A 52370-nucleotide genomic window follows, 5' to 3' on the forward strand; every position below is an offset into this window, starting at 1 on the left:
TGTCCCGCAACAGCTAGTGCGTGGAGCGGTCACTGAAAACGGCTGGAGGAACGAGATATGTCCGAGTGCGAGGTATGTGGAAACGATTACGCTCTGACGTTCGAAGTTCGTACGCAAGGAGGTGGCCGTTATGTCTTCGACTCATTCGAGTGCGCAGTGCACCTGCTTGCTCCGATCTGTGAACACTGCTCGTGCCGGGTGATCGGGCACGGGGTGCAGGTCGAGGGACGGTTTTTCTGCTGTGCCCATTGCGCGCGCCGGGCCCCCACTCCGCAGGGCGAGAAGGCCGCGGACTCGGTGGGTGGCGGCGCGTAGTCCGGGCGTTCGCGTGGCCACGCTGTCCCGTCAGTGAGTGTGGTGAGTTCCTCGTCGCTGGCGCCAGATCCTCGTTCTGGAGCGTGCTCTAGTGTTATCGCCAGGCTGGTCCGCTCTGGGAGAAGGTCGCCGCACTACTGGTACTACTCGGGTGCCGCGGCGACCTGCTCGTTATTCCGTCCGCTGAGGACTGAAAACGGGTGGGCCTCTGGATCCCATGGAGACACCGCCCACTGGTCGTGTTTGTGCAGCAGCAACCACTGATCGCCGCTGCGGTGTGCGAGTACGAACCGGCCGGCGAGCTTCTCCCCGTACAGATCGAAGTGCAGGTTGCCGCGTTGTATGGCGGTCTTGGCGTCACTCGCGCGTTCCCGGGCGAGTACCCAGTCGCCCCTATCCCAGACGATCACGTCTCCGCCACCGTATTCTCCGGCCGGAATGACCCCCTCGAACCAGGCATAGTCGAGCGGGTGGTCTTCGACATGGATCGCGAGTCTGCGCACCTCGGGGTCGAGTGTCGGCCCCTTGGGCACCGCCCAGCTCACGAGCACACCCTCGAGCTCCAGGCGCAGATCGTAGTGCAGCCGCCGGGCGCGGTGGCGTTGCACCACGAACAGGCATCCGTCCGGTGACGACGTTCCGCTGATGGGTTCGGCGGTACGGGTGAAGTCGCGTTTGCCATGGTAATCGGTGAGCTGGCTGTTGCCGGTTTTCTTGGTCACGCATACCACCTCGTGGCGTCGGTACACGTAGGCTACCCCGCACGTCGGTGAGGAAACTGCGTGTAGACGATGTCTAGCGGTATCCGTGAACACAAGCCTGGCGCCGGGCGGTTCGCCATCCGCGCAAAACCGCCGCTGGTGTTCGAGGTCCGGTACACACCAGTCGGCGCTCAGCGATCGGTCCATGGCGGGCAGCGTCCGTTGTTTCGCCGTCCTCGCGCATTGGTCACGCCCAGTCAGCGCCGGCCAGCATAACGACGGTCAACAGCGCCGCCAAGGCTATGGCGGCGGCCATACCGATATTGGCGCTCACCAGTGTTCCCAGCAGTACGGTCGTAGGTGGTCCGCTGACTCCGATGACCAGCGCCACGGCGAAAGCGACCGGGTGACACTGAACGCGGCGACAACCATTGGTACTCGTGAAGCGCGACAACTGCCGCCTGGTGAGCTGTTCGGTGAGCTGTTCTTCGATCTCGCTAAGGTGGCGGCGTTCGTTGGCGGACAACTCACTCATACGTTGAACTCCTTTGCCGGTGCCGATTCAAGGGTGTACGAAGTGATACCCGGAGCAGGCGCGATTATGCGGGCCGGGCGTGATGATGACGAGTCCGCTGGGGGACGATCAGGCCGGGAAGCTCCGCATTCCTGTGTCGGGGGCACCGAAGAAACTCGGCCGAGGCTTTTCGGGGCCATGACAGGAACGGCAGAGTACGGTGGCGCCGAGCGGTAATCCGTCGTCTCCCACCAGGTGAGCGATATGGGCTTGAGACCGGCCGCACTCCGCGCACGGCAATGGTGGCGTTGTGCGGTTTACCCGCACGGTTGCTGGCCCGAGGGTGGTCATTCTGTGCTCCTCTCAAGTTGGGATATCCGAGTACTACCCGGAATGCGGCTGGCCACTCGCCCATCCTGGAGCCCGCCGATCACAGCAGGGGAATCTGTACCGGGAAGGCGGTGTCGTGGAGTACGGCTTGGCCAGTTCGGAGACCGAGGGAAGGCTGCAGGTTAGGATTTCGCGGCGGCTGCTCGCGGCGTTCAAGGATCACCGAGTTCAGGGCTGGTCGAGTGCATGCATTCCCGTATGGCCGAGTTTCTCGGGACGGGGCAGGGGTATGCGAAAGTCATGCGTATCGCGGTGACAGGGGCAACGGGGAACATCGGCACGGCACTGCTGCGCCGCTACCTTGGCACAGCCGGACCTGAGATTCTGGGGTTGGCTCGGAGGCGACCGGGTCGTTTCGGCGTGATGACAGGGCTGAATGGTGCTCTGTAGATCTCGGCTCACCACGTGTGCTTCCGGTCCTTCGAGAGTACTTCAAAGACTGCGATGCGGTGGTGCATCTTGCCTGGTCTGCGCATTCACAGTCGGCACGCGCGCATTCAGTGAACCTGGCCGGAAGCCGCCGCGTGTTCGAGGCAGCCGGACAAGCCGGAATTCGGTATTTGATCCATGCATCCTCCTATGCGGTGTATCAGCCAGACGATATCGGCACTTGGGCTGATGAGAACCGGCCACGAGCTGCAGGCACAGATACACAAGGTGTCCGTAAGATCGCCGCCGAGGACGCACTCGACGAGACAGGAAAACGGTATCCGCAGATGTCGGTGGCGCGTATACGTCCCGCTCTGGTACTGCAACAACCCGCAGCCAGCCAACTCTGGCGGCGCGGTCTGGGGCCAGCAGCATTGGCACGAACCGGGGTTGCTCGCACATTATTACCACTTCCGCCGGGCTTTGCGATGCAGGTCGTGCATGCAGAGGACGTCGCGGACGCAATCCGGCTGATGCTCGATTCAAAGCCAGAAGGCACCTACAACTTGGCCGCACAGCCCCAGTGACGGCGGAACGCCTGGCTGCCCTATTCGGGCTGGTGCGAGTACCTCTGCCATTGGCTGCCTGCCGCGCGCTGCTGCGGACTCCATATTTGTACGGTCAGCGATCTGTCGACACAGCCTGGGTCGCTCGCGCTCACCGGTCCCCATCGCTGGCGACTGGGAAAGCACAGACTGAGCTCGGTTGGTCCCCAGCGCACGATACGGAGGACACGATCACCGAGTTTGCGCGTGCCTCGGCACTGGGTGCCGGCGAGGACAGCACACCGTTGCGGCCCCTCGGTGAATCCGCCTGACAGTCGGGTAGATTATCGACCACCGAGCAGGTCTCCGATGCGTCAGGTGGCATGGTGATCCCGTTGAGGTCGAGTTCGACTGCGCGGAAGAAGCTTTTCACCACGGTGCTGTTCCAGGTGGGGTCGCCCGAGCCACTCGAGCTGCGCCTGTGGTGGATCCCGTAGTCAGGTTCCTTCTCTCAGTTGCAACCCTGAAGTACTGGCAGCGGAATCACCCAACGCGGCTTCATCCGCTATCCGACGGTTTCCGGCTCGCCTCGCCCTGCAGGGCTTATTCGTCACCAGCGTACGGGTTCAGCCCGGCGGCGAGTTCGGTGTCGGCGAAGTGAGGAGCAACTGGCGCTGGCCCTGGCCGGGCCGCTTCCTGGAGCTGAGTGGATATACGAAGGTGACTAGTTCGCCAGGCTCTGGCACAAGACTGTGCCCGTGGTACGCCAGTACGTTCAGGGCACCGCCGGGATGTGGTTCAGTCGCTAAGGACCAGCCGCATTGTTGGTCCCATAGTAGCGCGAGATCTTGGTCTGGATAGGCAGAGCAGCGTTCGGACAAAGCGATATATGCGCTGGCCCGATCACTGAGCTCGCACAAAGTCGCTTCCGCACCGACGCCGAGTTCGGTGGCGATCCGAGCGATATAGCCGTGCAGCGCCGGTTCCAAGGCGGAGGTGGGTGCGTCCTCGTTGGTGAGGTACCGGGCCATGATCAGCTCATCTCCCTCCTGGTGGCGAATCAACGCGACGGTGGAGTGTGTCGAGATCAAGGTGCGTGCTTCTGCAACCGGTGACGATCTCGCCCGACCCCCGCTGCGCCGTCATCACGATGCGGCCCTCGGTCGCACTCATCCACGCGTAGTAGCAGGTCCAGGCTTGCCGTCGCATGACCCGTGCTCGGCAACGGAACGGGCCCTGCTCACCATAAACGGTACCGGCCCCTCGGGCTGATTGGCGGCGCACTCGCACACATTCATCCGTAATGCTGCACGCCGCCACAGGAAGTCGGCAGATCCGGTTCAACCGTCCCAAGTTCGGTGTACCCGGTCCAGCCGACCGCAACCGTGCAGGAAATCCGCATGGGTTCAGAGTCCAGAGGAATGTTCATCCGGCTTCTCGTTCGGGCGCGTCCCCAAGTGGTGAGCCATAGGGGAGCAGGCCCAGCAGGAGAGTCGAGCCTGCTAGGCGGCTCGACTCTGCTGCCGTATCAACGCCAGGGTTTGTCGGGGCTACTCGCTTCCGTTCCCGCTGTGACGTCCGCCTTCAGCTTTGGCTTCGCGAGACTGAGCTTGGGCGCCCTGCCTCCCGGCTTCCTGCGGGTCGGCGCCTTCATTAGCCCCGAATTGGCCAGGGCTTTTCTGACCACCTTGCGCAGCCTGCTCTTCGGTGTCATTGCGATTACCGAATTGACCGGGGTTGTTCGGGTCGGGCATGATGGTTTCTCCTTCCTGGCGGGGCCTTGATTTGCGGACGATCTGCCCGCATCGGCCTCGGTGCACTCATGCCCGTAGGACGGCACGGTAAACGCTGGAGCCGCCATGGGTGCTATCCAATACGACTATCGCGCCCATCAGCATACGGAGCACTTCGGTGGCGGACGCGGCCTGGTGGATACACCCAATTTCGACTGTGTCGACGTTTTTGGTGGGGCTGTGTGGGGTAGTCACGGAAGGGACTGGACACTACGGAAGGGACCGGAGACTGACGGCAGTGGTGGTTAGTATTCCGTGGAATATCGCGCTGACGACCTTTCTCACTGTGCGCGTCCATGCGGGTAAATGCGAATTCGCCGATTTCCTGCCGTCAGCACTGACAAGCAAATGGCCGGAGGTGTGTGATGACCGCGAGCGACACGGCGGAACGGTGTGGCTGGTCCTGGGGCACGCTGAGCGGTGAATCGCAAGGACAACCTCACGTTCATCGTCGACTGCCGACCTCTCCCGGGTGCGCTGGTACATTCGCCGCCTCCCGCTTGATCAAGGACCATGGGCATGCCGAAGGCTCCCGAATCCGGCTGTGTGGCCTCATCCAAGGACACGCCGTCTTCCAGGAAGTCCGCCCAGGTTCTGATCACGAACTCATTTCTCACTGCGCGACGCCTGGCGTGGAAGTGTGACCGTTATGGCCAGAGACTGTTCGCGGAACAGTGCACGGGCACAGGTATTGCTCGCCTGGCTACGGTTGACCCGGGCGAAGAGGTTTTACTCGGATGTAGCTACGATGCATCGGACACTACCGTCACATCAGCGACCCGAAAAGGCTCGGCCGCCGCGACGGTTGCTGCGTCACTGCATAGTGGAAGTCATGGGCGTAGACGGATTCCTGGCGTACACCGTCCGGCCAGATGATAACCGGCACGGTCCCCATATCGTGCACCTGCACGGAGGCGCATACGTCGAGGAAATCGAGCCGCATCATTGGCGTTTCGCCGCACGATTGGCACATGAGCACGGTTGTTGGGTAACGCTTCCCATCTACCCGCTTGCGCCGCGCTACGAAAGTTCAACGATACTTCCGATGGTCGAGCGTTCTTACCACGCCGTCCTTCGAACCTACGCGCCCCGGAAGGTGTTTCTCGCTGGCGACTCCGCCGGTGCTGCGCTCGCGCTCGCTGTAGCGCAGCGACTCCGCGCTACCGGTGGCCCTCAACCGCAACGGTTGTTGTTGTTCTCGCCTTGGTTAGATATCACTTTGCCAGACCCGCTCTCAGAGCGAATCGAACCGTCCGACCCGTTGCTGGCAGTAGCAGGGCTTCGTGAAGCTGGTCGGCTGTATACGGGCAACGGTGACCGCACCGATCCCGAGATAAGCCCAGAGTATGCACACCTGCCGGGGCTTGCGCCGATGAGCGTGTTCATCGGTACCCGGGACATATTGTTGCCGGAGGCGCGAAGGCTGATCGCCGCTGCGCAACGGGACGGAATCGATGTCGACTATTTCGAACAGCGCGGCATGTTCCATAATTGGCTGATGCAGCCGATTCCTGAGGCTGAATCGCCGATGAGTAGGATCGCGGACACGATTCTCGGCTCACCGCGGTAACGATCGGTCAGGCGATCTCCCCGCCAAGTGCGTGCAGTACTTCGCCGGTGTAGTACGACGAGTGCTCATTGGCTGCGAGGAACACACAGGAGGGCGCGAGCTCGTCCGGATCCGCTGCCCGTCCAAGCGGCACGTCGTCGCCGAAGCCCTCGACCTTCTGTTCGTCGAATGTTGCCGGGCTCAACGGTGTCCACACTGGGCCGGGTGCGACCGCGCTCACTCGGATACCGCGGGATGCGAACGCCTGCGCCAGCGAGTACGTCAGCGAGATCACCGCACCCTTGGTGGCCGAGTAGTCGATCAGCGACTTGTTACCGCGCAGACCATTGACCGATGCCGTGTTGATAACCGAGGATCCCCACCTTCGTGGTACGGAAGAAACTGTGCACGTTGACGTCGAAGGTGTGCAGCCACTGCTCGTCGCTCAGCTCTTCGAACGAGGGTAGGGGCGTCTGGGTGGCGACGTTGTTGACCAACACGTCCACGCCCCCGAGTACGTCCACGCTCTGCAGCACTACCTCGGCGCAGTGAGCGCGCTCGCCCATATCGCCCGCGATCGGAACGCATCGAACACCGTGGGATTCGACCTCCTCGGCCGTGGTTTGCGCGTCCTCGTGCTCGCAGAGGTAGCTGAACGCCACGTGCGCGCCCTCCTTCGCGAACGCGACAGCGACCGCGCGGCCGATTCCGGAATTTCCCCAGTGACCAGAGCTCTGCGGTCCTTCAACAGCTTGCGACCGTGGTAGCTACGCATGATCCCGTGGTCGTGGCTGCATCTCCGGTGTGGTGCCCGGTGGCGATTGCTGCTGCGCCGGAATTTCCTCGTTGCTCATCGTACCTCCCTGCCTTCTGGCGAGGAGATTTCCGCGAACCGGTCCCACGAAACCTCTCCGCCCGGCCACATCCCGATGAATTGAACCCACCGGTCTGGGCTCAGCTCGGCCCAACGCGGCGTCAACGAAGTGCGGCAGAACGAGCACCGGTCATCCGTATCGCGGGGCCCGCGTATCCGCTGCTCGTCACTGGCACAGGTGCGGGGAACTGTCCACGAACAACGCTGCACCGGCGAATAGATCCGCGCTCCCGAGGGTAAGACAGAACAATGGTGATCACTGTGATCTGTGGTGACACTAGCGGCACGACCGACCGCCGTCAGTCCCGTCAGTCTGGCCTCAGCCGCCGCCTGCGGGGACTTCCCGCCGAACAACCGGAGCGCCGTCCCGGACTCTGCATCGCCCGGCTCGGTATACCGGTCAACACGGTGCGGTCCCGTGGACACCGGGTGCTGGGAACCTGCAGAGAGGTTTCCCGCCCTCGCGGTTACACCCTGGCGAGCCGCGCCGATGTGGCAGCGTTGTCGCGCCCCGGCGACTCCCCGGTCATCCACGTGGCACCGTTGCCGGTAACCGGGGAGGCTTGAGATCATGGCGGCTCCGCATACCGCACGCCGAGGCCGTCAGCGAGGCGAACTGCGTCGTTACTCCGAGGTTCCGCCAGAAGTTGACGGGTCGGCCACCGGCGATCGCACGCAGCGTGTGCCGGCCAGGATCGCCCGGTCCGTTCGTAGTATCGGACGTGGACTCGCCGCACCCGGGGTCGAACGCGATCGCCTTCTGTTGCTCCTCAAGGCAGTGGTCGCGGCGTCCGCGGCCTGGGGGATCGCCGCCGTCGTACTGGGTTTGCCCTCGGCCACCTTCGCGCCGTTTTCGGCGCTGTTGACCGTGCGCGCCACCGTAGTGCAGTCGATCGACCAGTCATTGCGCTACGCCGCAGCCGTGCTGGTCGGAGTCACCCTCGCCGGACTGGTCGAACTGCCGATCGGGCCGAACCTTCCCGCATTTGTTCTGCTGATGTTCCTCGCGCTGGCGCTGAGCCGAATCCGTGAGTTCGGCGGCCAGGGCGTGCAGGTCTCGGTCGCGGCCGCATTCGCCTACGCCGCGCTCGCCGGGGCAACGAACTGGCAGCAAGGGCTCGTGCGGCTGGGCTGGTTGGCCGCGCTGGTAGCACTAGGGTGCGCGCTAGGACTGGTAGTCAATTTCGTGATCGCCCCACCGCTGCGCTACCGGCACGTCGCCAGCAGCGTGCATTTCGGGGGTGCGTTGCTGGCCACGTTGCTCTCCGAGATCAGCACGTCCTTGCGTACCGGAATCCCTACACAGCGCACCACCGATTTCTGGCGAGACCGGTGCGAAGCGATCCCGGAGAGCCTCGCGCAAGCCCAGCAAACTATCGCCGACTCAGCGCAAACGATGCGGATCAATCCGCGGCGGCTGCTGATGCGCCAGAGCAGTTCCTTGGACAGATACCGGACGATCGTGGAGACACTCGACCGTGCAGTGGGACAGTGCGTCACCATTACCCACGGGCTGGCCAGCATCAACACCGGCGAGTACCCGAGCGGCGACACAGCCGAACACTTCCTGCTGCTATATGCGGGATTCCTCGACGACATCACCAAAGCCGTGCGAATCCTGAGCCAGCTACCCGCACACGGCAACAAGCACACGTTGCGCTCGCTCGACATGGTGGTATCGCAGGCCTGGCGGTCGTGTCACCAGCTGCCCGAGCTGACCGCCGAGCAACAAGGGAGCTGGCCGACCTTGACCGCCCTGCGCATCGACGCGCACCGACTGACCGAGGAAATCGCCAAGGTCGCGCGATCGTTCGAAGCGCTCAGCAGGGGTGAATAGTTTTCCCACTCGAACCGGTCCGAGACGCTCGCTGTGCGTGCGGCCGCGCCGAAGGAGAGTAGGGATACGGCGGCCTGGGTAGCCCACTGTCATGGCTATGTCTCGTCCTGGTCCGCTGCGGTGGTGCTGGTATGCCTTCGGTGGTCGGCTTCCCGATGATTACCGCGAGTGGGTGCGTCAGGACGCGGCCGGTCCTCACTGGCTGAGGCGGCATCTGTTGCGGGTGCTGGTGCAGGCGGCACCGGTGGTGTTGGTCGCTGTGCTGCTGCTGGGGTGGCTGACTCCGGTGCCGTGGTGGATGATCGGCGCGGTCCTGGCAGCCGGCCTGCTGATGAGCGCGTTCCTGACTGCGGGTATGGCGCGGGAACTGAACAAGGCTCGGCTGGTCAAGCATGGCTTGCCGCCGGAATCGATGTCCGGTTCGTCCGAGTAGAGACAGAGTCTCGGGCTCCCCCTCGTGGCTGGCCCTGTTGCTCGGGCGCGACTGAGTCGCCCTGACTCACCGCAGGCGTACTGATGGTGCACGTGGTTTCGCCGTGGTAATCGATACGTGAATCCACGCATGGTGCGATTCGGTCGATGAAATCCGGGTACTTCGATAAGCCATGGAGCTAAGCGATACCGAGTATTCGCGTGGAATGCGTGTCACGGGACGGTTTGACCGCCATCGTGAGGGGAGGCACGGCGGATCGCGGGCCACTAAGACACCGCGGACGGCCACGGGGATGGTTGCGACGATACCGCTGGATGATGGCTGATCACGCTGGCCCCGTGCAGGGAGACGACGGTACCGGTCCGGATACTGCTGAGAAGTCGCTGGACCCCGGTCCTGGATCGAATCCGGTCGGTGATCGGCTGCCGCTTGGCTGGCGACTGAGCGCGGCGTTCGCCTGGAGGGGACTCGTATGTTTTGCCGCGCTGGCGGTTCTGGGCTATTTGATCGCTTATCTGGCCGTGGTGGTGATCCCGGTCGCTGTCGCATTGTTATTGGCGGCGCTGCTGCATCCGGTCGTGACCCGGCTGGTGCGATGGGGGCTGCCTCGTGCGGTCGCTGTGGCATTGGCGGTGATCGGAGGGCTCGCGATCATCGGTGGTGTGCTCAGCGCGGTGATCAATGCACTGCTGACTGGGCTTCCTGATCTGCAGGGCAAGCTAGGTGACAGTGTCCAGCAGATCAATGGATGGCTGGCGGCCGGGCCGCTGCGGTTGTCACCGCATACGCTGCAGGATCTGTTCGATCGAGCGATCGCCATGGCGAGAGCTCATCAGGCCGGTTTACTCTCCGGGGCACTCAGCACGCTGGCCGAGAGCCTGACTGCGATCGCGTTGGCGATTTTCACGCTGATATTTTTCTTGTACGAGGGCGCCTCGATATGGCATTTTGTGGTTCGGGCGGCGCCGGCGCGCGACCGGGTTCGGATAGAGACCGCGGGGCATGCTGGTTTCTCCGCGCTGACGTACTATGTGCGCGCGACGATACTTGTGGCGGCGGGCGACGCGCTCGGGATCGGGATCGGGTTGTTGATTCTCGGGATACCATTGGCGTTGCCGCTGGCGGCGTTGGTCTTTCTCGGCGCGTTCGTCCCGATCGCGGGCACGGTGCTGGCTGGTGCGGTCGCGGTATTGGTCACTCTTGTCACCAATGGGCTCGGAGCGGCGCTGATCATGCTGGTCGTGGTCGTAGTCGTCATGCAGCTGGAAGGAAATGTGCTGCAGCCACTGTTGCTCGGCCACACGTTGCACCTGCACCCCTTGGCTATCGTTCTGGCCATTACGGTCGGAGCAGTCACCGCTGGAGTCCCGGGTGCCTTGTTCGCGGTGCCGCTGCTGACCGTGCTCGTTTCCGGCACACGTCGCCTGAAGGGCCGAGTGCCGGAAAGCATGTCCCAGCAGCCGGCAGGTGCGGGAAGAGTGGCGCGGTGCTTCATGCGCTTCGTCCGAGGCGGCCGCCGTCGATCGCGACGAGGTGGCAAGGGGTCTGCTCGTATCGGACAGCGGCCTGATACGAGATGACCGCCGAGCACGAAGCCGGCGATTGCCGTACGGGATACCTGAGACACGTGCCGAAGGTGCGCCGAGGATGCAGTGGACAGCGGTGGGAGCGGCACTGGGCGCGGCGGTCGGGTTCGCGGTCAATACCAGCTTCCAGCATCACGGGGTAACGGGAACCCACACCGATGCCAAGGCCCATTGGTGGGTGCGGGTGGCTACCCGCCCGGTGTGGCTGGCGGGTTCCGCGGCAGGGCTCGTCGCGGTGGCGCTGCAGGCGTTCGCGCTCGCGATGGGGCCGGTGACCATCGTGCAGCCGATACTGACCACGGAGCTCGTTTTCGCGCTCTCGGCCAATGGGTTCTTGCAGCGGCGTCGGCCGGACCGGGCCGAGGTGGTGTGGGCAGGGATCCTGCTCGCGGGCTTGACGGCCTTTTTGCTGGCCGCCAGCCCACAATCCGGCTCGCCTGGCCAGATCAGCCGGACGACTCTGCTCCTGAGCGCCTTGACGACGCTGGGGCTGGCCGCGGTGCTGGTCGTGCTGGCGAACGGAACACTGTCCCGGTATCGTGCGGCTCTGCTCGGCGCCAGCACGGGTTTGGGCTTCGGTATCGTGAGTGTGCTGGGAAAGTACTGTTTGCTCCAGATCAGGGACGGACCGCTACCGGTCCTGATGGACTGGCCGGTCTGGATGTTGCTGGCCATGGCACTGGCCTCGGTGATCGTAGAACAGGCAGGGTTTCGTGCAGGGCCTCTGGCGGCCTCGCTGCCGCCACTGACGGTGCTCGATCCGCTCGTGGCCACCTGTGGCGGTGTGGTCGCGTTGAACGAGACGATGCGGGTCTCGGGGGCGGCGCTGGTGTTCGAAGGGATTTCGGGCGTGTGTTTGGTATCCGCGGCGATCGGTCTCGCGCGCCATACGGCCGTCGACCGATGAGTTCCGGGCGCCCGACGTGGGGTCTGCCGGTGGCGCTAGCCGACCACGGGGAGATAGGTCAGAAGCTGGCTGGTCAGTTCTTCGGTCGTGGTGTCGAACCGCGGTGGGTCGGCTGGGGTGGGATAGTTCTCGGGTTCGGCGCGGACGGATTTGACAAAGGTGACGACGGCGTCTGGTTCGGGCAGCAGTTTTTCGGTGTGGTAAGCGAGGATCAGCAGGTCTTCGCCGGAGTATGTCTCGATACCGAATGCCCATCCGTACCGTTGGTCCCAGACCAGGGCGGCCTCGCGGTCTGGCCGGTGTGGTGCGGGGGTGGCGAGTGCGATGTAGGCATTGGCCAGTTCGGCGACCTCACAACAGGTGGCGCCCGGACCGAGGCCGAACCCAGCGGCTACCCGGTGCACGTAGGTGCGCAGGGCCCAGTCCAGCCAGTCGATGTCGGATTCGTTGTACATTATCGTGATCCCGATGCCTGGTCAGTGGGGTCTTCACGCGGCGTCGCGGGGTAACCGGGTGTCGTAAGCTGGTCACGATCTGGGCCGGAGTGGTCGCGGATGGCGCTCAGGTGCCGACTGCGCAGGGTGGCGTCGACCGCGCCAGACACCGAGGCATACCAATGCAGTGCCTGGTCGGCGCCGGTGATCTCCAATGTGCGCCGCACTGCCGTGGTTCGGCTGACCACTGCGAGTGCGCGGCGGTTGGCCCTAGCTCGCTCACCGGCATGCAGGACAACCTCGGCTCCTGACGCGCCGAGGAAGGTGGTCTCGGACAGGTCGACCACCACCGTGTGCACGCACGAGCCGTTGTCGTCGATGCTGTGCAACTCGCGTGCCAGCAGTGGGGAGGTGATCAGATCCAGCTCCCCCCGAGCGGGGCATACCACCACACCCCGTCGTGGACAGAAGCGATACAGGTGCAGCCGTGGGTGGGCGCACACCAGCAAACCGTGGTGTTCGTGGTGCCGCTGCGATTTCGGATATCCGATCGAAGAGGGCGTCATTCGATACAACTCCTGGCATGACGGGATGTCAACAGAGAGATGCGCCGCCCCCGACCACGGCGCAGCGTTCTGCTGAATGGATCAGGAAACGCGGAATGCGGCACGTGGTTTGAACCGTCCGACAAATATATTCCCTCCCGGCCCGAAAAGGCAACTCCTTTACGGAATTCCGGTGGCGACCTTCAGTTGTTGGCCGCCGGAACCCTTCGGTGTTCCCCAGCGCTGGGCCCGTCGGCCCCTGCTTCGAACCGCCGCTGGCTTACCGATCCGGTGGTGTCGTTGAGCATCCGCAGATCGTGGGCGAACCCGCGCGGTGCTCGTCCATTCAAGCGGGCACTGGTGCGCACGGGCGCCTCCGCAGTGGCGAGTACAGGAAACCGGTGTGCCCGCAGACGTGCTAACAGGCCCGCGTCCTCTCCGGTTGCCAAGGGGGGAAATCCGCCTACTCGCGTGTATGCGACCGCACGTACGCCGAGATTCGCGCCGTGTGCGTGTCGATGTCCCTGCCGGGGCCGGTAACGTGCGTCGAAGGCGTGTCGCAGGCCGGCAGCGAGCCGCACCGTTCCGGCGAACGCATCCCAGCCGCATACTGCCGCCCGCAGCTGGCTCGTCAGCCAATCCCGGGGGACGACAGTATCGGCATCGGTGCAAGCGATCCAGAGTCCGGCGATTCCGAAATGTCGAAGAGCCTCGTCTGCCCCGGCGGCACGTGAGCGTCCCACGTTGCGCCACTGAACCGTGTGCGTATGAGCTCCGGCCCGGGTCGCGCGCCACGGTGTCTCGTCGGTACAGGTGTCGGCCACCACGATCACCGCGAAGTCCAGCGTGGTCGGCAGTCTGGTCCCGGCGACGAGGACGGAATCGACGCACGCTTCGATGCTCGCTGCTTCGTCGTGGGCCGGGACGATCACGGCGATCGCCTGAACACCGGCGGTCATCGGGGTTCCCGTTCGTACAGGTCGATCAGAAATTCGCGCTCCGCATAACCGCCAAGTGACCGGAACTCTGCGCCGGTGCGCAGTTCGGCATGTACCGTATCTCCGTCACAACGCTGCTCGGTGCTGCGCGGGCGCCAGTGCACCGCGACAAGGTGGCCGCCCGGTTCCAGACTGGCCGCGATCTCCGTATACAGCGCCAGCCGGTCGTCGGCGCAGAGATAGTAGGCCAGTTCGCTGAGAACGACCAGATCGAACCTCTCACTCGGCCATTGGTCGGGGACCGCGCCGACTTCGGCCGTCACCCCACGTTTCCCCCTGAGGCGGGCAGCGGTCGTCTGAACCGCTCGACGGTCGATGTCCCAGCACAGCAATCGACGGCAGCGGCCGGTCAATGCCTGCGACAGCAATCCGATCGAACACCCTGGTTCGAAGCAGGAGCGGTACATCCGGTGGGGTAGGAGCGCCACTGTGCTCGCGTGTTTACGTCGCTCGTACCAATTGTCGGCCAGTCCCCACGGATCGGAGCTCTCGTCGTATTTCGCCGCGAAATACTTGGCATCGCGCGAGCCGTGCATGTCGGCGTTCACAGGAAGAACACCTCGAATTCGCGCAACAGGCGGGCGAGCACGTGTTCGGTCAGTACCGGCTGGTCGGCGGGGTCAGGGGAAAGTGGTTCGGTCTGAGTCACGAACTCCTCGGCGGCGCGCCGTTTCGCCCCGACGGCGGTGGCATCGAGAGCTACCGACCTCGCTCGGCGCCACGGCACCCGCGGGTCGGCTGGAGATGCCCAGTGCCACATCCAGATGGGGTAGCCGGCATACCGTGCGCCGCTCTCGGCCGCCGCTCGCTGCGCCGCGCGGCCGGTGGCCTCGTGATCAGGGTGTCCGTCGTGCCGCCAGGTCGACAGGCACAGGGTTCGTGGGGTGCACAGCTTGCTCAAGGCACCGCACAACAGTGGCTCGTTTCCGGCGACGGCGCCGTCCCGGCAGGCCAGCCGTACGGTGTGGCAGTCGTCGAGTCCGAGTTGTGACCAGGCTGCTTTGCTCTCGACGCGGCGGTGCTGGCCGAGCGCGTGTCGTGCCCAGGTCCGGCTGTCCGGATGGGATCGTTCCCCGTCGGTGACCGCGACTATCGTGATCGAACTGCCCTGGCCCGCCCACTGCGCCAAGGTTCCTCCGGCACCGAGCACTTCGTCGTCCGGGTGCGGAGCGGCGAGGACGACATGTTCGGGTGTGTCGATCGGCCACCGAGGCGGGCACAGCCCCGGCCAGCTGCGCCAGGCTGTCTCTGTGGTGCCGGAGCCGCTCAGATCGGGCACGGTTCACCAGCCCAGGTCCGGCTCGTCCAATAACCTGGCGAGTGCCGCGAGGTCTCGTTCCGCATGGCTTTGCCGCACATAGGTCAGCAGGTCGGCGATCCGGCGCGAATGTTCGGTGTCGGTGGCCAGTGGCCCTGGTCCGAGCGCTCGGCCAACATGATCGATCGAGACCTGAGCCGTGTTCTCGACGATCGCGCGGACGCGGAGCGCCCGTAGCTGGGCGGCGGCGAGGTCGTCCCATGGCTCACTGGCGGCGGCGGACAGTGCCCAGCGGCTTGCGGCAAGCGCTGCGTCGACCGCGCCGAGGTGTGCCTTGCCGTGGTCATCGAGCGCGTCGGCGCCCTGTGCGCGATAGAGCGGTCCGGCGATTCCGGCAGCTCCGCCGAGCCAACAGGCGGCTACCGAGATCGCGCCGAACCAGAACCCGGGACGGTCGAGGTAGGCTCCGGGCTCGCCGACCGGGGTGGCCGGGACATCATGCAGGGTCACGGTCCTGGTGTCGCTTCCGGCCATCCCGACCCCCTGCCAGCTCGGTGGTCCCGGCTCGACTCCCGCGTCGGCACAGTCCACGGCGAACAGCCGTACTCCGTCGGGACAGTGCGCGGTGATCAGTGCGTGCGTGTACACCGTGGCCCCGGAACACCACTGCTTGGTTCCGACGAGACGCCATATCCCGTGACCGTCTCGAATACCCTCGACGAACGAGGTGGGCGGATCGGCAGCCCATACGCCCCAGTACTGCCCCGGTTTCACCGCCGGGCCGCCGAGCTCTCCATTGATCGTCGCGGCGTCCACGTGTGCCTCGGCCAACCGGGCCAGATCGAGATTGCGCGCACCGATCTCGTACAGGTATTGCCACCGCCGCATACGTTGTCCGGGGGACCCCGTGCCGGGGTGACCGCACTGCCGCAGCGCCTCGTCGGCGATCGGCTCGAACGCAGCGGTCGCCAGCTGACTGGTATCGGTCTCCTCGATCGTGGTCATGCTCGGCCGGTACCCGCCAGCGCCAGGAATAAACCCCGCGAACTTCGGGTACGACCTGGTCATGACTGACGAACAAGTGGCGGTAGTGGTGATCGGCGGCGGACCGGCGGGGGCAGCCGCTGCTCGCGGTTACCGGGAATCGGGAGGAACGGGCCGTGTGGTCATGCTCTCCGCGGACACAACGGCGCCCTATTTCCGGCCTGCGCTGTCCAAGGAATACCTGCGCGGTGAGCTCCACGAGCATGAGCTGCCGGTAGAATCCGGGGACTTCTACCGTGAGCACGAGATCGAGCTGCGCCTACGGGAACCGGTGACGGAACTGATTCCGGGACGACATCGGGCGCGAACCCGATCCGGTACCACGATCGACTACGGGCACTGCGTCCTGGCGACCGGCGCACGCCCTTCTCCGCCATCGGTACCAGGACTCGAACACAAGACCACGCGTACACTGCGTTCACTCCAAAGCTCCTCCGAACTTCGTTCGGATGCCGAACGGTCCGAAACGGTCGCTGTCGTCGGTTCCGGATTCATCGGTTGCGAAGCCGCGGTTTCCCTTGCTCGGCGTGGGAAATCGGTGACCCTGACCGCACCCGAGGATCTTCCGCAGCAGCAGCGGCTCGGCGCCTTCGCCGGCGCCCATATTCTGGCTTGGCTACATGCCGAAGGGGTCCACACCGAATTATCCGCGCCTTTGGCCGATGTCACAGCCGATGGCAGGTTGCGGCTGGCCGATGGGCGGACGATCGACGCTGAACTGACGCTGTTGGCCACCGGAATTCAGCCTCGCGTCGAACTCGCGGCCGAGGCGGGCCTCGCCGTGAACTCCGGGCGCATCCGCACCGATACGCGGATGCGCACTACTGCCCCCGATGTGTACGCCGCAGGGGATGTCGCTCTGGCGGACAATGCCATGGCGGGCCGACCGCTTCCGGTCGAGCACTGGGGCGAAGCCCTGGCCATGGGGGAGATCGCCGGCACCAACATCGCGGGCGCGGACACCGAATGGCGAAATCCGCCAGGATTCTGGACCGCGCTCGGGGAACGAACACTGAAGTACTCGGCGTGGGGCGATGGTTTCGACGAAACCCGGGTATTCAGTCAGGACGACGGTTCCTTCACCGTCTGGTACGGCAGTGACGGAGTCATCGTCGGTGTCCTCACACATAATGCCGACACGGAATACGAACGCGGCACGGATCGCGTCCGTCGCGCGGTACCGCTTTCCGAAGTGGGATAGCACCTCGACATGCCAACGGCTGTTGTAACAGGTCGATACGGGCGGCGGTCACGGACCCGCTTGCTTCCGAACGACGCAGGAATCGCACGCATAACAGTCACACATCCGGGTAGTCGATCCAGGTGAACGAAACCCAGAACGTGTTCGTGCTCGGCCTCGACGAACGCAATGAACAGACGCTCACCGAGGCGTGCGAGTCGGCTGAGTGCCGGTTCCATCCGCTGTTGTCGGTAGAGGAACTACTGGACGCGAACAGCCTGACTTTGGAATATTTGCTGGACAAAGCGATCGAAGAGCTGGAAGCCTTCCCGGATCGGATCGACGCTGTGGTCGGTTACTGGGACTTCCCGGTGAGCTCGATGGTCCCGATTTTATGCGAACGCTTCGGTCTGCGCAGCACTGGGTTGCGTGCGGTCCTCATCTGCGAGCACAAGTATTGGAGCCGACTGGAACAGCAGCGGGTCATCACGGAATATCCGGCATTCGACATAGTCTCATTCGACGACCGTGTTCCTCCCGGTCATATCGGTTACCCGATGTGGCTCAAACCGGTGAAATCGTTCTCTTCTGACCTCGCTTTCCAGGTTCGTGACGACCACGAGTTCCGTTCGGCGCTGGATGAGATCAGTAAGGGCATCGGACGCGTGGGAGCGCCCTTCCAACGATTGCTCGACCGGGTCGAACAGCCTGCTGCCGTTCGGGAAGCCGGGGGAGAGGCTTGTCTGGCCGAACACGCGGTGACCGGAAGCCAGGTCACCGTCGAGGGCTATCGGACCGCGGAGGAAACCGTCGTCTACGGCATCATCGACTCGCACAACTACCCGGACACGTCGAGTTTCCACTACTATCGGTATCCCTCAGAGGTGCCGTCGGATGTGCAACGGCGGCTGGTCGATATTTCCGAACGCGTGGTCGAGCGGATCGATTTGCGGCATTCGGCGTTCAACATCGAGTATTTCTGGAACGAGGACGCCGACGAGATCAAGCTCCTCGAAGTCAATCCACGGCACTCGCAATCGCACGCGATGCTGTTCGAATACGTTGACGGAACGCCGAACCACCGGGTCATGGTGCGGTTGGCGCTCGGTCTCGAGGTCGAATTCCCGCACCGAAAAGGGCCGTACGCGGTGGCGGCCAAATATTTCGTCCGCCGCTTCGTCGGCGGACGGGTCCTGCGCGTACCAACCGATGAGGAGGTCGACGCGCTTGAACGCCAGATGAGCGGCTGCGCTGTGGACGTGCTCGTCGAACCGGGCCAACGACTGGCCGATCTGGCCGAGCAGGACAGTTACAGCTATGCGATCGCGTCGATACACCTGGGTGCGCGCGACCAACAGGAATTGACGGACAAGTACGAGCGCTGCCTTCGCTCGTTGCCGTTCGCCTTCGATGAGAGAGAGGAGGCCGAGTGAGTGCGTGAGGTCACCGAGCTACCGCACGCCGTCCACGAAGAGCAACAGGTACGGATCCCGCTTGCCGACGGCACCCGGCTCTCCGGGCGTATCTGGCGGCCCGTCGACGCCGAGGAACATCCGGTCCCCGCGATCCTCGAGTTCATCCCGTACCGGGCACGCGATCTCACGGCCGTTCGCGATTCCGTGCACCACCCCTACCTAGCAGGTCACGGCTACGCCGGGGTGCGCGTCGATCTGCGCGGAAGTGGAGACTCCGAAGGCGTGCTCACCGACGAATACCTGGAACAGGAACTGTGTGACGCCGAGGAGGTTCTCGATTGGCTCGCCGATCAATCATGGTGCAACGGGCGGACCGGGATGATGGGTATCTCCTGGGGCGGCTTCAACGCCCTGCAGGTCGCCGCGCGCAGGCCCCGCAGTCTGGGAGCCATTGTCACCGCCTGTTCCAGCGATGACCGCTACACCGATGATGTGCACTACATGGGCGGCTGTCTGCTCAGCGACAATCTTTCCTGGGCATCGACGATGTTCGCCTACAACGCTTGTCCACCTGACCCGAGGGTGGTCGGGCAGCGCTGGCAGCGAATGTGGCATGAGCGGCTGGAGAACAGTGGCCTGTGGCTGGAAACGTGGCTGCGTCACCAGTACCGCGACGACTACTGGCGTCATGGTTCGATTTGCGAGGATTATACCGCGATCGACGTCCCGGTAATGGCTGTGAGTGGCTGGGCGGACGGCTATTCGAACGCGGTACTGCGCATGATGGCCGAGCTGGCCGTGCCGCGCAAAGGACTCATCGGACCGTGGTCGCACAAATACCCGCATCTCGGCGAACCGGGCCCGGCCATCGGATTTCTGCAGGAACTGGTGCAGTGGTGGGATCACTGGCTCAAGGACGCGGACAACGGCGCGATGGACGGGCCGATGTTGCGCACCTGGATGCAGGACAGCGTTCCGCCATCCACTTCCTATGAGCGTAGGCCGGGACGCTGGGTCGGTGACCCGGGATGGCCTTCGCCACTGGTGACCGATCAACGGTACGCACTCTCTTCTCACCGCATCGCTCCCGCAGGTGAGCCCGGCGAGGACACCATGCTGACTGTCGAATCGCCATTGTCGGTCGGTCAGTTCGGTGGGAAGTGGTGCTCGTACAACGCTCCTCCAGACCTGCCCTACGACCAGCGCGAGGAAGACGGCGGATCACTTGTCTTCGATACCGAGCCGCTCGAAGCGCCCTGCGAGATCCTGGGTACCCCGGTGCTGGAACTCGAGTGTTCGGTCGACCGGCCGGTCGCCATGCTCGCGGCACGGCTCTCAGATGTCGCGCCGGACGGGCGTGCCACCAGAGTCAGCTACGGCCTGCTCAACCTCACCCATCGCTACGGCCATGATCAGCCAGAACCGCTGGAGCCGGGACACCGTTACCGCGTGCGTGTGCCGCTCAACGGTGTAGCCCAGACATTTCCCGCTGGCCACCGGATCCGTCTTTCCCTGTCCAGTTCGTACTGGCCGCTGGCCTGGCCGCCACCGGAACCAGTCTGCATCAGTGTGTACACGAAGGAGAGCTGCTTCAGCCTGCCCGTGCGCGAGCAGAACGATCCTGACGAGCCCGAGGTGACACCGTTCGATGAACCCGAAGGTGCGAAACCGGTCGAGGTCACGCGGGCGCGTCCGGGATCCGGACAGTGGCGTGTCTCCAGGGATCTCGTCGACTACGACGCCGAGCTGCATGTGGTCAAGGACAGCGGGGGCCGCATTTTCGAGGACATCGGCCTCGAGGTCGATCAACGAGTGGACGAGCGGTACACCTGGACCGGGGACGACTTCCACTCGGTACGTGGAGACGTCCGATGTGTGACCTCGTTCGCGCGCGAGGACTGGGCGACCACCACGGTCACCAGAACGATACTGAGCTCGGACCAGGAGAACTTCCACTTGCACGCCGAATTGGACGCCTACGAAGACCAGCAGCGGACCGTATCGCTGAACTGGCAGCACACCATTCCCAGAAAACACCTCTGAGGTCGAACGTGCGGGCGGATGGTTCGGGCACGAATATCGGGCTAGGCCAGGAGCTCAGGCCACGAAGCGTTGCTCAAGCGAGCGAGTCCACCACTGAAGGCACTCGTCTATGACAGGCCCCGAGATGTGCGGATCAAGGATGTCCTCGACCCGGCATCGAGACCCCCGGGGAGTGGAGCTCGGCGAAAGGGGTCGAACACGGTCGCCACGGCGACCGCGTGTCTGCCGTTCAACATCTGTTGTGGGCACTGTGGGAACTGCGAACGAGGCAAGCTTGCCGAGGGCACAGGTGCCACGGCCATCGACGATTCGAAGAGCTCTCCCGGTGGACGGTGCTGCGACACGAATAGGATCGGAGCGGACAAGGGCGGTGATCGGATTCTCCGGTACTGCGTCGGTGCCAAGGCAGGCTCGCCCGGGCGTATCGGTTGCCGCAACGGACCCAGCATCCAGATCCTTTGCCAGCTGCCGCGATCCCGTTTCAGATACGGTACCGTTCCGCGTCTTGCCAGCGGATCGCCAGCCCCAGCCCGATACGATTCGGGTCGGGACGCAGGAAGCCGCCGTCAGGTAGGAGTGTCCCGTCGAAGAGCAGTCGTTCGGTCCGGGCGTGGTCGTGGAAGTATTCGAGATGTCGCAGCTGACGTACGGCGCAGAAGGCGTGCGCGGACACCGCGGGCGCGCAGTGCGCGGAAATGTCCGTTTGCCAGCCAGAAGCGTGGGCCGCGACCTCGAGCAGGCCGGTGATGCCACCGCAGCGGGTCACGTCGGCCTGCAGACAGTCGACCGCACCTGCTTCGAGTAAGTTGTGGAAGTCGCGGAGTACGAATCCGTACTCTCCCGCGGTGATGTCCATGCCGGGCGGGCCGTGTTCGCGCAGCCACCGGAGCCCATCGAGGTCCGCTGAGCTGACCGGTTCCTCAAACCAGGTGATGCGCCATTCATCGGCGAACCGCTCGGCCCAGTACCGGGCCTGTTTGCGGCTCAAAGCCCCGTTCGCGTCGACCATCAGCTCGGGATCATCGCCGATCTCGGCGCGTACGGCCGAAATCCGTTCGGGATCCCGTTCGGGATTCCGTGAGGTTTTCAGTTTCACCCGCGGTATCCCGCGCGCGACCCACCTGGTGAGCTGTTCGATAAGCCGGCCGATCGGATAGTTGGTGAAGCCACCGCTGCCATACACCGGAACCTCGATCCGGTGGGCTGGCAGCAGGGCAAAAAGTGGCATGTCGAGCAGCCGCGCCTTGAGGTCCCACAAGGCGATGTCTACGGCCGCGATCGCCATCGAACCGACTCCCGGTCTGCCGGCATTGCGAATCGCCGTGCACAGGAGAGACCAGATGGTGGCAGGAAAACATGGGTCGCTCCCGAGTACCAGCGGGGCCAGTTGCGAGCGGATGAACGTCGCGACGGACGAGTCGCCGTAGGTGTAGCCGATTCCGGTAGTTCCGGCGGCGCTGACCTCGACCACGATGACCGTGGTGGACTCCCAGCTCAGGGTACCGTCGGTCTCCATGCCATCCGGCCCATCGGTGGGAACCCGGAAGGCGTGGACCCGCAGCTGTGTGACGCGCGGTTCGGTCATGGCGAACGTCGCCGCCAGCGCCACAGCAAACCTGCCGCGGCCAGAAGCGCTCCGGCCGCCGCACCGTGATGCCTCGAGATGACCGGCTGCCAGCTGCGTGGCTTCGCGAAACGATCGAATGAACCATGCGCGCCCGGATCGCCGTTATGCCTGGAGTCGGCTGGCCGCCACAGGTTGGGCCTGGAATCCGCGGGAGCGCGCTCGGCTTGCTGGGCTTCGAAACCGGAATGGGCCAGATAACGGTCCAACAGTCCCGGCGCGAACTTGTCTCCGATCAGCGTGCCAACCGTGGGTCCGCCGACCCAGTATTCGCGGCGTCCGGGGTGGTGTGCGGCGTGCGCTATGGCACGGGCGGCGATCTCGGGCTGGTAGATCGGCGGAACCGGCCGCGCTGGTTTGGGTAGCCGGGTCGTCAGCCAGTCGAACTGCGGGGTGTTCAGTCCGGGCAGCTGCACCATGGTGATCCGGACCTTGCTGTGTTCGTGAAGCAATTCGCAGCGCACCGACTCAGTGAATCCCTGCACCGCATGTTTGGCCGCGCAGTAGGCCGACTGCAATGGGATTCCCCGGTAGGCGAGCGCCGAACCGACTTGCACGATCACTCCGTGGTTCCGCGGCCGCATCCGCGCCAGCGCGGTCAGAGTTCCGTAGACGTAGCCGAGATAGCTCACCTCGGTGACCCTGCGGTACTCGTCCGGATCGATCTGCCAGGACCGGGCGAACACCGAGCTGAACGCGTCGTTGATCCACAGGTCGATCGGACCGAGCTCGCGCTCGATGTCGTCCGCGGTGGCGCTGAGCGCGACGTGGTCGGCGACGTCCACGGTCACGGGCATGGGGGTGGCGCCGCGGTCCCGCACGTCACCGGCCGCGCCGGCGAGACCATCCTCGCCGCGGGCAAGTAGCGCGATCCGGTGACCTGGTACGGCCAGCTCTCTGCTGACCGCTCTGCCGACTCCGCCGCTGGCTCCGGTGATCACGATGACCTTGTCGCGGTAGGACATGCTCAGCCTCCTCGGCTCGCGGTCAGCCGGGTGGCGGCCTCGATAAGGGCGCCGTGCACGAATGCCTGCGGCAGATTGCCGCGCAGCTGTCGTTGCACCACGTCGTATTCTTCGGTGTACAGCCCGGGTGGTCCGCAGGCGGCGCGGTTGCGTTCGAACCGGCGTAGGGCCGCCACTTCGTCCCCTGCTTGTTGTTCGGCCAGTGCGGTGTGGAATCCACAGATCAGGAAGGCGCCTTCGGCATCGGCCAGCGGGCGCTGATCGTGGCGGAAACGGTAAACGTAGGCATCGGTGCTCAGCTCCTTGCGCACTGCGGCCAGGGTTGCCGTACTGCGCGGATCATCAGCGGGTATCGCGCCGCGTATGGCCGGTAGCAACAGGGCCGCGTCGACTCCAGGGTCGTCCTTGGCGCGTTGCCAGCGCCCGGAAGGATGCAGCGACGTCGCCGTCGTCTCCGCGGTGATCCGGTCGGCAAGCGCAATCCACTCGGCGCCTGTGGCAGCCCGGTCTCCGGTCTGCGCCATCGCGCGCAGACCTGCCGCGCAGATCAGCCCGGAGTGGGTCCAGCGGTGGTCGTCCAGTTCCCACACCCCTGCATCGGGTGCACGCCAGTGCCGGCTGATGGCGTCGACGGCGATCTCTGCCGCTCGCCAGGATTCGGCGTCGAGTCGTCCCCATCGGCTGGCGGCGGCCAACAGTAGTAGGGCTTCGCCGAAGACGTCGAGTTGAAACTGCCGCCGCGCCTTGTTGCCGATGTGGTCCACTCCGCCGGGATATCCGGGCAGCGACAGTTGGTGCTCGTCGGGCAGCTGCTTCCCGGTGACGGTGTAGGCGGGGCGAAGTCGTGGTCCGTTCTCGAGCAGGCGGGCGCTGACGAACCGCACAGCGTCGTCCAGTAATGGGTGCGGCCCGTGGGCGGCGATACCTTGGCCCACATAGCACTGGTCGCGGATCCACGTGAATCGGTAGTCGTAGTCTCTTCCCGCGTCGGAGCGTTCGGGAAGAGATGTGGTGGCCGCGGCCACCAGTCCTCCGGTGTGGCTGGTCATGCCGCGCAGCACGGCATACGAGTGCGCGGCATCGCCCGGGGCTATGGTGTCGGCGAAACCGGGAACCGCGCGACGCCACGCCTCTTCGGTCTCCGGCCACAACACGTCCGGGTCCGGTAACTGGTCCGGCAGTTGCCGATCGCTCAGTTCCAAGATCAGATCATGGTTCTGGCCCGTGGTGAGTTCGGTCGTGGCGCACAACGCGTCTGCAGTTTCCCGTGCCTGACCAGCACCGGACCAGCGCAGCCGGTGTGCACCGGCGCGCATCGTCCAGATGCCGTCGGACAGGGCGACCTGTCCGGGACGGACGCGACCGAAGTCACCACGCGCGGACAACCGCATCCGGACCCGCACCGAACCGCGCACCGCCCGAATCCGCCGTAACACGATGGCACGGCGATGGTCACCAGGAAAGGCCAGTGCTTCACGACATTCGACGGTGGCTTCGCTGGTTCGCCACCGGCTGTGCCAGATCAGGGTTCCCGGCTCATAACTACCGCCCCAGACGAACCAACCGTCGTCTGGGCACACTTGGTAGAAGCCACCACCACCGAGCAGGGCGGCGAAAACGGCATCCGAATCCCAATTCGGCACACACATCCAGGCGAGTTCACCGTCCGGGCCGATGATCGCGCCTCGCTCGCCGTCGGCCAGCAGGGCATACTCCCGCAACACGTGCGGCCGAACGGGCGGAAGCTGCTGCGATAGCGGACTCGCGGTCACGACGAATCGCCCCGCAACGCCTGAGCCAGAACCTCGGCCAGATGTACGGGTGTGCGTGCGGTATCACCATGGGTGATCTGGGCCCGGCAGCTGAAGCCGTCGGCCAGGACGAGATTGTCCGCCGCCGTCGTCCTGATCGCGGGCAACAGCGCGTCTTCGGCGCACGCCATGGATACGTCGTAGTGACCACGTTCGAAGCCGAAGTTCCCGGCCAGACCACAACAACCGGCGTCCAGAATCTCGGCGTCGACATCGCACGCACGCAACAGCGCGGTATCCGCGTCGAGACCGAGCACGGCATGCTGGTGGCAGTGTGGTTGCAGTACCGCCCCCGTACCCAGCTCAGGCGGTTGCCAGTCCGGAGCCCGCTCGCGCAGGAGCTCGGCCAAGGTGTGGGTCTGACCGGCCAGCCGTGCGGCATCTTCGTCTCCGTCGAGCAGATCTGGCAGGTCCGACCGGAACACCGCCGCACAGCTGGGTTCCAGCACCACGACCGGGGTTCCCGTGCGCAACTCGGCGCGCAAAGTGTCGAGAGTGTGTCTGGCTACCCGTTTGGCCGTGCGCAATTGCCCCGTGCTGATCCAGGTTAGTCCACAACAGACAGTGCGGTTCGGTACCGTCACGCCGAATCCCGCGGACTCGAGTACTTCGACGGCTGCCAGGGCGATCGAAGGTTCGAAGTTGTTGGTGAAGGTGTCCGGCCACAGAAGTACGCTGCCACGCTGCCCCGATGACGGCCCGCGAGCGTGGAACCAGCGGCTGAATCGATGGGGAGCGAACCGGGGAATCTCGCGCTCCGGGGCGATCCCGCCGGCACGTTTGACCAATCCGGCAAGCAGGGGAGTGTGCGCCAGCAGGTTGGCCGTCTTCGGAGCGGCGGCGGCGATCCTCGCCCACAGCGGTAACCAGCCCATGGAGTAGTGCGTGACCGGGCGCGGCCGATGAGCGTAGTGCTGCGCGAGAAATTCAGCCTTGTACGTGGCCATGTCCACATTGACCGGACAATCGCTCTTGCATCCCTTGCACGCCAAGCACAAGTCGAGCGCATCTCGTACTGCGGTGGAGCGCCAACGGGACGCGGCGAGGTCCCCGTTGAGCATCTCGAACAACAGTCGGGCTCTTCCCCGGGTCGAGTGTTTTTCTTCTCTCGTGGCTCGATAGCTCGGGCACATCACTCCACCGGAGTGGCTGCGGCAGTTACCAACGCCGACACACCGCGCAGCCGCGTGGCTGAACCGGTGCTCGTCCTGTGGGTAGCTGAAGTGCGTCGCCGGCTCGATCGGCAGGTACCCGGTGCCGAGACGCAGATCGTGGTCCAGCGGATGTGGGTGCACCACCTTGCCGGGATTCATCCGGCCGTTGGGGTCGAAGATGGCTTTCATGTTTTCGAACGCCCGCACGAGCCGATCTCCGAACATCAGCGGGAGAAGTTCACCGCGGGATTGCCCGTCGCCGTGCTCCCCGGATAGAGATCCACCGAAGGACGCCACGAGCTGCGCGCTCTCACGCACGAATTCGCGGTACACGGCAACCCCCTCGGCGGTTTTCAGGTCGAACGGGATCCGGGTGTGCACGCAGCCGTGCCCAAAATGCCCGTATAGCGCGGACTGCTCGTATCCGAAGCGTTCTAGTAGGCCGGCGAAGGCACGCAGATACAGTCCCAATTGGTCGGGCGGAACCGCGGCGTCTTCCCATCCCTCATGGGTTTCGGCGCTCCGCGGTGGGTAGGCCGTCGCGCCGAGACCGGCCTCCCGCGCCTTCCACAGCCGGTCCTCGTGCTCGGGATCGTCGAGAAACGCACGGCTGGGTGCGTGTTCGCCGTGCCCGAGTTCGTCGACCAGTTCGCGTGCTCTGCTGTCGGCTTCGTCCGTGTCGCTCCCGTTGAACTGCACCATCAGCCAGCCCGCACCATGGGGCAGCTCGGCCAGCGCGTCACCAGCGATCTGTTCGCTTTTCTCCAACTCGATCAGCCGGTTGTCCAGCCCTTCCAACGCCGACGGTTCATGGTTCGCGATCTCGGGCACCGCGTCGGCCGCCGCGTAGACGTCGCGGAACCCGAGCACCACCAGTGATCTCGCCGCGGGTGCCTCGACAAGCCGCACCTCCGCGTGCAAGACTGTGATTAGGGTGCTTTCACTGCCCACCAGCGCTTTCGCCACATCGAACCCGTTCTCCGGTAGCAAGGAGTCGAGGTTGTAACCCGATACCCGGCGCGGGATGCTGGGATAGCCGGTCCGAATCTCGGCCAGGTGCTGGTCTCGCAAAGCCCGCAGCTCTCGGTAGATCTCGGCGCGACGGCCACCTTCGGCCAGGATCGCGCGATACTCGTCCTCGCCGGTGCGTCCGACCCACATGCGCGCACCGTCGTAGGTCAGCACTTCCAGCCGCACGACGGAATCCACCATCTTGCCGTAAGCCTGCGCGGTGGAGCCGCACGAGTTGTTACCGATCATCCCACCGATCGTGCAGGAGGCGTGCGTCGACGGCCTGGGACCGATCATGAGTCCGTATGGGGCAAGTTCATCGTTGAGCGGATCGACTGCCGCCCCCGGCTCGACGACCGCGGTCGCGCGGTCCGTGTTCAGGGAAACCAGCCGGTGACAATACTTCGACCAGTCCAGCACGACCGCGGTATTGCAGCATTGACCCGCGAGACTCGTACCGCCTCCCCTGGACAAGACCGGAACATCATGACGCCTACATTCTTCGACAGCCGCGACACCGTCCTCGATGGTGCGCGGCACGACAACGCCGATCGGTAGCGCACGATAATTGGAAGCGTCCGTGGAATAGGTCGCTCGGCTGCCGTCATCGAATCGCACCTCGCCATCGAGAGCATCGGCCAGTGCGGCCGCCAAGTCGGTCCATTCTGCTTTCGATCCGGTCTCGGAACCGACCGCGGTCATCGCATCCTCCATGGTTGGGCTCGACACCGGCTGGGTACGTAAGAAAGAGGTACCCCGGCACCCGAGGAGGAAACATGGCCGACAACGTTGCAGATTTCGTACTGCGCCGACTACGCGAGTGGGGAGTCGAGCAGGTGTTCGCCTATCCAGGTGATGGCATCAACGCGATCACCGCTTCATTCGGGAAAGCCGGCGACCAACCGCGGTTCATTCAGGCACGGCATGAGGAAATGGCCGCGTTCGAAGCCGTGGGTTATGCCAAGTTCGCTGACACGTTCGGTGTGTGTCTAGCCACCTCCGGGCCGGGCGCGGTACATCTGCTCAACGGCCTCTACGACGCGAAGCTCGACCATGTTCCCGTTGTGGCGATAGTCGGGCAGACCGCACGCAGCGCCATGGGCGGTAGTTACCAGCAGGAACTGGATCTGCAGGCTCTCTACAAAGATGTGGCCAGTGAGTACCTGGTCGAGGTGAACGTACCGGAGCAGCTGCCCAACGCGCTCGACCGGGCTATCCGCACAGCGCTTGCCGAGCGGGCACCGACGGCGCTGATCATCCCGGCGGATGTACAGGAGCTGGACTACACGCCACCACAGCATGCGTTCAAACACGTTCCATCGAGCCCACCGGGACTCGTTCGGGGCGCACCGGTCCCACCCGAACAGGACATCGCGAAGGCAGCGGACATTATCGACTCCGGCGCCAAAGTCGCGATCCTCGCCGGTCAGGGCGCCCGGCAAGCGACTACGCAACTGCGTGAACTTGCCGAGCTGACGGGCGGGGGAATCGCAAAAGCGTTGCTCGGCAAGGATGTGCTTCCCGACCATCTGCCGTATGTCACCGGCGCGGCCGGTCTGCTCGGTACACGGCCGAGCTATGAGCTCATGCGAGACTGCGACACCCTGGTCATCGTGGGATCGAACTTTCCGTATTCGCAGTTCCTGCCCGATTTCGAACGAGCACGGGCGATCCAGATCGATCTGGACGGCAAATTCATCGGTATGCGCTATCCCACCGAGGTCAATCTGATCGGCGATGCGGCAAGCACCTTGTCCAGGATCAACGCTTTGGTGCATCAGAAGAACGACTGGTCGTGGCGGCAGACCATCGAAGCGAACGTGACGTCCTGGTGGGACACCATGGAAAAGCAGGCCAGGGTCAGCGCCGAGCCGACCAACCCGATGCGGCTCGTGTGGGAACTGTCCCAACGCATCCCCTCCGATGCGATGATCACCAGCGATTCCGGCTCCGCAGCCAACTGGTACGCACGCCACCTGAAGATTCGCGAAGGCATGCGAGCCTCCCTTTCGGGAACGCTTGCCACGATGGGGCCGGGCGTACCGTATGCGATCGGCGCGAAGTTCGCGCACCCGGAGCGCCCCTCGATCGCACTCGTGGGTGACGGTGCCATGCAGATGAACGGGATGGCTGAACTGCTTACCCTGCGCCGCTATTTCCCACGGTGGCATGACCCTCGGTGTATCGTTTGCGTGTTGCACAACAATGACCTCAACCAAGTCACCTGGGAGCTGCGGGCGATGACGCACTCGCCGAAGTTCGAGGAATCCCAAAACCTTCCCGAGGTCTCCTACGCAGCCTTCGCGCATCTACTCGGATTGGACGGGGTCGAAGTGACCGAGCCGGAGGCGATCGGCCCGGCATGGGACCGGGCAGTCGCCGCCGACCGGCCTTTCATCCTGGACATTCACTGTGACCCGAGCATCCCGCCGATCCCACCGCACGCCACGCTCGAGCAAATGAAATCCACTACCGAATCCATGCTTCGCGGTGACCCGGACGCCTGGAACATCCTCGTACATGGTGCGAAAACCAAACTGCAGGAGTTCCTACCGAGCAAAAGCTAGCAGTGTCGGACAGTGCGGAGGCGCCAATCTGGCATCGAGAACCCAGGGCTGGAGGTGGAGGTCATTGCCGCGCGCAGCGGCATCACCCAAGCCAGCGAGGTCGGCCGCCCTGTCGTTTTCGCCACGGTTGGCATGGACAGTGCGGCTCAACGGGTCGTGATAATGGACGCGGACAGCTCGAAGAACTGCGGAGTCGTCGGTGGTGCTCGGCTCGCTCATCCAGGCAACATGATCCTGCCGGGTCTGTCGACCGGGCGCGCGCCGGCGGCACGAACCGGGGTAGCCGCAGCCGGTCGAAAGATTCGCTTCCTCGATCGCGGCAACGACCTCACCACCGGTTGCCCCACCGGCCGCAGCCGCCAACCTGGCGCGCAGGCCGATGTCAGAGAGGCGGTCGGCCTCGCCGGGGCAGACGTCTCGGTCCGCTGCGGACGGCGCGTACCTCGGTCAGCAGGCAGATGCAGTCGGCCAAGACGAGCAGTCCGATCCAATCGTTGCCATGCACCGGCACGAAGCGAAAGTGATTCGCCTCGTATCCGAACAGCCCGGTCGCCACGGTGCAGTGGTGCGAACACTGCGGCCATCACCCGGCGGAGTCATGGCGGTCCGAATATCCAGCGCATGCGCAGCCGCTGGTCTACGCCGCCGCGGTCGGAGCCTCCACAGCCCGGGCGACCGTGATGGTGTCGGGTGCGTCGAGGACGAGGGCTGTGAACACGAAGTGGCCGTGGTTGTCGAGCCCGCTGAGAGAGACGTCTTCCGGTGCCGTGACCTTAGACGCCGCCAGATGCTGCCGTGCCACCGATGCGCGTGACCAACGAAATTGGCGACCCACCATCAGGATATGACCACGGTCTCGGCGCAGGCGCGTGTCCTGAATTTTGAGTCTCGATGAGCGCCGCCGTCCGAATATCGAGCGGTGAGTTTGCGCGAGAGGACGTGTGGGTATCTTCCGCGGCGAGGCGGTAGGTGCCGGGAGGAGAATCGTGCGCTTGTCATCGTTGAAGCTCGTGTATGAGAGCGAAGGACCTTTTCTTACTGTGTACCTGGCCGGTGGTTCGCCGGATGAAAATGCCGCCGAGCACGTGTGGTTGCGCTGGCGTGCACTGCACGAACAGGTAGCCGACACTGCCGACACGGACAGTCTCGACGCGGTGGAGCGTGCGGTCGAAGCTCAACAGCCAGGCTCGATCCAGGCTGACGGTCGGGTGCTCGTCGGGGCAGGCGGGCAGGTGCTGTTGGACGAAGCAGTGGATGCGAGCCAGGGCGGTGGCGACACCGTCCGCTGGGGTCCGGAGCCGTATCTGGGCGCCTACGTTCGCGAATCAGCCAAAACTACCCGGATACTCCTGGTGGTGGCGGACCAGCACAGCGCCGATATACACCGTCTCGTTGTCGCTGCTGAGCAGGAACTCGCGGATGTGGGTGCCAGCGAGGTGCGTGGCGCGGCGGGGAACAAGGTGCATCATCCACGGGGCGGCCAGCTTGCGCACGCCAGGATCCAGCGGCACGCCGATGAGAACCGAGCACGTAATGCCGAGGAGATCGCTGCGCTGATTGACACCAGGGTGGAACAGTTCAGGCCGTCGATCGTCTTGCTCGCAGGAGCCGTCGAGGCACGTGCGGAGCTGCGATCTCGTGTCGGTGCTCGTGCAGCGGTTTTACTCGCCGAAACCGACCGTGGTGGCAAGGATGTCAACGCATCGGAGGAGTCGCTGACCGAGGAATTGCTACGCATCGCCGAGGAGCACGAGAGTGCCGAAAGGGCAGAGCTGGCCGAACGTCTGGATGCCGGTCTGGCTCACCAAACGGCGGTGCAGGGCGCCGGGCCCGTGGGCGAAGCAGCATCGGAAGGTGCTGTGGACATGCTGTTGCTCGATGAGCACGATACGGGAGTTGACGAGGCATCGCTGTTGCGCGAATGCGCGCTGACCGACGCCGGGGTCGGTCTATTGCCGGAAGAAACGGTGGTCAGAGATTCGGTGGCCGCATTGCTGCGCTATGCACGGTCCTGACCTCGTGGTGTGGCAGCGGAGCACGAACAAATCAACAGCTGCATTGACCCGAGGAGAATGACGTGCCGATCGACAGCATCAATCCCACGACCGGGCAGGTGTTGAGGACCTTCGAACCCCTGGACCGGGCCGGTATTCAGCAGGCGATCGACGGTGCATGCAAGGCCTTCGATTCACGCAGGTCGACATCGGCCGCCGAGCGCGCCCGGCAACTACGAGCGATCGGGTCCACGCTGGAGCAGGACACCGAACGCCTCGCCCGGCTGGCCACCGAAGAAATGGGCAAGACGATCGGAGCCGCGCGGTCCGAGGTGGCAAAGGCGGCAGCCGGCTGCTATTGGTATGCCGAGCACGGCCCCGACCTGCTCGCGGACGAGCCCTGGACGGTGCAACGTGCCCGGGCGTTCACCCGTTATCAGCCCCTCGGCCCGATCCTCGCCATCATGCCGTGGAACTTCCCGTACTGGCAGGTCTTCCGGTTCGCCGCCCCAGCTCTGCTGGCGGGCAATACCGTGTTACTCAAGCACGCATCGAATGTTCCGCAGTGTGCACTGGCGATCGAGGAGATCGTGGCTCAAGCCGGATGCGGAGACGGGGTGCTCACCACGATGCTCATCTCCTCATCAGAGGTCGATGCGGTGATCGCCGATGAGCGGGTGCGAGGCGTGACACTGACTGGTAGCGAGGCGGCCGGCAGTGCGGTTGCCGCGGCGGCCGGGCGGCACATCAAACCCACAGTTCTCGAGCTAGGCGGTGCCGATCCCTTCGTTGTTCTGCCCTCGGCCGATTTGGACCGCGCCGTTTCGGCTGCGGTCAATTCCCGAATCCTCAACAACGGCCAATCTTGCATCAACGCCAAGCGCTTCGTCGTGCACAAGGACATTGCCGAAGAATTTCTGCGCAGGCTCACCGAACAGTTCAAGGCATTGCGGGTAGGGGACCCCATGGACGCGGAGACCGAACTCGGGCCGTTGTCCTCGCAGGAAGCAGTTCGTACACTGCACCGGCAGGTCACCGATACCGTCGCCGCCGGGGCGCAACTGGTCACGGGCGGAACACCGGTCAAGGGAGCTGGAAACTTCTACCCGCCCACGGTGTTGCGTGAGATCCCCTTGGACTCGCCGGGCCACCGGGAGGAGTTCTTCGGGCCGGTGGCGCTGGTCTGGCAGGCCGCGAGTGTGAGCGAAGCGCTCAGCATCGCCAACGATTCACCGTATGGGCTCGGTGCCAGTGTCTGGACCACCGACGAGGCCGAACAACAGCGGTGCATCGACGAAATCGAGGCCGGGATGGTGTACGTCAACGAGTTCACCGCATCCACGCCCGAGGTGCCGTTCGGTGGTGTGAAGCACTCCGGATATGGTCGTGAACTGGCTCGATTCGGTGTCCAGTCTTTCACCAACCCGAAGACGGTGTGGCTGGCCGACTGAGGTTTCACGGCCGCGGACAGCGGGTAGTCGCTCGACATGACCATGGATGGTGACATCATGCGGCGATCACTCGACGTCTGCGGGCAGACCTACGCTGAGCAAGCAGGCATCCGGCTGGCCGACAAACCATCGCCGCTCTATCGGCTCTCGGTGCTCGCGCTGTTGCTCTCGACGCGGATCAAGGCCGAGATCGCGGTCGCCGCGGCCCGGGAACTCACCCAGGCGGGCATGACCAGTCCGCGGCGGATGGCCGCGGCGACGTGGCAGCAGCGTGTCGATGCGCTCGGCAGGGCCGGGTACCGGCGTTACGATGAGCAGACGGCTACGGCGCTGGGGCAGGGGGCCGAGCTGCTGCAGCGCGAGTATCAGGGCGACCTCCGTGAGCTGCGCAGGCGGGCGGGCGCTTCCGCGGACGGGATCAGGGAACGGCTCACCGAGCTCCCGCGAATCGGACCGACCGGAGCGAACATCTTTTGCCGGGAGGTACAAGGCATCTGGCCGGAACTGCGCCCGTGTTTCGACCAGAAAGCTTTGCAGGGTGCGAAAGCCCTCGGTCTGCCGCAGAGCCCCGAGGCACTGAGGAAGCTCGTGGCCGCCGGGCGGCTTCCGGCGGCTGCGGCCGCACTGGTACGAGCCGGGCTTCGGCCGACCACGGCCAAGCAGGTGCGTGCGGCGGTCGCCGGATAGCGCGCGCATCATGTGACGGGAGGAGTAAGCGTCATGGCAGACGAGGAACGCGCCGACGAGCAGGTCGAAAGCACACCGGAAGCGATCCAGATCAGCGAGCAGCTGGACGAGGATACGCTCGCCGAGGATCCACTGGAATCGGGGCGCGAGCCCCCGGAGGACTGGACGGCAGCCACGGGACACGGCTTGACCGCTGCCGAGCAACGCGGCGGCGAGTCGCTCGAGGAGAAACTCGACAGGGAACGTTCGGAAGGCTGACGCGGCGATTACCATGAGCCCGCCGGGGTACGCGACCAAATATGCAAGCACGAATCGAAGGCCGCGGTGTCGCCGAGAAACTCATCGACCGGCACCGGATCGGCCAGCCGGTGGCCCAGGGCGCGGAATTGGCGCTGCGAATCGACCAGACGCTGACGCAGGATGCGACCGGAACCTTGGTCATGCAGGAACTCGAGGCGCTCGAACTGGATCGCGCTCGCACCGAATGCAGCGTCCAGTACGTTGATCACAACCTGCTCCAATCGGACGAGAAGAACGCCGAGGACCACGAATACCTCCGAACCGCGTGCCAGCGTTACGGAATCTGGTTCTCCAGGGCGGGTAATGGCGTCTCACATCCGACTCATATGCAACGCTTCGGGGTCCCGTCCAAGTCTCTGGCGGGTTCCGACTCGCATACCCCCGCCGCCGGGGCGCTCGGCATGCTGGCGATCGGTGTCGGCGGACTGGAGGTGGCACTGGCCATTGCCGGTCAGCCGTTGTACGTGCGCATGCCGCAGATCTGGGGCGTGCGATTGACCGGTTCGCTCCCCCCATGGTGCTCGGCAAAGGACGTGATCCTGGAGATGCTGCGCAGACACGGGGTATCAGGCGGACGTAATCGCATCATCGAATACCACGGTCCGGGATTGGACGCACTCACCGCGATGGACCGGCACGTCATCGCGAACATGGGAGCCGAACTGGGAGCGACCACCACGGTTTTTCCCGCCGATGAACAGGTACGTGCGTTTCTGGAGTCGGAACAGCGTGCCGAGGATTTCGTTCCACTGCTGGCCGACGAACACGCGCGCTATGATGTGACTGAGGAAATCGACCTGTCCAGTATCGAGCCGCTGATCGCGAAGCCGTCTGCGCCGGACAACGTAGTGCCGGTACGCGAGGTCGCCGGTACACCCGTGCACCAGGTCGTAGTCGGCTCCTCAGCGAACCCGGGGCTGCGTGACCTCAGCGTGGTTGCTGCCATGGTGCGGGGGCGCCGGGTTGCAGACACAGCGAGCCTTGACATCAACCCGGCTTCCCGGGAGACGCTCACCGATCTGACCCGAATCGGCGCGACGACCGACCTCATCCGGGCGGGAGCGAGACTGCACCAGACCGGTTGCCTCGGGTGCATCGGTATGGGCCAAGCGCCGGCCCCTGGCCAGCAATCCTTGCGTACCTTTCCCCGTAACTTCCCCGGCCGCTCCGGGACACCGGATGATGCGGTATGGCTGTGTTCCCCGGAAACGGCCGCCGCTTCGGCAGTGACCGGGGCGATCGCCGACCCCGCCGTGTTCGCGCGCCGACACAATGTAGCACCGCCGAAACTCACCGTCCCGCAACGAACCGAGACGGCGGGTTCGGCGTTCGTGGCACCGCTGCCCGTGAAACAAGCCCGCACCGTAGAAATTGTCAAGGGCCCCAATATCTCGGCGCTTCCTGAACTGTCCGCACTGTCCGACATTGTCTCGGGGCCAGTCTTGCTGCGTGCCGGAAACGATGTCTCGACCGACGAGATCTCCCCGGCCGGAGCGAAGGCACTGCCGCTGCGCTCGAATATCCCGGAGCTCGCCGAATTCACGTTCACTCGCCTGGATCCGGATTATCCGGCACGAGCTTCGCGGACCGAAGGCGAGCACATCGTCGTGGCCGGAGCGAACTACGGTCAGGGATCCTCACGCGAGCATGCCGCAATCACGCCACGGTATCTGGGCCTGCGCATCGTCATCGCGATTTCATTCGCGCGAATACACTGGCAGAACCTGGTGAACTTCGGCCTTCTTCCGCTCGAATTCGTCCAGGAGCGGGATCTGCAGCGTATCGAGGTGGGCGATCAGCTGCGAATCTCCGGCCTGCATACGGTTCTGTACAGCGACGAGACGATCGTCGTAGAGAACCTGACCAAGCGGCAGGAATTCGGCGCGCGCCACCGCCTTTCGTCCCGGCAGGTCGGTCTCGTGCTGTCGGGCGGACTGATTCCGGCCCTGGCCGACGAAACACCGGCCACCGGGTGACCAACAGATCCGCGGCCACCCGCGACCGGCGAGCGTCCGGTGGCGGATCGGCGACTCGGCCGGTCCTGGCGCCAGCGGTTCAGGCGACATCGGCGTAACGGCCGCCCAAGTCGAACCTGCCTATCATTCCGATCAGCCGCAGCGCCTTGCGCACTGGTGGGCTGGGCAGCACTGTCAGCCGCCCGCCGTGACGAGAACATTCACGTTCGAGGTCGGCAAGGAGACGAATCCCCGCCGAACCGAAGAAGGTGACCTCTCGTAAGTCGATCAGAATCGCGCGAGGTTCGTGCTGGCGCGCCTCGTCGATCCGTGCGGCAAACTGGGCCTCGGTTCGCAGGTCGATCTCGCCGTCGAATCGGATGATCGGCACGGCGTTATGGGGATCGCGGTTGCTGGTTCCCGGTTTCGTCGTCACTGTCATGCCTCCGTACTACGAGATTGCAGTGTGCGTCGCTAGGAAAACGACTTCGCAGAGTGCTCGACGGACGGCGGTGATTCTCACCGAGTGGTGGAACACGCGCCATCTGGACGTAGCTGCCGTGTCAACCACGAGTTCCTCACCGTAACGCAATACCGACCCGAGTACGAAACCTCCGAATGGGTGATGGTGTTCGTTGCCCGTACAGCCGAGTCGTCCTACGCTGAAAACATCGGTTCAGACCACGAGCCGGCGTTCAGTTCGCCGATTTCGGCGGGTTTCGCGGTGGGTTCGTGGCCCGGTGTGAGTTTCCGTCGTAGATGGGAGTCAGCACCATGTCCGATCTTTCGCCTTCTTACGCTGCTGGTCAGATGCTCTTACCTCAGAAGAAGCCCGGTCGTCGCCAGCAACGGTTGCGGGCCGTCCGGCAGCGTCCTTCGTCCGATGTTGCGGTCTGTACGGTTACCGGTGATATCGATCTGCAGACTGAGCCCGTGCTGCGTGAGGAACTGGAAGACGCGGCCAGGGACAGTCGGCTGGCTTCGGTCGTGGTCGACCTCCGTGCGGTCGGCTTTCTCGCGCTCTGCGGGGTGCAGACACTTGTCCGTGCTGCGCGGCAGTTCGCCCTCGACCAGCGGGAGTTCGCTGTCGTTGTGCGTACACTCGCCGTGCGCCGTTCGTTGGAAGCTACGGCCGCGGAAGAGGTTCTGTACTGGTACGAGAATTGGACGGAAGCTGTCGCGGCGGCCGCAGCCTGGGCGCGCTATCGAACGGCGGTGGCCCAGGTCAGATGACAGCGAAGCGATTCCGAAGGCGATCGTTGCACGGCCGGCCAGTCCTTATGACCCGCCTTGGATGCTGCGTCCCTCGCAGCGAGCGAAGAATCATGAGATGGTCCCGGATCTGGGTCATGTCAAGTCCGGGGCCGGTACGGGTTTCCGGGCACGATGGACGCACGTACTGGTGCCGGGTGGAGTCCTCGTCATCCCGAGGTTTGACGCCCAAGTGGCCAAGCGAGAGGGTGGCAAGGGCCGCAGCACCGGCTCCGTAGCAGAATCCGATTTCCTGGACGCTCCGTGCGATGGGGGCGCTTCCGGTGGGAACCGTTGCCGGTGACTGATCGGCAGTCAATAGCCTGCTCAGTGAGGGCCCCGGTGCAGCCCTATGGCACCCTGGCTGCCGCGAACCAGCCTCCGGTGGCTTTGCGGGCCGGGGTCGTGCGTTGAGCAGGATGGCGCCTCCGGCAACTGGCCCTGCTGTCGGCAATACTCCCAGAAGTAGCCTTGCCCAGGTGAGTGTCCAAGCGGCACTGTGGGAGTCGGCGTAACCGAAATTAGGGGCCCACGAAACGGAACGAGTCCGCCCCATAGGGCCCAGCATGACAAGAGCGATTCCGTCTGCGGAACAGGTACGTCGCGGGATGAGCGCACCAGTTCGTGGAGCCGTACGTGTTCTTACCTCTCCTCCTTCTCATCACTGTCCGGACACGGTCGCCGTTCCCGGGGTAATACTCAGCGAAACCTCGACGGCCGAAGGGGGCGGGACGGTTGGGACAAACATCGTTCGGGTAGCCCCTCTGCATGGTGCATGCGGCGCAACCGAGGGACGGCGAAGAGCCTGGCTGGCGAGCACCGATGCTGGCCGTGCTCACTTCACAACGGTTTTCGGACAAGGCCTGGATATACGAGCGCAAATTGGATGGGGTGCGAGCAATCGGCGTGCGCGACGGCGCTCGCGTGCGGCTGTGGTCGCGCAGCGGGCAGGCTCTCGACCGGGTCTTTCCGGAAGTCGTGGCGGCCCTGCGTGCAACGGAGTCTCCGTGTTTCGTTGTCGACGGCGAAATCGTCGCCGCTGGCCGGAACCGTGGATTCGGTACTTTGCAGAAGCGGCTGGGGCTTACTGATCCGGCGCGCATCGCCGCCACGGGCGTCGCCGTGTCCTATTACCTGTTCGATCTGCTGCACTGGCAGCGCCACGATGTGCGAGGGCTAGCCCAACGCCAGCGTAAACAGCTGCTCTCGGCGGCCTTCGGCTTCGGCGGTGTGCTGCGGTACTCGGCACATCGCAATACCGAGGGGGAACGGTTCTACGCCGAGGCTTGCCGTCGCGGGTGGGAGGGGCTCATTGCGAAACGGGCTGGTTCCCCTTATCAAGCAGGTCGGTCGCACGACTGGCTGAAGTTCAAATGCGCGTTCGGCCAGGAGTTCGTCGTCGGCGGATTCACCGAGCCTTCCGGGGCTCGTGCGGAATTCGGAGCGCTGCTACTCGGCTACCACCGGAGCGGAAGGCTGCGCTACGCGGGCAAGGTCGGTACTGGTTTCACCGCGGCGACGCTGCGCTCGCTCGGCGCCATGCTGCGCCAGTGCCAGACCGAGGTGAGCCCCTTCGCGGACCGGATACCGGAACGGGATTGTCACTGGGTGCGTCCGCGGCTGGTCGTCCAGATCGAGTTCAGCGAATGGACCCGGGACGGGAGACTGCGTCATCCGCGGTATACCGGGCTTCGTACGGACAAAGACGCGGCCGACGTGGTTCGCGAACAGCTGTGAGCGGAGGAACGAGATGGCCACCGGATCGATGAGCACGAGCAACCCCGGAAAGCTCTTTTTCCCGGAATCGGGGCTGACCAAGCAGCATGTCGTGGAATATTACCAGGCAGTCGCCGAGACCATGGTTACGCACCTGCGTGGCCGGCCGTTGATGCTGCGCCGCTATCCCGATGGCATTCAGCACGAGGGCTGGTTTCAGAAGGCGGCCTCGCCGCACTTCCCGGACTGGTTGCGCATCGAGACGGTGCCCGTGCATGGCACCGGTTCGCCGGTGCACCATGTCGTGTGCGACAGCCCGGAAACATTGCTGTATCTGGCCAATCAGGCGACGGTCGAATTCCACGTGTGGTTGTCGAAGGTCGGCGCGCTGGAGAACCCGGACCGGTTGGTCATCGATCTGGATCCGCCGCGCGGAACGGCCATCTCGGTGCTGCGCCGAGCAGCACGCCAGGTCCGTGATCGTTTGCGTGCCCTCGGGCTCCCGGCGTTCGTCCAAGCCACCGGTGGGCGCGGGTTCCACGTCGTGGCGCCGCTCGATGAGCGGTCCGGGTATGGGCAAGTGCGTGAACTTGCGGCCGGGATCGCTGACGGGCTTGCTGCCTCCGAACCGGATCGGCTCACCACCGAACACCGCAAGGAAAACCGAGGCCATCGGATCTACCTGGACGTGAACCGCAACGCGTACGCGCAAACCTTCATCGCGCCGTACTCGCTGCGCGCCCGCCCCGGAGCACCGGTCGCCACCCCGCTCGACTGGGGTGAACTCGGCAGGGCCACGCCGAATGGCTGGGCCCCGACGGCGATGCGTTCACGGCTGGCGCGCAAGACCGACCCCTGGTCCTCGATCGGTGCGGTACCCGGTTCGGTGAAACGGGCGGCCGAACTGTTCCAGGGCACCGAGTAAACGTCCACTTGAGCCGTGTTTGACCGGTCCGTGAGCGGGGAACCCCGGGCCGGTAAGCGGTGACAGCGTGGAGGAGGCCTTCGATGGCGCGCCCGGTGTGGCGAGGGGCGATCACGTTCGGACTGGTCACGATCCCGGTGGAACTGCACAGCGCCACCGAGGACCACGGTGTGCGATTCCGGCAGTACCAGCGGGACACCGATGACCGGGTCCGGTACCGCAGAGTGAACGAGCGAACGGGCAAGGAAGTCGACTATCAGGACATCGTGAAAGGGTACGAGTTCGAGGACGGCACTGTGGTGCACGTCGAGCAACGTGAACTGGACGAGATCGCCCCGGGCCGGTCGCGCACGATCGATATCGATTCCTTCGTCCGGACAGAACAGATCGATCCGGTGTACTTCCAGCGAAGCTACTGGCTCGCGCCGGGTAGCAAAGAACATGGGCGAGCGTATGCCCTGTTGCAGCGCGCTATGGCACAGAGCGGTCGGGCGGGTATCGCCCGGTTTGTGATGCGAGGCAAGGAGTATCTGGCAGCTTTACGGGCCGGTGAAACCAGTCTTGCCCTGGATACCCTGCTGTTCGCCGATGAGGTCCGTGCGCCCGCTGAGAGGCCGCAGGAGCAGGTGCGGGACAAGGAGGTGCAGATGGCATTGAACCTGATCGACTCGATGTCCTCGGAGTGGCAACCGGAGGACTACGCGGACACCTATGTCGAACGCGTCCAGAAGCTGCTCGAGGACAAGCGTGCCGGGCATGCCGTACGACCGGCCCGTGGCCCCGAACCGGCGACGGAGGTCGTGGATCTGTTCGAAGCTCTGTCTCGCAGCGTGCGAGGTGCGGGCGACGAAGGGAAGCGGAAGCCGAAGGGGCGGCGAAACGGGCAAACTCGTACCGCGTCCCGGCGGCAGGGCTCCAGTGGAGCCCGCGCGGAGCTCACCAAGAAGGAGCTGGACCGCAGGGCGCGTGAACTGGGCGTCCCAGGACGTTCCAAACTCGGGCGCGACGAACTGGCCGAAGCGGTTGCCGAGGCCGAGCGAAGTGGTAGGCGGGCTTCGTGAACGGCTGTGCGGACTGTGCCCGGGGGCTCGACCATTGTCACGGCATGCTGCTTTCCGGTGAGACGGAGGCGCACGAGGAACTGGCCGATTCGGTGTGTACCGACCCAGCCTGTGGCGATCTCGGCATCGACCGGCACTGGTTCGTGGAACGCCTGCGGTGAACCGCGCCAGCCCGCGTCACACGGGCTGGCCGACAAGGGATTCGGCTGCCTCGACGATCCCGGCCGCGTCGATGCCCGCCTCGGCGAGCAGTTCTCCTGGCTGCCCGGACATTGGCATGGACCGGACGGCGAGCTTGCGGACCACGGGGCGGACAGCCGATTCGGCGAGGACCTCGAGTACGGCGTCGCCGAGACCGCCCTGTGGCCGGTGGTCTTCGACGGTGACCAGGGCTCCGGTGGCCTCGGCCGCGGTGTGCACCGCGTCGGCGTCGATCGGCTTGACCGAATAACAGTCCAGCACGCGGGCGGCGATTCCGTGTGCGGCAAGGGTCTGGGCTGCCCGCTCGCATTCGTCCACGGTGGTTCCTGTGCCGATGAGTGTGATGGTGTCCTCGGGACTGCGCCGTACGATACGGCTCCCGCCGACACATATCGGTTCCTCCGGCGCCGTCCGCACCGTTGTCGCACCGCGTAGCGTGCGCAGGTAGCCGATACCGCGATGCTCGGCGAGCGCCGGAACCAGCGCGGCCGTCTGGTTGGCGTCCGAAGGGTGCAGTACCACGCTGCCGGGGACCGCCCGCAGCATCGCGATGTCCTCGAGCGCCATCTGCGAGGGCCCGTCCTGGCCGATCGCCACGCCCGCGTGCGAACCGACCAGGCACAGCTGGGCACGGGAGATCGCCGCCATGCGAATGAAGTCCGCGGCACGGCTGAGGAACGCGGCGAAGGAGGAGGCGAAGGGCACCCAGCCGCGCGTCTGCATCCCGACCGCCGCGCCGACCATCTGCTGCTCGGCGATGAACATCTCGAAGTAGCGTTCCGGGTACGCGGCGGCGAAGATCTCCGACTTGGTCGAGTTTGACACCTCCCCGTCGAGGGCGAGCACATCACCGCGTTCGGCGGCCAGTGCGGTCAGCGCCTCGCCGTAGGCGGTGCGGGTCGCCACCTGTTTCTCGAGGTCCCAGCGGGGACCGCGATCTCCACCGGACACCGGGAAGGGCCGCGGCACCTCCGCGGTCTCCGGTACGCGGGGCCGTACCTGCACATCGCGCTTGCCGCCGAGCTCGGTGACCGCTTGCTCCGGCTCATCGAGCGGCTTTCCGTGTTTCCCGGGTTGATCCTCGACGGCGGCGACCCCACGGCCTTTCCTGGTCTTCGCGAATACCACCGTCGGCCGGTCCTCGGTACGAGTGGCTTCGGTCAGCGCCTCGTCGATCGCGCCGAGGTCATGGCCGTCCACCACGATCGGACGCCAGCCGAAGCTGCGGGCCCGCTCCGCGTAGGCGTCCATGTCCCAGCCGAGCATGGTCTGCCTGGTCTGGCCGAGCCGGTTGGTGTCCACGAGGGCGGTCAGGTTGTGGAGGTGTCGCCACCCCGCATGGGCGAAGGCCTCCCAGACCGAGCCTTCGGCGAGTTCGGAGTCGCCGCACAGGACCCAGGTCCGGTGTTCCGGCAGCCTTTCCAGGTCTCTCGCGGCCAGGGCGACCCCGACGCCGATCGGCAGTCCCTGGCCGAGTGAGCCGGTCGCGACATGGGTCATCGGGGCGCGCGGTGTCGGATGGCCCTCCAGCCGACTGCCCAGCTCGCGGAAGGTGAGCAGTTCCTCGTCCGTCACCAGGCCGAGTGCCTTCAGGACCGCGTAGTACAGGGGTGAAGCATGCCCCTTGGAGAAAATAAGCTCGTCACCACGGAGATCGCAGGGGTCGGCCAGATCCCGGCGAAAGTGACCATCGAGCAGGACGGCCAGCAGATCCGCGGCGGACATCGAGGAGGTCGGATGGCCGGACCCGGCGGTCGTGCTGCACCGCACCGAATCCACCCGTAGCGCGGCCGCCAGTTCGGTGCGGAATTCTTCGCGGTTCATCGGGCACCCCCTTCGGCGAAGTGATCGCGTTTCTCGGCGATGGCCTCGAGCAGCTCGAGGAACGAGTCGGTGAACCGGTGGACACCGTCGCGCTCGAGCGCGGTGGTCAGCTCCTGGTAGTCGACACCGGCCTCCGCGAAGCGCTCCAGGGTGCGCCGCGCGTCGTCCAGCCCGTCGCGCAGGCTCGGATCGACCGTGCCGTGATCGCCGAAAGCCTCGATGGTCGGGCGCGACATGGTCGTGATCGTGTCCGGCCCGACCAGTGCTTCCACATAGGAGACGTCCCGGAGTGCGGGGTCCTTCACCGAGGTCGAAGCCCACAGGCACCGCTGTGGCTGGGCTCCGGCCGCCGCGAGGTCCTGCCATTCCGCTTCCTCGAGGTGGTCCAGGTAGTTCTGATAGGCCAGCTTCGCGTTGGCGATGGCCAAGGTGGACCGCAGTTCCGGCGGCCCGTCGCGCTCCTCGAGGCGGCGATCGGCTGCGGAATCGACGCGAGAGACGAAAAACGAGGCTACCGAGGGCGTCGAGACCGGATCACCGCCCGCTGCCCGGAGCTTGCACAGTCCGCGCTGGTACGCGCGTGCTGCGGCGCGATGACGGTCCACCGAGAACAACAGTGTGACGTTGACCGGGATACCCAGTGCGATGGTGTCCTCGATCGCGGCCAATCCGGCCAGGGTCCCGGGGATCTTGACGAACAGATTCGGGCGGTCGATCAGCGCATGCAGACGCTTCGCTTCCTCGACGGTGGCTTCTGAGTCGTCGGCGAGGCGCGGGTCGACCTCGAGTGAGACCCATCCACGCAGGCCCGCGCCATCGTGGTCGAAACTCGGCCGTAGGAGATCGCATGCGTCCCGGATGTCTTCGGCGACCAGGGAAAGATAGATCTCTTTCGGATCGCGCTGTCGGCGCAGTTCCTGCGCGAGCCGGTCATCGTAGGCGTTCCCTTCGGTGATCGCGGTGTGGAAGATCGTCGGGTTCGATGTCACACCCGTGATCCCGCGGTCGATCAGCGTGGCCAGATCTCCGGAACGCACCATCGATCGGGACAGGTCGTCGACCCATACGTTCTGGCCGTGTTCGTCGAGCAGCCGCAGTGGCTCGGTCATCCATCCTCCCTAGGGCGTCGGGATCTCGCAGGTGTCAGGCGCGCAACCGGCTGCCGACGAGGTCGATCAGTCGCGTGCCGAACACTCGAAGGTCGTCCGGTTTCCTGCTGGTGAGCAGGAAACCGTCCAGAACCGCTTCTTCGTCGACCCAGGTGGCGCCCGCGTTCCGCAGATCGGTGCACAGGCTCGGCCATGAGGTGAGCGTGCGGCCGCGCACCACGTCCGCTTCGGCGAGCACCCACGGCGCGTGGCAGATCGCGGCGACCGGGATAGCCCGGTCGAAGAATTCTCGGACGAAGGCCACGGCGGTGTCGCTCAGGCGAAGCGCGTCGGGATTCGCCACTCCTCCCGGAAGCACCAGTGCGTCGTAAGCCTGCGCATCGACTTCGTCAACGGTGTTGTCCACGGCGAAGGTGTCCGCCTTGTCAAGATGATGGAAAGCCTGTACTCGACCGTGCGCGCCGGGAACGGAAAGCAGTTCGGCGGTGCCGCCGCACCGCGTCACGGCGCGCCACGGCTCCACTAGTTCGACCTGCTCGACTCCTTCCATCGCGGTGAGGAAGGCGACCCGTTTACCGGTGAGCGCGGCCGTCTGCTCACCGGCACCGGAATGCCCCGAGGCCGCCGCACGTACTTCCTCGGCCACCTGCGGCCACTGCTGTTCGTGTGGGTCGGCTCGGAGCTCGTCGTTGAGTGCGGTGCGCCGTGGGTTCGCCTGTGGGCCTTGCATCCGTTCCTCGCTTCGTCGGTGGCCGGCATGTGTGTCGTTCTGGATTGCCGGGTACCCGCAGGAGTGACCATGAAACGCGGAGACGACGAGTTGGCGCTGTCCCGGGAACAGGCCGCTACGCCGCACGGCAAGTTCGGCCTGCCCGGTACCGTAGCCGCTGTTCTGTTCGACCTCGACGGAGTGCTCACCGATACTGCGGCGGTGCATCGCGCGGCATGGCGGCGGATTTTCGACGACCTGGTGCGCCGCCGCGAGGGGCCAGCGGCGCGTCCGTTCACTGATGAGGAATACGCACGGCTCGTGGACGGACGTTCGCGCGAGGACGGGGTACGCGCGTTCCTGGCAGAGCGGGGGATCAAGCTTCCGGAGGGGACGAAAGCCGACGACCCGCGGGAACAGACCGTGCAAGGTGTCGCAGCGGCCAAAAACCACCGGCTGCGCACCGAGCTCGAGAACGGGGGAGTGCGGGCTTATCCCGGTTCGGTGCGTTTCCTTTCGGCGGTGCGGCGAGCAGGACTGCGGGTCGGTGTGGTGAGCGCTTCGGCGAACGCCACGGAGGTTCTGGCGGCGGCGGGGCTGAGCGCACTCGCTCCGGTGGTTGTCGACGGTCTCGTCATCGAACATCAGGGACTGGCGGGCAAGCCCGCACCGGACTCCTTCCTCGCTGGTGCCGCCGCTTTGCAGACCGAACCGGAGCACGCGGCGGTGTTCGAGGACGCCCTTGCCGGGGTTGCCGCAGGACATGCCGGTGGATTCGTCCCGGTAGTGGGAGTAAATCGCTCGGGTCAGGCCGCGGCGCTGCGCGAGCAGGGCGCGGACATGGTCGTGTCCGATCTGGCGGACCTGCTGGAGGGTTCGGGTGACTGAGGTGAGAAACAAAGGAGATACTCAGCCATGGAGCCTGCGCAGGAGAAAGCATGAACTGACGGCCTTGGAGCGAACCGAGTCCCTTTTCGCATTGTCCAACGGGCACATCGGCATCCGCGGCACCCTCGAGGAGGGAGAGCCGCGGGCGCTGCCTGGTACCTATCTCAACGGTTTCCACGAACAGCATCCGCTGCCGTACGCGGAAACCGGATACGGAGACCCCGAAGACGGGCAGACGATGGTCAATGCCACGGACGGCAAGATCATCCGGTTGCTCGTGGAGGACGAACCGTTCGATGTGCGTTATGGCGAGACCACATCGCACGAGCGTGTGCTGGATTTCCGGGCCGGGACGCTGACTCGCTCGACCGAATGGATCTCCCCGACCGGGCGCCGCGTACTGGTCCGCTCGCAGCGGCTCGTCTCGTTCACCCAGCGCGCGGTCATGGCACTGCGCTACGAAGTCTGGCCATTGGACGCGGACATGCAGCTGGTCGTTCAGTCGGATCTGCTGGCGAACGAACCGATAGCGCCGCAGAGCAACGACCCGCGCGTCTCGATGGCCCTGGATGCCCCGCTCGTTGCGGAGTTCGCCGACGCGAGGGAGTACCACGCAGTCCTGAACCACCGTACGCGCAATTCGCGGCTGCGTATGGCCGCGGCGATGGACCACCGGATCGAGACCCCGCATGGGCTGCGCACCGATATCTCCGCGGAGACGGACCTTGCCAGGCTCTCTTTGGCGGTGGATGTACCTTGTGGCGAACGGCTATGTGTGACCAAATACGTCGGCTACGGATGGTCCGCGCGACGTTCGGCGCCTGCGCTGCGTGCTCAAGTGGACGCCGCGCTTGCCGGGGCGCTGCAGACCGGCTGGGAAGGACTGCTCGAGGAACAGCGCGACTATCTGGCAGAGTTCTGGTCTGCCGCGGACATCGAACTGCACGGTGACGCGGAACTTCAGCAGGCGGTGCGGTTCGCGTTGTTTCACGTTCTGCAGGCCGGCGCTCGCGGGGAGAGCCGTGCCATTCCTGGGAAAGGGCTCACCGGTCCTGGCTACGAAGGGCACGCGTTCTGGGACACCGAAACATTCGTCTTACCGGTGTTGACCTACACGATGCCTGATGCCGCACGGGACGCGCTGCGGTGGCGCTACAGCACGCTCGACAAGGCACGGCAACGTGCGCGGTTACTCGGTCAGCGTGGAGCAGCGTTCCCCTGGCGCTCGATCGACGGAGCAGAGTGCTCGGCCTATTGGCCGGCCGGGACAGCGGCGTTCCACGTCAGCGCCGATGTCGCCGACGCCGTTTCCCGCTACTTCGCGGCGAGCGGGGACTCCAGGTTCGATGTGGAATACGGAACCGAGATCCTGGTGGAGACCGCCCGGTTGTGGCATTCGCTCGGACACTACGACAGCGAGGGAAACTATCGGATCGACGGTGTGACGGGCCCCGACGAATACACCGCGGTTGCCGACAACAATGCCTATACGAATCTCATGGCTCAACGCAATCTGCGTGAGGCCGCCAGGGCATGCGCGCGTAACCCGAGCGTGGCGGGCATGCTCGGCGTGGAGGTCCAGGAACCCGAAGCCTGGCACGAGGCCGCCGACCACATGTTCGTCCCGTTCGACGAGGCGATCGGGGTGCACCAGCAGTCAAGCGAGTTCACTACGCACGCGGAATGGGGCTTCGACGAGACAGGCGAATCCGATTACCCGTTGCTGTTGCACTACCCGTACTTTGACCTCTACCGCAAGCAAGTAGTCAAACAGGCCGATCTGGTACTCGCGATGTACCTGCGAGGCGACGCGTTCGACGCGCGGCAGAAAGAGGACAACTTCATCTACTACGAAGCGAGGACCGTACGGGATTCCTCGCTCTCGGCTGCCCCGCAGGCCGTTCTGGCCGCTGAAACCGGCTTCCTGGATCTGGCTTACGACTATTTCGCCGAGGCCTGTCTGACGGACCTGCATGACCTGCACGACAATGTCTCCCAAGGGGTGCACATCGGCTCGCTCGCGGGCGCGTGGACGAGTGCGGTCGCCGGGTTCGGCGGGATGCGCGATCACGACGGCTACCTATCGTTCGCGCCACGTCTTCCCAGCGCCCTCGAACAGTTGACATTCCGCCTGCGGATGCGGGAGAGCCTGGTAGAAGTCCAGATCACCCCGGACTGGGCCACCTACCGGCTGCTCTCCGGTCAACCACTCGAGCTGGCCCACTATGGGGACCCGATCGTGGTGACGCCCGACGAGGCCGTCAGCAAACCGGTGCCGCTATCCGGCTCTGCGCGGCCGGAACCCGAGCAGCCATCGGGTCGGCGACCACGGAGGCGCACCCCCTGAGCATGACCCGAGGCGCCGGTACGCAGATCGGTGGCCGATCGGATGTTTGGCACTGCCGCCTGCGGGGCACCGTAATGACATCATGGGTTCACTACTTCCTGGACTGTCCGGGCGACACGAGCACCGCATGCCAACGGATGCGGAAACGGCCACGGTTCCCGAGACCGCGATGGTGCTGTCCGCTTTGGTGCTGCCGACGGTGCTGACCGGCGTCGTCAAACGTCGGCCTGGTGCCATGCAGCTGGCGAACAGGCTGGGTACCGACCGGCGGGCGATCGAGCTACTGTTCGCGCTGCGCGAATATCATGGGCCTGGCCCCATTCGGCTGCGGTTGCCCGGAAGGTCGATCGTCCTGGTACTAGATCCGGGACAGGTGAGCGACATTCTCGCCGACACGCCCGAGCCGTTTGATCCGGCCACGACGGAAAAGGTTGCCGCGCTCGGACATTTCCAGCCGCACGGGGTGTTGATCAGTGACCGGTCCGCGCGCGGATCACGCCGGGAATTCCACGAAGCGGCCCTGCAGCCGGGGCACGAGCTTCCAGAATCCGCCCAGCGGTTCGCCTCAGTGATCGCTACCGAGTGCCAATGGCTCGAGGGGCTGGTGCTCCGGACAGGAGAGCTCGGATGGAACGATTTCAACGAGATGTGGTGGCGAATCGTACGGCGTATCGTGCTGGGGGACGCGGCTCGGGACGACCGACGCTTCAACGTTCTGCTCGACGAGTTGCGTAACCGGGCCAACTGGGCTTATCTGGCGGCCCCACGCCGGCGAACCCGAAGCCTGTTACGCGATCGCCTATGGCAGTACTGCACGGATCCTGAACCAGGCTCGCTGGTCGAGAGGGTATCCGAAATCGGGCAGGAAACCGGCACGGACCCGGTGGATCAGATCCCGCACTGGCTGTTCGCCTTCGACGCCGCAGGAATGACAGTGATGCGTACCCTCGCGTTACTCGCCGCGCACCCGGCTGCTGCCTCGGCCGCCGCGGCGGAAGCAGTCGAAATGCGTGACACACACCTGTCCGCACCGCCGTTTCTCAACGCCTGCGTACAGGACTGCCTGCGGCTCTGGCCGACCACACCGTTGTTGCTCCGGGAAACTCGGGAGCAGACCGCCGGGAGAACCCAGACGCTACCTGAAGACACCACTTTCCTCATTTTCACACCATTCTTCCACCGCGACCGGGAAACCATCCCGTTCGCCGACCAGTTCTCCCCACAGGCATGGCTCGACGGCCGTGCGGAACGACAGCCGGGGATCGTGCCGTTCAGCGCCGGACCGGCCGTGTGCCCAGGTCGGGACGTGGTGCGGTTTGTCATGTCGACCACATTGGCATGTCTGCTCAATCGATACGACTACGAACTGATCGACGGGCCCATCCCGGATCGTGCGAGCACGGTACCCGCGACCATCGACCATTTCCGGCTACGCCTTCGCCCACGAGCACGCGAGACCAATCCGGAGCCTTGAGGCATCCGAGGATCGGCAGGTCCTGGTCTACCCCTGCCTACCAGAACAGTTGCTGGCTCACCTCGCTCGGCGAATCGTAGCGCCGGTTCGGCATCCTCTGCAGTGTGTTCAGGACGACGGCCGCGGCGCCATGCGAGAGCGCCACCCGAACGAGGTCCTCGCGATTCGCGGGATAGTCGACACCCGCCAAAGCTTTCTGTAACTCGACGGGATCGGCCTTGGCCTCCATGGTCACCTCCTTTTCCCGGCGCCGGTCGGATCACTGTTCCGGGGGAAGGGCCGGTTTCTCATGGTCCTTCGCGTTCTCATGGTCCTCCGCGCGGGTCCGGGGCGCGTTCCAGCCCTCGACGACTGGGTCGTCGTCGGCGGGTGGTTCAGGGTCGAGGAAGGGGTCGGAGCGGGACGGGCGGTTACCGCGGACCAGTCCCTCGGTCTCGTGCGCCAATTCGTCGTCGACTCGAGCACTGTGCTTGCTGTTCTCTCGTTGCATCGGCCACCTCCGCTGTATCGGTTTCCATGCCCGGAATACCCGGTGACGGTGCGGGATAACCCGCCGCTCTCGATTGCTGGCCGCGGCAGGGCGGAAGTCTTCGCCGACAGTGTCGTGTCTCCCTGTCCTGAAGAGGGGAGCGGTGGGCTCATGTCCTCACGGTGGCGACGGCGCGTGTGCGGTCAGCACGAGCGCGGGCGTGATGTGCCGCCACGCGATTCCGAGGCGGAGATCTCGGAACCGGGATCTTACCTGCCGGAGGAAGCCGCGGCCGGTACGTCGGCACAGACTGGCGAGAGTGAGCAGCGTGACGAATGTTCCGTCCCGGGCCAGCACGACACCAATACCTGTGAGCAGCACCTCGCGACGGGCCGGCGCCAGTAGCGCCCACGGCAACGTGGCCACCACAGCGTCGGCAGGCGGCAGTCCTCGTGCTGCGGCGAGCTGGGGCAACAGCGCACTGTCGGCGGCGACCACTTCCACATCGGGCCGTTGTGCTTGCAGAGCTGCGGCCAGGTGGCGGTCGACCTCAACGGCGATGATCCTGCTCTCGGCCATGAGTCCATCGCGCAGCGCCTGGGTAACCGGACCGGTGCCCGCGCCGAGCTCGATCACCATGGCGGTCCTGGTCACTGGCAGCGCGCGCGTCAGCCGTCGGGCACAGCATCGTGAGCTCGGAGTGACCGCGCCGACCGAACGTGGCGAACGCGCCAGTGCTCGCCACAGCACAGCGAGACCCGGGCGGCAGGCCCGGCCTGCGATCACCGTGTGCATAACGACTCCGCTCTTTCCTGCGGTGATCTTGATCCGGCGGCTACCGGGTACCCGGTAGCCGCCGGATCAAGCCGGCTCATGCCGTTTGCGTGCGCAGGTTTGCCAGCCGTGCTTGAGGGTACGACGAGGTAACCGATCCAGCCAGGGAGGACTCGTATGGCGCAGACGGCTCCCGCGCCGGTCCCGGTGCGCTCAGCCCACCGGCGCGTCCAGGCAGGGCAGGGGATCACCAGAGTCCTGCGGACGACCGACCCCAAGGACATCGGGGTGCAGTATCTGGCGACCGCGTTCGCGTTCTTCGTGGTGGGCGGGATCATGGCGTTGCTGATGCGTACCGAGCTGGCCCGGCCGGGTCTGCAGTTCCTGTCCCAGGAGCAGTACAACCAGCTGTTCACTATGCACGGCACGATAATGCTGCTGCTCTACGCCACGCCTACTTTGTTCGGTTTCGCGAACTGTGTCCTGCCGATCCAGCTCGGGGCGCCCGACGTGGCATTTCCCCGCCTCAATTCGCTGTCCTTCTGGCTGTTCGCCTTCGGCGGGGTGATCGTCCTCGCCGGTTTTCTCACTCCGGGGGGAGCGGCCGATTTCGGGTGGACCGCTTATACGCCGCTGGCGTCCGCGACACATTCCCCTGGTTTGGGCGGGAACCTGTGGATCACCGGGCTGATCGTGTCTGGCCTCGGCACGATCCTGGGCGCGGTGAACATGGTGACCACAGTGGTGTGTCTCCGGGGGCCCGGTATGACGATGTTCCGGATGTCGATGTTCGGCTGGAACATCCTGGCCACCTCGATCCTGATCCTGCTGGCCTTCCCGATCCTGACCGCGGCGCTGTTCGGTCTGCTCGCGGACCGCAACATCGGCGCCCATGTTTTCGATCCGGCCAACGGTGGAGCGGTGCTGTGGCAACACATGTTCTGGTTCTTCGGGCACCCCGAGGTCTATATCGTCGCGCTGCCGTTCTTCGGGATCGTCACCGAGATCATTCCGGTGTTCTCCCGAAAACCGCTCTATGGTTACAAAGGGATGGTGTTCGCCACGCTCGGTATCACCGCGCTCTCGGCGACTGTCTGGGCGCACCACATGTTCGCCACGGGTGCGGTGCTGCTGCCGTTCTTCTCGTTCATGACCTTCCTGATCGCGGTGCCCACCGGGGTGAAGTTCTTCAACTGGATCGGCACAATGTGGAAGGGGCAGCTGACCTTCGAGACACCGATGTTGTTCTCGATCGGTTTTCTGGTGACCTTCCTCTTCGGCGGCCTCACCGGGGTGATTCTGGCTTCGCCGCCGCTGGATTTCCAGGTCACCGACACCTATTTCGTGGTCGCGCACTTCCACTACGTGCTGTT

44 protein-coding genes and 2 pseudogenes are annotated in these 52370 nt (G+C 64.9%); 25 read left to right on the forward strand and 21 right to left on the reverse strand.

Annotation, left to right across the window (positions count from 1 at the left end; translation table 11 throughout):
- The first annotated feature begins 57 nt into the window (after positions 1-57).
- Positions 58-315, forward strand: a complete 258-nt coding sequence (locus tag AD72_RS37655; RefSeq protein WP_082469057.1) for a Prokaryotic metallothionein — start codon at positions 58-60, stop codon at positions 313-315.
- Between the two features lie 143 nt (positions 316-458).
- Here the strand turns inward: AD72_RS37655 and AD72_RS20320 are convergent, their stop codons facing one another.
- Both AD72_RS20320 and AD72_RS20325 read right to left on the reverse strand, forming a co-directional pair.
- Positions 459-1037, reverse strand: a complete 579-nt coding sequence (locus AD72_RS20320) for a DNA polymerase ligase N-terminal domain-containing protein (protein ID WP_031468118.1) — start codon at positions 1035-1037, stop codon at positions 459-461.
- 226 nt (positions 1038-1263) lie between these two features.
- A complete protein-coding gene (locus tag AD72_RS20325; RefSeq protein WP_031468119.1) occupies positions 1264-1551 on the reverse strand; it encodes a hypothetical protein in 288 nt (95 codons plus the stop codon).
- 734 nt (positions 1552-2285) lie between these two features.
- On the opposite strand from AD72_RS20325, the pseudogene AD72_RS35835 reads away from it, so the two are divergent.
- Positions 2286-2876: pseudogene (locus AD72_RS35835) on the forward strand (NAD-dependent epimerase/dehydratase family protein); the annotation flags it as partial.
- A 584-nt stretch (positions 2877-3460) separates the two neighbouring features.
- On the opposite strand, the gene AD72_RS38215 reads toward AD72_RS35835, so the two are convergent.
- The gene (locus tag AD72_RS38215) at positions 3461-3865 is read right to left on the reverse strand and encodes a DUF6292 family protein (RefSeq protein ID WP_425480777.1); all 405 of its coding nucleotides are present in this window, start codon (positions 3863-3865) and stop codon (positions 3461-3463) included.
- Positions 3866-4405: 540 nt separating this feature from the next.
- On the opposite strand from AD72_RS38215, the gene AD72_RS36715 reads away from it, so the two are divergent.
- On the forward strand, positions 4406-4618 hold the full coding sequence (locus AD72_RS36715) for a hypothetical protein (RefSeq protein ID WP_031468120.1): 213 nt from the start codon (positions 4406-4408) through the stop codon (positions 4616-4618).
- Between the two features lie 841 nt (positions 4619-5459).
- Positions 5460-6197, forward strand: a complete 738-nt coding sequence (locus tag AD72_RS20335; protein ID WP_231644910.1) for an alpha/beta hydrolase fold domain-containing protein — start codon at positions 5460-5462, stop codon at positions 6195-6197.
- Between the two features lie 7 nt (positions 6198-6204).
- On the opposite strand, the pseudogene AD72_RS20340 reads toward AD72_RS20335, so the two are convergent.
- Positions 6205-7030 (reverse strand): annotated as a pseudogene (locus tag AD72_RS20340) (SDR family oxidoreductase).
- A gap of 783 nt (positions 7031-7813) precedes the next feature.
- Here AD72_RS20340 and AD72_RS20345 point away from each other — a divergent pair.
- The 4 genes from AD72_RS20345 (at position 7814) to AD72_RS20360 (ending at position 11813) form a co-directional block, all read left to right on the forward strand.
- Entirely contained in the window at positions 7814-8887 is a 1074-nt protein-coding gene (locus tag AD72_RS20345; protein WP_197285026.1) for an FUSC family protein, read from the forward strand.
- 97 nt (positions 8888-8984) lie between these two features.
- Positions 8985-9320, forward strand: a complete 336-nt coding sequence (locus AD72_RS20350; RefSeq protein WP_156365293.1) for a DUF5313 family protein — start codon at positions 8985-8987, stop codon at positions 9318-9320.
- A 338-nt stretch (positions 9321-9658) separates the two neighbouring features.
- The gene (locus AD72_RS20355; RefSeq protein WP_037346691.1) at positions 9659-10900 is read left to right on the forward strand and encodes an AI-2E family transporter; all 1242 of its coding nucleotides are present in this window, start codon (positions 9659-9661) and stop codon (positions 10898-10900) included.
- A 67-nt stretch (positions 10901-10967) separates the two neighbouring features.
- Positions 10968-11813: a DMT family transporter gene (locus AD72_RS20360; RefSeq protein WP_031468125.1), complete on the forward strand. Its 846-nt coding sequence runs from the start codon at positions 10968-10970 to the stop codon at positions 11811-11813.
- A gap of 35 nt (positions 11814-11848) precedes the next feature.
- Here AD72_RS20360 and AD72_RS20365 read toward each other — a convergent pair whose 3' ends face one another.
- The 6 genes from AD72_RS20365 to AD72_RS20385 form a co-directional block, all read right to left on the reverse strand.
- A complete protein-coding gene (locus AD72_RS20365; RefSeq protein WP_051898818.1) occupies positions 11849-12268 on the reverse strand; it encodes a DUF6292 family protein in 420 nt (139 codons plus the stop codon).
- A complete protein-coding gene (locus AD72_RS20370; protein ID WP_082469061.1) occupies positions 12268-12813 on the reverse strand; it encodes an STAS domain-containing protein in 546 nt (181 codons plus the stop codon). The genes AD72_RS20365 and AD72_RS20370 overlap by 1 nt, the downstream gene beginning before the upstream one ends.
- 182 nt (positions 12814-12995) lie before the next feature.
- The gene (locus AD72_RS35845; RefSeq protein WP_082469062.1) at positions 12996-13751 is read right to left on the reverse strand and encodes a glycosyltransferase family 2 protein; all 756 of its coding nucleotides are present in this window, start codon (positions 13749-13751) and stop codon (positions 12996-12998) included.
- Positions 13748-14338: a methyltransferase domain-containing protein gene (locus AD72_RS20375; protein WP_156365294.1), complete on the reverse strand. Its 591-nt coding sequence runs from the start codon at positions 14336-14338 to the stop codon at positions 13748-13750. The genes AD72_RS35845 and AD72_RS20375 overlap by 4 nt, the downstream gene beginning before the upstream one ends.
- On the reverse strand, positions 14335-15069 hold the full coding sequence (locus AD72_RS20380; protein ID WP_031468129.1) for a PIG-L deacetylase family protein: 735 nt from the start codon (positions 15067-15069) through the stop codon (positions 14335-14337). Before AD72_RS20380 ends, AD72_RS20375 begins: the two co-directional genes overlap by 4 nt.
- Before the next feature lie 3 nt (positions 15070-15072).
- Positions 15073-16053, reverse strand: a complete 981-nt coding sequence (locus AD72_RS20385) for an acyl-CoA dehydrogenase family protein (RefSeq protein ID WP_197285027.1) — start codon at positions 16051-16053, stop codon at positions 15073-15075.
- 61 nt (positions 16054-16114) lie between these two features.
- Here AD72_RS20385 and AD72_RS20390 point away from each other — a divergent pair, with 61 nt between their 5' ends.
- The 3 genes from AD72_RS20390 to AD72_RS20400 all read left to right on the forward strand — a co-directional run bounded on the left by AD72_RS20390 (position 16115) and on the right by AD72_RS20400 (position 20730).
- Complete coding sequence (locus AD72_RS20390; RefSeq protein WP_031468131.1) at positions 16115-17293, forward strand: NAD(P)/FAD-dependent oxidoreductase; 1179 nt, start codon at positions 16115-16117, stop codon at positions 17291-17293.
- A 536-nt stretch (positions 17294-17829) separates the two neighbouring features.
- A complete protein-coding gene (locus AD72_RS20395; protein WP_425480778.1) occupies positions 17830-18705 on the forward strand; it encodes an ATP-grasp domain-containing protein in 876 nt (291 codons plus the stop codon).
- A complete protein-coding gene (locus tag AD72_RS20400) occupies positions 18706-20730 on the forward strand; it encodes a CocE/NonD family hydrolase (protein WP_031468133.1) in 2025 nt (674 codons plus the stop codon).
- A 481-nt stretch (positions 20731-21211) separates the two neighbouring features.
- Here the strand turns inward: AD72_RS20400 and AD72_RS20405 are convergent, their stop codons facing one another.
- Genes AD72_RS20405 through AD72_RS20420 form a run of 4 tightly spaced genes read right to left on the reverse strand, consistent with a single transcriptional unit; the run spans position 21212 to position 27997 of the window.
- Entirely contained in the window at positions 21212-22339 is a 1128-nt protein-coding gene (locus AD72_RS20405) for an enolase C-terminal domain-like protein (RefSeq protein WP_231644911.1), read from the reverse strand.
- Positions 22312-23319 carry an SDR family oxidoreductase gene (locus AD72_RS20410; RefSeq protein ID WP_031468135.1) on the reverse strand — a complete coding sequence of 336 codons (1008 nt, stop codon included), beginning with the start codon at positions 23317-23319 and terminating at the stop codon, positions 22312-22314. Before AD72_RS20410 ends, AD72_RS20405 begins: the two co-directional genes overlap by 28 nt.
- A 2-nt stretch (positions 23320-23321) precedes the next feature.
- On the reverse strand, positions 23322-25091 hold the full coding sequence (locus AD72_RS20415) for a glycoside hydrolase family 15 protein (RefSeq protein WP_031468136.1): 1770 nt from the start codon (positions 25089-25091) through the stop codon (positions 23322-23324).
- Positions 25088-27997 carry an FAD-binding and (Fe-S)-binding domain-containing protein gene (locus AD72_RS20420; RefSeq protein ID WP_051898827.1) on the reverse strand — a complete coding sequence of 970 codons (2910 nt, stop codon included), beginning with the start codon at positions 27995-27997 and terminating at the stop codon, positions 25088-25090. The genes AD72_RS20415 and AD72_RS20420 overlap by 4 nt, the downstream gene beginning before the upstream one ends.
- A gap of 74 nt (positions 27998-28071) precedes the next feature.
- Here AD72_RS20420 and AD72_RS20425 point away from each other — a divergent pair, with 74 nt between their 5' ends.
- From AD72_RS20425 to AD72_RS20450, 6 genes are all read left to right on the forward strand, one after another.
- Positions 28072-29862, forward strand: a complete 1791-nt coding sequence (locus AD72_RS20425; protein WP_031468138.1) for a thiamine pyrophosphate-requiring protein — start codon at positions 28072-28074, stop codon at positions 29860-29862.
- Positions 29863-30872: 1010 nt separating this feature from the next.
- Positions 30873-31877 carry a baeRF2 domain-containing protein gene (locus tag AD72_RS20430; RefSeq protein ID WP_156365295.1) on the forward strand — a complete coding sequence of 335 codons (1005 nt, stop codon included), beginning with the start codon at positions 30873-30875 and terminating at the stop codon, positions 31875-31877.
- Positions 31878-31939: 62 nt separating this feature from the next.
- A complete protein-coding gene (locus AD72_RS20435; RefSeq protein ID WP_031468140.1) occupies positions 31940-33307 on the forward strand; it encodes an NAD-dependent succinate-semialdehyde dehydrogenase in 1368 nt (455 codons plus the stop codon).
- 57 nt (positions 33308-33364) lie between these two features.
- Positions 33365-33994: an HhH-GDP family DNA glycosylase gene (locus AD72_RS20440; RefSeq protein ID WP_231644912.1), complete on the forward strand. Its 630-nt coding sequence runs from the start codon at positions 33365-33367 to the stop codon at positions 33992-33994.
- Between the two features lie 33 nt (positions 33995-34027).
- Complete coding sequence (locus AD72_RS20445; protein ID WP_051898821.1) at positions 34028-34252, forward strand: hypothetical protein; 225 nt, start codon at positions 34028-34030, stop codon at positions 34250-34252.
- 41 nt (positions 34253-34293) lie between these two features.
- Entirely contained in the window at positions 34294-36270 is a 1977-nt protein-coding gene (locus AD72_RS20450) for an aconitate hydratase (protein WP_031468142.1), read from the forward strand.
- 79 nt (positions 36271-36349) lie between these two features.
- On the opposite strand, the gene AD72_RS20455 is transcribed toward AD72_RS20450, so the two are convergent.
- Positions 36350-36691, reverse strand: a complete 342-nt coding sequence (locus AD72_RS20455) for an STAS domain-containing protein (protein ID WP_082469065.1) — start codon at positions 36689-36691, stop codon at positions 36350-36352.
- A gap of 332 nt (positions 36692-37023) precedes the next feature.
- Between AD72_RS20455 and AD72_RS35850 the strand changes: the two genes are divergently transcribed.
- From AD72_RS35850 to ku, 4 genes are all read left to right on the forward strand, one after another.
- Entirely contained in the window at positions 37024-37482 is a 459-nt protein-coding gene (locus AD72_RS35850; protein ID WP_197285028.1) for an STAS domain-containing protein, read from the forward strand.
- Positions 37483-38322: 840 nt separating this feature from the next.
- Positions 38323-39237, forward strand: coding sequence for a non-homologous end-joining DNA ligase (gene ligD, locus AD72_RS20465; protein ID WP_031468144.1), 915 nt, complete (start codon positions 38323-38325; stop codon positions 39235-39237).
- Between the two features lie 13 nt (positions 39238-39250).
- Entirely contained in the window at positions 39251-40141 is an 891-nt protein-coding gene (ligD, locus tag AD72_RS20470) for a non-homologous end-joining DNA ligase (protein ID WP_156365296.1), read from the forward strand.
- A gap of 83 nt (positions 40142-40224) precedes the next feature.
- On the forward strand, positions 40225-41202 hold the full coding sequence (gene ku / locus AD72_RS20475; RefSeq protein WP_031468146.1) for a non-homologous end joining protein Ku: 978 nt from the start codon (positions 40225-40227) through the stop codon (positions 41200-41202).
- Between the two features lie 177 nt (positions 41203-41379).
- On the opposite strand, the gene AD72_RS20480 is transcribed toward ku, so the two are convergent.
- From AD72_RS20480 to AD72_RS20490, 3 genes are read right to left on the reverse strand one after another with little or no spacing between them, the layout of a single operon-like run.
- Positions 41380-43227 (reverse strand): transketolase, encoded by a 1848-nt coding sequence (locus AD72_RS20480; RefSeq protein WP_031468147.1) that lies wholly within the window; start codon positions 43225-43227, stop codon positions 41380-41382.
- The gene (tal, locus tag AD72_RS20485; RefSeq protein WP_031468148.1) at positions 43224-44336 is read right to left on the reverse strand and encodes a transaldolase; all 1113 of its coding nucleotides are present in this window, start codon (positions 44334-44336) and stop codon (positions 43224-43226) included. The genes AD72_RS20480 and tal overlap by 4 nt, the downstream gene beginning before the upstream one ends.
- A gap of 34 nt (positions 44337-44370) precedes the next feature.
- Positions 44371-44982, reverse strand: coding sequence for a type 1 glutamine amidotransferase domain-containing protein (locus AD72_RS20490; protein WP_037346708.1), 612 nt, complete (start codon positions 44980-44982; stop codon positions 44371-44373).
- A gap of 153 nt (positions 44983-45135) precedes the next feature.
- Between AD72_RS20490 and AD72_RS20495 the strand changes: the two genes are divergently transcribed.
- The 3 genes from AD72_RS20495 (at position 45136) to AD72_RS20505 (ending at position 49754) form a co-directional block, all read left to right on the forward strand.
- Positions 45136-45933, forward strand: coding sequence for an HAD family hydrolase (locus AD72_RS20495; protein WP_082469067.1), 798 nt, complete (start codon positions 45136-45138; stop codon positions 45931-45933).
- Positions 45926-48280: a glycoside hydrolase family 65 protein gene (locus AD72_RS20500; protein ID WP_031468151.1), complete on the forward strand. Its 2355-nt coding sequence runs from the start codon at positions 45926-45928 to the stop codon at positions 48278-48280. The genes AD72_RS20495 and AD72_RS20500 overlap by 8 nt, the downstream gene beginning before the upstream one ends.
- Before the next feature lie 127 nt (positions 48281-48407).
- Positions 48408-49754: a cytochrome P450 gene (locus AD72_RS20505; protein WP_031468152.1), complete on the forward strand. Its 1347-nt coding sequence runs from the start codon at positions 48408-48410 to the stop codon at positions 49752-49754.
- Between the two features lie 37 nt (positions 49755-49791).
- Here AD72_RS20505 and AD72_RS20510 read toward each other — a convergent pair whose 3' ends face one another.
- From AD72_RS20510 to AD72_RS20520, 3 genes are all read right to left on the reverse strand, one after another.
- Positions 49792-49983 carry a DUF2795 domain-containing protein gene (locus AD72_RS20510; protein WP_031468153.1) on the reverse strand — a complete coding sequence of 64 codons (192 nt, stop codon included), beginning with the start codon at positions 49981-49983 and terminating at the stop codon, positions 49792-49794.
- A gap of 30 nt (positions 49984-50013) precedes the next feature.
- The gene (locus AD72_RS20515) at positions 50014-50244 is read right to left on the reverse strand and encodes a hypothetical protein (RefSeq protein WP_037346686.1); all 231 of its coding nucleotides are present in this window, start codon (positions 50242-50244) and stop codon (positions 50014-50016) included.
- A gap of 156 nt (positions 50245-50400) precedes the next feature.
- A complete protein-coding gene (locus tag AD72_RS20520; RefSeq protein ID WP_156365297.1) occupies positions 50401-50862 on the reverse strand; it encodes an SAM-dependent methyltransferase in 462 nt (153 codons plus the stop codon).
- Between the two features lie 312 nt (positions 50863-51174).
- On the opposite strand from AD72_RS20520, the gene AD72_RS20525 reads away from it, so the two are divergent.
- The coding region (locus AD72_RS20525; protein ID WP_031468155.1) for a cbb3-type cytochrome c oxidase subunit I at positions 51175-52370 on the forward strand (1196 nt) is incomplete at its 3' end.

The organism is Sciscionella sediminilitoris (assembly GCF_000737195.2).
Classification (GTDB): domain Bacteria; phylum Actinomycetota; class Actinomycetes; order Mycobacteriales; family Pseudonocardiaceae; genus Sciscionella; species Sciscionella sediminilitoris.

What these genes read in the sequence shown, in the direction of transcription:
- AD72_RS37655 (WP_082469057.1), top strand. Translation starts at nt 58, where the DNA reads ATGTCCGAGTGCGAGGTATGTGGAAACGATTACGCTCTGACGTTCGAA.
- AD72_RS20325 (WP_031468119.1), bottom strand. Translation starts at nt 1,551, where the DNA reads ATGAGTGAGTTGTCCGCCAACGAACGCCGCCACCTTAGCGAGATCGAA.
- AD72_RS38215 (WP_425480777.1), bottom strand. Translation starts at nt 3,865, where the DNA reads ATGGCCCGGTACCTCACCAACGAGGACGCACCCACCTCCGCCTTGGAA.
- AD72_RS20335 (WP_231644910.1), top strand. Translation starts at nt 5,460, where the DNA reads ATGGGCGTAGACGGATTCCTGGCGTACACCGTCCGGCCAGATGATAAC.
- AD72_RS20350 (WP_156365293.1), top strand. Translation starts at nt 8,985, where the DNA reads ATGTCTCGTCCTGGTCCGCTGCGGTGGTGCTGGTATGCCTTCGGTGGT.
- AD72_RS20360 (WP_031468125.1), top strand. Translation starts at nt 10,968, where the DNA reads ATGCAGTGGACAGCGGTGGGAGCGGCACTGGGCGCGGCGGTCGGGTTC.
- AD72_RS20365 (WP_051898818.1), bottom strand. Translation starts at nt 12,268, where the DNA reads ATGTACAACGAATCCGACATCGACTGGCTGGACTGGGCCCTGCGCACC.
- AD72_RS20370 (WP_082469061.1), bottom strand. Translation starts at nt 12,813, where the DNA reads ATGACGCCCTCTTCGATCGGATATCCGAAATCGCAGCGGCACCACGAA.
- AD72_RS35845 (WP_082469062.1), bottom strand. Translation starts at nt 13,751, where the DNA reads ATGACCGCCGGTGTTCAGGCGATCGCCGTGATCGTCCCGGCCCACGAC.
- AD72_RS20385 (WP_197285027.1), bottom strand. Translation starts at nt 16,053, where the DNA reads ATGACCACGATCGAGGAGACCGATACCAGTCAGCTGGCGACCGCTGCG.
- AD72_RS20390 (WP_031468131.1), top strand. Translation starts at nt 16,115, where the DNA reads ATGACTGACGAACAAGTGGCGGTAGTGGTGATCGGCGGCGGACCGGCG.
- AD72_RS20395 (WP_425480778.1), top strand. Translation starts at nt 17,830, where the DNA reads ATGTGGCTCAAACCGGTGAAATCGTTCTCTTCTGACCTCGCTTTCCAG.
- AD72_RS20410 (WP_031468135.1), bottom strand. Translation starts at nt 23,319, where the DNA reads ATGTCCTACCGCGACAAGGTCATCGTGATCACCGGAGCCAGCGGCGGA.
- AD72_RS20420 (WP_051898827.1), bottom strand. Translation starts at nt 27,997, where the DNA reads ATGACCGCGGTCGGTTCCGAGACCGGATCGAAAGCAGAATGGACCGAC.
- AD72_RS20425 (WP_031468138.1), top strand. Translation starts at nt 28,072, where the DNA reads ATGGCCGACAACGTTGCAGATTTCGTACTGCGCCGACTACGCGAGTGG.
- AD72_RS20440 (WP_231644912.1), top strand. Translation starts at nt 33,365, where the DNA reads ATGCGGCGATCACTCGACGTCTGCGGGCAGACCTACGCTGAGCAAGCA.
- AD72_RS20445 (WP_051898821.1), top strand. Translation starts at nt 34,028, where the DNA reads ATGGCAGACGAGGAACGCGCCGACGAGCAGGTCGAAAGCACACCGGAA.
- AD72_RS20450 (WP_031468142.1), top strand. Translation starts at nt 34,294, where the DNA reads ATGCAAGCACGAATCGAAGGCCGCGGTGTCGCCGAGAAACTCATCGAC.
- AD72_RS20455 (WP_082469065.1), bottom strand. Translation starts at nt 36,691, where the DNA reads ATGACAGTGACGACGAAACCGGGAACCAGCAACCGCGATCCCCATAAC.
- AD72_RS35850 (WP_197285028.1), top strand. Translation starts at nt 37,024, where the DNA reads ATGTCCGATCTTTCGCCTTCTTACGCTGCTGGTCAGATGCTCTTACCT.
- ligD (WP_031468144.1), top strand. Translation starts at nt 38,323, where the DNA reads ATGCTGGCCGTGCTCACTTCACAACGGTTTTCGGACAAGGCCTGGATA.
- ligD (WP_156365296.1), top strand. Translation starts at nt 39,251, where the DNA reads ATGGCCACCGGATCGATGAGCACGAGCAACCCCGGAAAGCTCTTTTTC.
- ku (WP_031468146.1), top strand. Translation starts at nt 40,225, where the DNA reads ATGGCGCGCCCGGTGTGGCGAGGGGCGATCACGTTCGGACTGGTCACG.
- AD72_RS20480 (WP_031468147.1), bottom strand. Translation starts at nt 43,227, where the DNA reads ATGAACCGCGAAGAATTCCGCACCGAACTGGCGGCCGCGCTACGGGTG.
- tal (WP_031468148.1), bottom strand. Translation starts at nt 44,336, where the DNA reads ATGACCGAGCCACTGCGGCTGCTCGACGAACACGGCCAGAACGTATGG.
- AD72_RS20495 (WP_082469067.1), top strand. Translation starts at nt 45,136, where the DNA reads ATGAAACGCGGAGACGACGAGTTGGCGCTGTCCCGGGAACAGGCCGCT.
- AD72_RS20505 (WP_031468152.1), top strand. Translation starts at nt 48,408, where the DNA reads ATGCCAACGGATGCGGAAACGGCCACGGTTCCCGAGACCGCGATGGTG.
- AD72_RS20510 (WP_031468153.1), bottom strand. Translation starts at nt 49,983, where the DNA reads ATGGAGGCCAAGGCCGATCCCGTCGAGTTACAGAAAGCTTTGGCGGGT.
- AD72_RS20515 (WP_037346686.1), bottom strand. Translation starts at nt 50,244, where the DNA reads ATGCAACGAGAGAACAGCAAGCACAGTGCTCGAGTCGACGACGAATTG.
- AD72_RS20520 (WP_156365297.1), bottom strand. Translation starts at nt 50,862, where the DNA reads ATGGTGATCGAGCTCGGCGCGGGCACCGGTCCGGTTACCCAGGCGCTG.